Origin of the sequence: Sphingomonas sp. Leaf230, assembly GCF_001421745.1 — a bacterium.
Taxonomy (GTDB): domain Bacteria; phylum Pseudomonadota; class Alphaproteobacteria; order Sphingomonadales; family Sphingomonadaceae; genus Sphingomonas.
Window position 1 is genome coordinate 883,160 of sequence record NZ_LMKW01000001.1, and the last position, 57,671, is coordinate 940,830.

Here is a 57,671-nt window from a genome sequence, read left to right on the forward strand (position 1 = left end):
GCAGCGTCTTTATCCCGAGAGCATTCGCGCGAGCTTCGAGAGCGTGCCGTTCTGCGCCGTCCCCCGCAATCACCATCTCGTACGGCGTCGACGTGTCGAGCAGCGCCAGCGCCTCGACCAGCACGTCGTAACCCTTCACGCGGTGCAGGCGGCCTAGGCTGCCGATCCGAATGGGCTGGCCCGGCTGCCACGGCGTCGCCTGAAGCGCTTCGGGATCCGCGCGGAAGATCGACCATTGGACTAGACGCTCGGGGGGAACGTGCAGTCGTTCCGCGGTCAGTCGCGTCACCGCCGTGGAGTCGCCGACCCACAGCCGCGACAGCCGTTGCGTTGCACGCAGCAAAACGCGGTTGGCCGGCTTGAGGAAGGCCGCATGCTGCCAGCTGACCACGGGCCACCCCCGCCGGACGCCAACGATCTGGCCAAGCAGGGTGGCGCGGGTGAGCGAGGTCCAGAGATGCGTCGGCGCCCAGTCCTTGAGGGTCGCGTCGAGCCAGCTGAGCGCCGTGGCGTGATCGGTCTCGCCGCCATCGCGGACATGCACATCCAGCCCGGCGGCGCGCATCGCGGTCTCGCCGCGACGGTCGCGTGCGGTCAGTGCGAACACTGCGACCTCGGCACCGCCGTCGCGCAGCACGCCGAGCACTGCGGGCACGGGGGACGCAGCCCCGCCGCCCTCGACCGAATTGATCACGTAAGCGATCCGCATCGGGCGTATGCTCACGCGCGCAACCCCGCAAACAGATCGAGATACTCGGCCGCGACCGCGCCGATCCGATGATGCGCGACCAACCCCGCCAGTGCCTCCGGATCGGGCGGGGATTGCGCGAGCATCGCTGCGATCGCGCACGCCAGCGCCTCGCTGTCGCCCAGGGGCACGACCATGCCCGCGCCCGGCGCATCGAGCAGACGGGTCGCCGGGGTACAGTCGGTCGCGACCACCGGCCGCCCCGCTGCCAGAGCCTCGACCAAGACCGCCGGATACCCCTCGAAATCGGACGACAGCACGAACAGCCGCGCGGCATCGAGCCGTGGCCGGATGTCGGTTACATACCCGACGAGCTCCACGCGATCGGCAAGCCTCAGCGTCTCGCTCTGCCGGCGCAATGCATCCGCCTCCGGGCCATCCCCGACAATGACAAGCCGCGCCGTCCCTTCCGGCAGTCTTGCGAAGGCCTCGATCAAGCGCGCGAAACCCTTTTCGGGGACCAGTCGTCCCGCGGCGAGCACGATCGGCGGCTGCGTGACAGGCATCGGCAAAGGCGGCGCAGCGTCGTTGCTCAGTGCGGGCAACGCAATCGTCGTCGTCACGGGGCGGCGAAGGATCCGGTCGGCCTGATCGCGCGCGACGTCCGACAGCGCGACCACTGCCTGCACCTTGCGAAGGAGGTGTCTCATGCGAATCTCGAACGCCCATTGCCGCAGACGACCGCGCTGCGGCTTGTCGAGCGCTGCGCTGACCTGCGCGACCACGGGTATGCCCGATCTGGCCAGCGCGGCGGCGACCGGCCAATGGAAATTACCGGGAATGAAGACGCCGTCGAACCGACGCTGCTCGACGAACGCGCGCGCTTCCCGCGCCAATCGCTTGCGCGAGCCCGATCCACGCGGGATCGAAGGCTCTGCAACGACGATCTCGACCGCTTCGCCGGCCAATGCCCTAAGCGGCCCGGCGTCCGAACCGGCAAAGATGGTGACCGCGACGCCCTGCTTCGCCCACGCTCCGGCAAGCCGCACGGCAACGCGTTCGGTACCCCCTAGCGCGAAATCATGGAGGATGATGAGGATCGACAGCGCGGCCATGACCGCGCGGTTAGCGCCGACAGCGCGCCGACGCCAAGCTTTGTTAGGTCAGGACCTCGTGCCCCGACACGAAAGAGGAGAGCTAGGCTGGAGGCAGAGACCCCAGCGTATCCGTCACCCGCCGTCGCAGTTCGGGATCGCGGGTGATCTCCAGCATCGCGCTCAAGCTGCCCCGCGCCGCTGTTACGTCGCCGTCGACGAGTTCCAGCCGCGCGCGCTCCCACCAGGCGTGCCCATAAGCGGGCGCCATCGAGGTCATCCGCGCGTACAGTTCCAGCGCGCGTCGGCCATGCCCCGCCTGCTCGGCGCGCGTTGCCTGGTTCAACAACAGCCGTACAAGAATTGCGCGATTCCGCATCGTCGCGATGTGGGACACGGCTTCGGCAGGTCCAGTGGTGGACGCGAGCACCAAAGCGGCCAGCGCCTCGCGGTCGACGCGCATTCCGCCCCGAAACGGATCGACGATCACGGGTACCGCCTCGGCCCCGACCATCACCAGTACGTGCCCGGGAACATCGAGCGCGTCGGCCGTCCATCCGATCCGGCGTGCCGCACCCACGTAGAGAATGGACAGGCTTACCGGCAGGCCACGGCGCCGGTCGATGACACGGATCAGGTCGGCGTTGGCGGGGTCGTCATAGGTCTCGCGGTCGCCGACGAAGCCGAACTCCTCGCCCAGCACTTCCGACAGGACATCGGCGCGCTCTTCGGCGGTACCGGCGCCTCGGCCGACCGTCTCGAGGCGTTGCGACACCGCATCAATCAGCACACGATAGGGTGTCGGATCGGTGTCTGGATGATCGAGCAGCGCCAGCGAAAGCGCGGCCTCATCGAGAATGATGTCGTCCTCGTCGAGGAGACCGAGGCGGATCAGATTGTCGTTCATCGACCGGAGATGGGTGCGCTCGGCGATGCTGCAATAGCGGGGATCGGGTGACGGTCGCAGCTATCGGCGCGGTTGCGCGTTCAGGAAGATCAACGCGGAGATCATCAATGAACTTCTATTATTCCCCCGGCGCTTGCAGCCTCGCAGATCACATCGCGCTGCACGAAGCCGGGATTTCGTTCGAGCACGAGAAAGTTGATCTCAAGGCCAAGCGGACCGAAAGCGGCGCCGACTATGCGACGATCAACCCCAAGGGTTACGTCCCTACCCTGACCCTGGACTCGGGCGAGACGGTGACCGAGAACATCGCCATCCTCGACTGGATCGCGCATCACGACAGCGCGCTGAAACCGAGCGGAGCGATGGGACATACTCATCTCCTCATGGCACTCGCCTTCATCTCGACCGAGATACACAAGAGCTTCAAGCCGTTCTTCTCCGGCGGGAGCGATGAAGAGAAGGCGAAAGCCAGCGAGGCGATCGTCAAGCGGATGGGCTATCTGGCCGATACGATCGAGGGCGACTATCTGTTTGGGGACAAGGTCAGCGTGGCGGACTGCTATCTGTTCGTGATGCTGTTGTGGGCGGCGAAGAACCAGATCGAAGTACCCACGAAGCTGGTCGCGTTCCGCGAGCGGATGGAGGCACGTCCGGCGGTGCATAAAGCGATGTCGCATGAGGGGCTCATCTAGTGTTCGGAGACCGGACCGGTACGAGGGATAGACCATGAAGACCGTGACGCTTCCGGGCGGGGAAACGATTCCCGCCCTCGGGCAAGGCACCTGGATGATGGGCGAGCGCGCGAGCGAGCGCGAAGCGGAGATCGCCGCTTTGCGGTCCGGGGTCGAACTCGGGATGACGCTGATCGACACGGCCGAGATGTACGGTGACGGCGCCTCCGAAATCCTCGTGGCCGAAGCACTCCACGGCGTTCGCGACGACATCTTCCTGGTCAGCAAAGCCTATCCCCAGAACGCATCGCGCAGGCGCCTCGAACACGCCTGCGACGCCAGCCTTGATCGGCTGAAAACGGACAGGCTCGATCTGTACCTGCTGCACTGGCGCGGATCGGTACCGCTTGCGGAGACGGTCGAGGCGATGGAGGGGCTCAAGACGGCGGGTAAGATCCGCCATTGGGGCGTCAGCAATCTCGATACGGACGACATGGACGAACTGCTGGCCGCCGGCGGCGGCGGCTGCGCGACCGACCAGATCCTGTACAACCTGACGCGGCGTGGCCCGGAACACGACCTCCTGCCGTGGCTTCGCCAGGCGCACATGCCGGTGATGGCGTATAGTCCGGTCGAGCAGGGCCGGCTCGTGTCCGACCGGACGCTCGTTCGCATCGCGGAAACCATCGGCGCGACTCCCGCGCAGGTAGCATTGGCCTGGGTTCTGCAAAACGACGACGTGATCGCGATCCCGAAAGCCGGGAACGTCGCGCACGTGCAGGAGAACCGTGCAGCCGCGGACCTTGTGCTGTCCAGAGAAGACGTAGCAGCGCTCGATGCCGCATTTCCGCGACCGAAGACGGCGGGACCGTTGGAAATGCTGTAAGACGACGTCGAGCGTTACTGCATGAGAAAACGCTGACGGCAAAGGCTTGAGCGGTCGACTTAACTGGTTAACGCGTTCGCATCGCCCGACTAAATACGACGGATCACAGACACGCCGGCTATTTTGTTCGTTTCTTTTACACCCTTGCCGTCCAAGGATAGTCGGATGAGTGGCTTGATTTCCCGCCTCAGGCAACTGCGGCATTCCGACCAGTCGATTGCGGCCTCGGTACGTGCGACGCTGCTGGAGTCGCTTTACGCGTCGCCGCAATCCTTGGTGATCGGTGCACTGACCAGCAGCGGCATCATGGGGATCGTCGCATACGTCAGCGGAAACCTGGCGATGATCGCGTGTGCCGTGGCGATCGCGCTCGTCGCCGGTATCAGGGTCGGCGATGCCCTGGGGCGGCAACGGCAACGGCGGCCGGCACCGGATCGCGTGAAGGGAAGCTGGGCCAAGCGGCAGGAGTTTCTCTATCGATCCGGTGCGCTGGGCTATTCGGCGTTGCTCGGTACGTTCGGCCTGCTTACGCTGGTGCATACCGACGACGGCGTACTCCAGCTGCTCGCGGTAACAACCACGATCGGGTACGCGGCGGGGATCGCCGGTCGCAACGCCGGCCGACCGTGGATCGCCCTGTCACAGCTGTGCTTCGCGTCGCTGCCGCTGACGGTGGGACTGATCGTCTCGCTGCAGCCGCTCAAGATGGCATTGGCGCTGGTGATCGTCCTGTTCGTCGTCGCGATGATGGACATCACGTTGCAGACCTATGGCGTCATCCTGAAGGCGACACTCGTTTCGCGCGAGAAGGCGGCATTAGCGGAGCATCATGCCGCCATCGCGCGTCGCGACGATCTGACCGGCGTCGCCAACCGGACCGCGTTCCGCGAACAGTTCGAGGCGCGCTTGCAGGCGCTCGGCCGCAGCGAAACGCGGCTGGCGATCTACTGGCTCGATCTCGACCGGTTCAAGGAAATCAACGACTCGTTCGGTCATCTGGCCGGCAACGCGCTGCTCGCGGGCGTAGCCCAGCGGCTGGACGACGCCTTCGGCACGACCGGGATCGTCGCGCGGCTTGGCGGCGACGAGTTCGCGGTGATCTGCGAAGTGATCCAGCAGTCGGACGCCTCTGCGATCGGCCAGCGTATCATCGACTTGGTCGAGCAGCCGGTGCATCACGACGGGCGCACGCTGCACGTCGGCGCATCGCTCGGCATTGCGCTCGCGCCACCCGATGGCACCGATGCCGACACGTTGCTGAAGAACGCCGACCTTGCCCTCTACCGCGCGAAGGACAGCGGCCGCGGTCAGATGCGCTTCTACGAACCGTTGATGGACGAGAAGATCGAGCGGACGCGCGACCTCGGCGCGGAGATGCAGGGAGCGCTCGAACGTGGCGAATTTCATCTCGTCTTCCAGCCGATCTTCGACCTGACCGGCGACCGCATCCTCTCCTGCGAGACGTTGCTGCGCTGGACCAACCGGCGACATGGCGCGATTTCCCCTGCCGAGTTCATCCCGATCGCCGAGGACAATGGCCTGATCGTCGCGATCGGCAGCTGGGTGATCCGCGAGGCGTGTCGGATCGCGAGCAGCTGGCCCACCGACGTGACCATCGCCGTCAACCTGTCGCCGATCCAGCTGCGATCGGCGAACTTGCCGACGGTGATCATGAGTGCGCTTGCGGCGAGCGGTTTCGCGGCGGAGCGGCTTGAACTCGAGGTAACGGAATCCGTCCTGCTCGAGGATATCGAAGCATCGTTGGCGGCACTGGATGCGATCAACCGGCTGAACGTGCGGACGACGCTCGACGATTTCGGCACGGGTTACTCCTCGCTCAGCTACCTGACCAAGTTCCCCTTCCAGACCTTGAAGATCGATCGCTCCTTCATCGCCGACCTTGAGCAAAGCCCGGCTTCGGTGGCGATCGTGCAGACCGTGATCGAGCTGGCGGCCAAGCTTGGCATGCGGACGGTGGCGGAGGGTGTCGAGACGCATGCGCAACTGGAGCAACTGCGGCGCACGCGGTGCGATGCGGTACAAGGGTTCCTGCTGGCGCATCCGATGCCGGCAAGCATGGTCGCGACCATGCTTGCCGGCGACGGCGTCAAGGCACTGGGGCGCTCGTGACCGCTGGGCTACGCGGCCTTGTCCAGCAACCGCGTCTGCGCACCGACGAGGCGGCGCATCAGTTTCAGGTCGGCCTCGCTGAGTCGCAAGGCGGCATCAGCCCAGAGGTCGACGACGGCTTCGAGTTCGCCGAGCGGCAGCGGATTGACCGACCGCGATGCCTCGTAGATCGCGCAGTGCCCGCTATGCCGACGGCGGTTTTGACGAATGTAGCGCTCGACTTCGGCACGGCCCATGCCGGGATCGGCGAGCGCGTGGACGATACCAAGCTCGTACAGCTCTTCGGCGGTGTACGACCGGCCGCTCAGGATCATCTGTTCCGCCCGCGCCGCGCCCAGGCGCCGGGACAGGAAGCAATGCGCCCCCATGCCGGGAAAGAGACCGAAATTGGTTTCGGGCAGGCCGAAATGCGTGCCACGCTCGGCGATCACGACGTTGAACGACAACAGCGCCTCGAACCCGCCCCCCAGCGCATCGCCTTCCACCAATCCGATCGTGATGATCGGTTGATCGAGGCTCAACATGTTGCGGTGCAGGATATGGACACATGCACGGCCGTAGCGGACGAGTGCCTCCCGATCGCCGTTGCGGATGTGCGCCGAGAAGAGATCGAGGTCACCGCCCAGGGAAAACACGCCAGGAAATCGGGATCCGAGGACGACATACCGGATCGGCATGGTAGCCGATGACCGCGCGGTTGCGATGTCGTTCTGCCACTGGGTGAATTCGGCGAGCAAACCCGGGTTGAAGCTCGGCCGGCTGCGTTGGCGCATGTAGGTCCAGAGGGTTTCGAGTTCGGCGTCGAAATGCGTTTCCAGGTCGACGAACTCGAACGGGCGCCGGCTGGGCACCGCGCTCAAGGAATGGATCGACGCCTCGTGAAGCTCCTGGTGCCTTTCGGAGGGTATGAAGGGGGAATGTTCGAAGGTCATTGCGACGTCCTTTTTTACAAGCAGCGATCTGCTGCGCGAAAAGGTTACGTCGGAATCCGAAATCCAAGCTGCGATTCGGTCGGCAATTGGGGTGGTTGGTCGTGCTTTCGAGACTTCATAGCCCGATCGTGGCGTGCAGGGTTATGGTCCTCGGTCGGATGGGAACGGTCTGCGTGCTCGTTGCCAGCGTGAACGGATTGCCGAAGCCGAAACTGTTGCCGCGGCTGTCGAGCAGGTTGTCGACGGCGATCAACCAGTGCCACGGCCCGCGGTCGATCGTCGCGCCGACGTCGATCGTCGCGTAGTTCCCCGCCGGGCGATCCAGCAGGGGATCGAAACTAAGTCGCGTGCGACCGGTATAGCGCGCGACACCGTAAACCGACGCGGGCGAGCCGAACGCGACGAGCGTTCGCGATGCCGTCAGTCGAGACGATATGTCGGGAACGACCGGTAGGCGCCTATCGTCGCGATCGAGGCCGGTGTTCGACGACGGCGACGTCAGGCGGGCGCGTTGCAGCGTGGCCCCGAAATCGATCGTGAGCGGCGACAGGATCAGGACGCCGCCTAGCTCCAGGCCGTAATTCACTGCATTGCCCGCGTCGACGGTTCCGAGGAGTCCATCGGGTCCTACAGTATCGCTCCGTAGATGCTGCCATGCCGACCCGAACACCGCGCCGTGCAAGGCCAGCCGATCGCCAGCAGCACGTATGCGCCAGCCGAGTTCAAGGCTCTGAAGTTCGTCGCCAGGAATCCGGAGATTGGTCGGATCGGCGGTCCGGCTGATACCCGCGGGACGCACGGCGCTGGCATAGCGAAGCCAGACCAGGCCGAGATCGTCGCGATGCCAGCTAAGCGTTCCGCTGGGGGTAACGCCGATACGGTTGGCGCGAACGCGGCCGGGTGCCTGTTGCTCAAGATGGCTCGACGTCGAGAATGCCCGCAGCCCGAGCTTGAAATCGAGCGCGTTCGAGAGGCGCTGCGTACCCTCGGTGAATACGGCGAGGTCTGTGACGTCCTCCTCGTCGCGTCGCGCGTCGATGGTGTCGTCGCCGACCGACGTGAAGCGACCCTTTAGAAGGCTGGTCGAATGCAGGATGGTCGCACCGATGATCCAGGGATGGCGCGCGGTCGGGTCGCTCAGCCGGACCTCCTGCGACAGCAACCGCGCGGAGCGATCCTCGACATAGGCGACCGGCGATGCCACGCCGAGCGACGATGCCAGGATGCTCGCATCATAGGTGCTGCCGAACTCCTGGTCGACATAGGCCGTCGTGGCCTGCCCCTCGAGCTTGCCGATCGGCCCCCGCACAGTCAGCGCTCCGGATGTGAAGTCGTTGTCCTGCGGCTCGGCGATCCGCGTGGCGCGCGACAGGCCACTGGTCGCATATTGGCTGTCGCGCGCGTCGATGCGTTGGGCGACCCCGCTCAGGGTTGCCGACCACCCCCCGCCGATCGACCAGCGCAGCGCGGCACGGCCACCGACCCGCCGCGTGCGGTTAACGTCGCGCCGATCGCGCCCGGTATCGTCGATCCAGCCGGGCATCGTCTCGACCCAGCCAGAGGCCCGAAGCGCGACCGTCCCGGTGACTATCGGCAGGTTGAGCATCCCCTCGACCGCGCCACCGACCGCACCGTTGTTGATCCCCGTTCCCTCGACCGCGACGCCGCCCGCGAGCCGATCCAGGTCCGGCGCGGCGGTTACGACACGAACGACCCCGCCGAGTGCACCGGTGCCGTAGAGTGTCCCCTGCGATCCCCGCAATATCTCGATCCGGTCCACGTCGACGAGCCGCAGGTCGGGATCGGGTGACGAATAGCCGATCCGCGCATCGTCCAGATACAGGCTGACGAGCGACTGGCTGGTGCCGTTGAACGCGCTGTCGGCAACCCCGCGGAGAAATATCCGGTCACGGCCCGGGCCCAGGTTCGTGGAAAATGCCCCGTCGGTCGTCGCCATGACGTCCGTCAGTCCACGCCGTCCCGCCAGCCGACCCAAGCTAGGTGCGCCGACGATGCTGATCGAGGCGGGAAGATCGGACAGCCGTTCGTCGCGCTTGCTGGCGATGACGACGATATCGCCGGTCATCAGCGTCCCTGCGGCGTCAGCGCGACGCGCCAACGCGCGCGGTGGTTTTGCCGGAATAGCCTCGATCCGCCACGTGGTCGTATCGACCTGGACCGCGCGCAGCCGGCTGCCGGCCAACATGCGGCGCACGGCCTGCGCTACGTCGGTTGAATGGTCGACCCGCTTGACGTCTAGATCCGGCAATCCGCCCGCCATTCCGATCGAGATCCCGGTCTGGCTTGAAAGCGACTCGAGCGCAGACCGTAACGGTCCCGCAGGGATCGTGATCGAACGCCTGGCCGGTGGAGCCCGTTCAGCGTCCGCCGGCGGCACCCAGATGCACGACGCCAGCAACCCGACGAACGCGTATCGGCAGCACTGCCTGTAGCTGATCGACAAGCCGCGATCCGTCACCAATCGTCAACACCCCGGAAAAGCGCAGGTTCGCCGCCGAAGGGTCGACGGTCAACGGGCTGTCCGCATACCGCGCGATATCCGCCGCAACCAGGGGCAATGGTGCGCCGTCATAGTCGAGGCGGCCGTCGGTCCAGTCGGACACGCGCGCAGGATCGACCTTCCGCCGTTCGGCAATCTGTTTGTCCGGCGTAATATCCAGGCTCTGGCCCGCGTGCAGCGTCGTTGCGTCGGACGACGTGCCACCGACGGGCGTGACGCTCACCATACCCTCGGCGACGGTGACGGCGACCCGTCCACGCGCACTCACGACATCGAACGTCGTGCCGAGATCGCGTACTTCGTATCCGCCTGCGCGAACCATCAGAACGCGCGAAGGATCGTGCCGGACGGCAAAGTTCGCCGCGCCCTGTGCGATCTCGATCACCGGACTACCGCCGCCGCTGACGGACACGCGAGAGCCGCGATCGATCTGCATGCGACTGCCATCGGCAAGCGTCACCGACCGGGTTTCGGTGCGACCCGTTTCATAGGCCTGTGCCGCGTCGTCGCCCGACGGCGCGACTAACATGAACGCCAGCCCCGCGGCAAGCGCTCCACTGGAACCGAGCGCCGCCCACTGCCACCGGCGACCGCGCGATGCTGCAAAGGGTACGACGTCTTGGTGGGCGATGTCCGCATGGTCGTCGTTTGCCGGCAGGCGTGCGGCGATCGCCGGTGCGGCAGCGACAAACTCAGCATCGAGACTCGCGATCGAATCATAGGCAGTGCGATGTGCCGGGTCGCCCGCCAGCCACTCGCCAAACCGGTCCCAGTCCATATCCGGCGCGTCGAGCCGCGAATGCCACGTCGCAGCGGCTTCGACCGCGCTATCCGTCGCAGCGTGCGTGTCAGTCATGCGTCCCCCTTTCCGGCGGATGCCCCCCGCCTGCGTCAGGATCGACGCGACCCGCGCCCATCCTGCAAACCTCTCCCGACGAATATCGGACTGCTTGATAGACGCCGCGGCGCGGATCGAACCGCACCCCTCCCCCTAAATCATTCATCCAACGCCTTTCTCAGATGTCGGAGGGCGACGGCGATGTGTTTTTCGACAGCGCTTCGCGAGATACCGAGTTCGACGGCGATGTCGGCGTGGGACACGCCGTCGACACGGTGTCGGCGGAATACGCGCATCGCTCCCTCGGGGGGGCCGGACAGCGCAGCGGCCAGCCGATCGAACCGCTCGCGGCTGGCGACCGCGTCGAATGCGGAGGGCGCATCGTCGACCGCCTCCACACCGACGATCGACGTCGTCGCGTCGACATAGCCAATGTCGCGGCGCTGACGACGGCCATTCGCACGGACACGGTCGAGCACGATGTTCATGCCGACGCGGTGCAGATACGCTAGCGGATTGGCGATCGGTCCCGTTGCCTCTGCCAGCGACGGCTGCGCCGTGTGGAGCCAGATTTCCTGCACGACGTCCTCGGCCTCCGCGACACTGCCTGTCCGCGCCGTAAAGAACCGGACAAGCCGACCACGATTGGCAGCGAGTACGGCGGACAAACCTTCGGACTGGCCCGAGGAAAGTAGTGTATCGGGGTCGGCTACGGCATTCCTCCGAGGCTCATCGTCGCTGGAAGGCGTCTTGCTCCTGCCCGTCCGGGATGTCGCCCTGAAAAGTAAAACCGACGGCGTCAGGTCAGCGCGCTGAGTGGTTCGGTACAATCCCGACGCGGTCGCACAGGCGGATCGCCGCGGCAGCAAAGGCCAGGACCGCATACGCCGGAATGGCAAGGTAGAACAGCGGACAGCTCCAGGCGGAGCGCGGATGGACGAAGGCGTCGATCAGGCGTCCGTCGCCCCGAAAATCGCAGAGCGGCACCGCCGCTTCGGGCGGCTCGGCTCCCCAGACCGGATCGTGATCCGAGACGTGTATCGGTTGCAGGGCGAAATGGGTCGCGGTCATCGACATGATCCTTCTCTCCTCACCAGATCCTCGTTCGCGTACAGCGCGAGCAGCGCGTCGAAATGATCGTCCATCGTGCGGACCGGGGCTGCCGCGCGTGGCGTACGACTGTTGCGGGCGACCGAAAGGATCGCCTCGGATGCCGCCAGCGCGTCGCTGGATCGGTACAAGACGCCACCGGATTTGCGCGCGAGGTCAGCAGCGCCGCCCCGATCGGGCGCGATCAGCGGTAGGCCCGAGGCGATCGCCTCGGCCGCGACGAAGCAGAAGGTTTCCGCCTCGCATCCGTGGATCAAGGCATCCGCGCTCGCCATCATCCGCGCTAGCGCGGCGCGGTCGGTGGTCGGTTCGAGCAGGCGAACGTGCGGGTTGCCGTCGATCGCCTCGATCACCGGCCGCTGCCGCGATCCGCCACCGACGATGACGAGGCCTACCGGCGCCTGAGCCCCCGCCATGGTCGCCGCCTGCGCAATCATCGGCCAGCGCTTTTCCGGTGCGTGGCGTCCAACCCCGATCAGCAGCATCGCGTCTTCGGGGAGGCCGCATAGCGCCAGCATCTCGCGACGCAAGGTCATGTCGCGAAGCACCGGCGAGAACTGGCCGGGCTCGACGCCCATCGGGTCGGTCAGCACCTTTTGCAGGCCGCCCTCCCGCAACCGCTCGCTCAGGCTGTCGCTTGCGCTGACGATCATGTCGAAGCGTTGGTCGAGGCGGCGTAAGTGGCGCCAATACCAGTCGAACGCGCGGTCGATCGTCTGCGTCGTAGCGACTCCGCCGAACCAGCGATAGGCATAGGCCGCCAGCGGATCGGCATGTGCGATCAACGCGAGGCGCGCCCGGGCGCCGCGTTCGCTCTTCCAGTCCGCGACCATCGACGCGCTGCGCCATGGCGACGAGACTTCGACGAGGTCCGGATTTTCTTCGTCGAGCACGCGGTGCAGCGCCGATCGATCGGAGAAATAGCGGTAGGATCGGTCGAGCGGAAACCGCGGCGAGCGTACCCAGCGGATGCGGGCGTTCGGTCCACGACGTTCCTCGCCGTCGCGCTCGCCCGGTGCGACGACGACCATCTCATGCCCGCGTTCGGCGAAGGCGACGAGCTTGCGATCGACATAGGTCCGGACCCCGCCGCCGCTGGGCGTGTAGAAGGCGCAGACATCAACGATCTTCATGACGGCCCTCCCCTTCCGACATAGCTGCCCCCGGCAACAGATCGGCGTAGCGGGCAACCGTGCGGCGGCCCGCCAGACACCGGATGGTCCGATCGATACTCGTCATCAGCGACTCCTTCGTGACGTCGCCGGGATGCACCGCCACGCGCAAGGTCGGCAGCCAGTCCGGCAGCGTGCGCGCGGCGGCGGCGACCACGAGCGAACTGGCGGTGCGCGCGGGGGATCGGCTTGCCCAAGTGACGACGGGACCGCGCGCAACGACCGCGTTGTTGGCCGGACGCCAGACCCGAAAATGATCCTCCGCGAGCGCGAAATCGCATGCCTTCAGCGCCGACCTCGCGCCCGGACCGTAGAGCCACGCCGGCGCGATGAAGCCCGCGACGGGGCCGCCGATCGCCTGTTCGACCATATCGCGTCCGGCGCGCATCCGGTATTCGGCCTCGTCCGCGCTGAGTCCGAGGAACTCGCCCTCGCCCGCGGTCATGTAGCGCGCCTTCATCGACGCGGCCGTGCTGCTGTGTGCGCTGGTGTCGCGGTGGAACCAGCCGTGGAGGAACATCTCGACGCCCGCATCGGCCCATTCGCGCAACCGGCGCGCGAACGCCGGCGTCCGGTCGAGCGGCGCCGCGCCCCAGTGATCCGGGACGACCAGCATCGCGAACCGCGGCCCGCCCAGAATCGCGCCGATCATCTCGGCTAGTCGCTCGATGGGATCGGCGAATGCCGGAGAGACGTCGTGGATCGACACGATGAGGCGCCGGTCTGGTGACGGCGGGCGCACGGCCTTTGGCAGGGCGTTCACGACAGAAGGTCGAGCAGCTTGGTCACACACATGCCCCGGAGACGGCACCGCGCGATCCGAACCGCAGTCCGCCAAGATTATTTTTTGTGGCGAATTTTTCGGGCTGCGGATGCTGCGATGCGGTGACGTCCAGAACCCATGAAACATCCCGGCTTCCCCGCCATCGCGGCATCGCTGCGTCATGGAAATCAGATTGCCGTCCCGTTCGCCGTACGGCGCAGGGCGGCATGAGCAACGCCCTCAACCACGCGGCCCTGCCCGCCCCCAAGCTTCCGCTCAAGACGATCGAAGTCCGCAAGGGGATCGTCGCACGGGGCCTGACGCCTTTGTTGTCCGCGGCGATCCTGATCGCGGCATTGTGGCAACTGCGCTATCTCGATGTCCGCGGCGTAATCGCGATGGTGCCGCGTTCGCCGCTGTTCTGGCTGCTGTTCGCGGCCGGCTATCTCGCGCTGCCGGCGAGCGAGTGGGTCATATACCGCCGCCTGTGGAACCTGCCGCCGCGCGGGTTCCTCGCGCTGTTGCGCAAGCGGATCAGCAACGAGATCATCGCGGGCTATTCGGGCGAGCTATACTTCTACGCATGGGCGCGGCGGCATGCTTCGCTGGTCGGCACCCCGTTCGGCGCGATCAAGGACGTGTCGATCCTGTCCGCCGTCGTCGCCAATGTCTGCACGCTGGTGCTCGCCGCGGTCAGCTGGCAGTCGCTCATCGCGCTGAACCTCGGCACCGATGCCAAGGTGATGATCGTATCAGCCGCGAGCATCGCGCTGCCCTCGTTCGTGGCGCTCGTGATGCGCAAGCGGCTCTTCACGTTGCCGCGCGATGAGCTGGGCCGGATCGCGGTCATCCACCTGGTGCGGATCGTCGCGACGACGGTCTTCGCCGCCGCGCTGTGGGCGGTGGCGCTGCCCGCGGCACCGCTCGCCTGGTGGCTGGTGCTGGCGACGCTGCGGCTGCTCGTCTCGCGCCTGCCGCTGTTACCGAACAAGGACATCGTCTTCGCCGGCCTCGTCGCGTTCACCGTCGGGCAGGCCTCCAACGTCGCCGCGATGCTGACGATGATCGCGGCACTCTGGCTGGTCACGCACCTCCTGCTTGGCGCGGCGCTGACCGCGGTCGAACTTCTCAATCCGGAGCATAACCCATGATCGTCGCGCTCTTGGCCCTCGCCGCAACGCCAATCGCCTCGACGCCCGCGCTGGGGACCGCGGCGGCGCAGTGCCGACCGCACGAGCCGGGCCCGGCGATCGTCGTGACCGTCGAAGGGCTGAAGGATCGCGCGGGCAATCTGCGCGTCGAAATCTATCCCGCGGTCGAGGGCGAGTTCCTGGCCGACGACAATGTGCTGGTGGCGCAGGGCAAGACGTTTCGCCGCGCGGTGATACCGGTTCCGGCATCGGGTCCGGCCCGGCTGTGCCTGCGCGTTCCGGGCGAGGGTGCGTATGCGCTCAGCGTCGTCCATGCCCGCAGCGGCGGTCAAGGGTTCAGCCTGCTCCACGACGGGATCGGTTTTGCCGGTAACCCGCGGCTCGGCCATTCCAAACCAAGCGCTGAGGCGGCGCGGGTCGTCGCGCATGCCGGGATCACGCCGACGACGGTGGTGATGAACTATCGAAGCGGGCTGTTCTCGTTCGCGCCACTGAAACGCTGACACCGACATAAATAAGCTGGGGCAGGTGCGGTTACGACCGGACCGTGGCGTCACCCACGCACATACAGGAATTGGATCACTAATGGTTTCGCGTCGTCTCGGTCGATTTGCCGCTCCACTCGCTCTGCTCGCAGCGACCGCGTCGCCCGCAGTCGCGAGCGGGGCGGAGTCGACGGTATCGGTCATGACCTACAATGTTCACGGCCTGCCCTGGCCGATCGCGGAGGATCGCACGGCATCGCTGTTGGCGATCGCCGCACAGCTCAAGGCGATGCGCGCCGCCGGGCACCAGCCGAGGATCGTCGCGCTGCAGGAGGCGTTCGTGCCCGACGCGAAGGCGATCGGTGTCGCCGCCGGCTATCGCTACATCGCGTTCGGCGCTTCCGCCGACGCCGCCGCGGCCGCCGAGACGCCTACCGACCGCAGCTTCGTATCCGCCGGCAGCATGTTCCGCGGCGAACAGGTCGGCAAGCATGTCGACAGCGGACTCGCCATCTTTTCCGATTATCCGATCCTGGCGGTGCGGCGGATCAGCTATCCGGTCTGCGCCGGCTATGACTGCCTCGCCAACAAGGGCGCAATGGCGGCGATGATCGCGGTGCCCGGACTGGCCGGACCTGTCACGGTGATCGACACACACCTGAACTCGAACGGCGCCACCGGCGTATCCGAGCCCCGCGCGCTCTATGCGTATAAGCGCCAGATCGACCTGTTGAGCGCGTTCATCGGCTCGATGGAACGACCACATGAGACGCTGCTGGTAGCGGGCGACTTCAACGTCGGGCAGGACATCGCGCGCCGCGCGTATTTCGCGCAGCACATGTTCGGAGGCTCGATGCCACTGACGGGCGGCGAGCAGCGGTGCCGGTCGACCCCGACATGCTTGGTGACGCAAGCCGCCGACGTCGAGACGTCGACCGGTCGCGCGAAGGATTGGCTGATGTACCGGGCGTCGGATGCGCTGTCGGTGAAACCGGTCGCCTTGAGTGCGCCGTTCGGCCGGGCTGGCGACAAGACCATGCTGTCCGACCATATCGGCATGATGGTCAGCTACAAGCTCGACGGGGTCGCCGTCCGGCCGAAGACGGCCACGATGCTCGCCAGCCGCTGAGGGTTTTCCGTACGGGTTGCGGTCCTCCCGCCGCTACCGTATCCCCGGGTTCATAATACCATTATGATACCGGAGACGAGCATGACGCGACAGATTGGCAAGTTCGGCCTCATGCCATCGCCGATGGTTGCCGCGATCGTATTAGGTCTCGCCTCGGGGTCGGCCTCTGCCGGTCCGGTGACGATGCCCGCGCTGTTCCCCACGCCGACCTCGATCGAGCTCGGGTCGGGGACGATAGCGCTCGGGCGTTCGGTATCGCTGATCGCGGCACCCGGTGTAGATCCCGACACGATCGCGCTCGTCCGCAGCATCCTGACGGCATCGGGCGTGGAGACGATAACGACCGCCCGGCGCCTGCCCTCGGTCATCGGCGGGACCTATGTCGTGCTCGGAACCGCCACCGCGCCGATCGTCCGCGATGCGCTCGGCCGTAGCCGCGCAGTGGCCGACGATCATGCCGAGGGCTACACCATCGCGAGCCTGGCTTCGACGTCGGGCGGGGTCGTCACGCTGGCCGGTCACGATGCGGACGGCCTGTTCCATGCCGCACAGACTTTTCGCCAGCTTGCCCGGCGGTCGGCGATCCCGGCCATGGTGATCCAGGATCATCCGGCGATGCCGATCCGCGGCACAATCGAGGGATTCTACGGCGCGCCGTGGTCGATGGCGGATCGCACCAAGCATCTCGACTTCCTCGCCACCGTCAAGGCGAACACCTATGTCTACAGCCCAAAAGACGATCCGTACGCGCGCGATCGCTGGCGGGAGGCCTATCCTGCCGCGACGCTGAAGGCGCTGGGGACGCTCGCGACGACCGCGCGGCGGAACCATGTCGACTTCGTCTACGCGGTCTCGCCGGGGCCGTCGGTCTGCTTCTCCGACCCCGCGGACGTGCAGGCGCTGGAGCGCAAGTTCGATGCGATGCGATCGATCGGCGTCGGCAGCTTCTACGTCGCGCTCGATGACATCGAATACACCAAGTGGAATTGCGAGAAGGACAAGGCGACGTTCGGTCCGTCGGGCGCAGAGGCGGCAGGCATCGCGCAGTCGCAATTGCTGAACGCGGTGCAGGCGAACCTCGCGGCCAAGGATCCTTCGGCGCGGGCGCTGATCATGGTGCCGACCGAATATTACGACGCGAAGGAAACCCCGTACAAGGGGGCGCTGCGCAAGCATCTCGATCCGCGGATCGTCGTGCAGTGGACCGGCACCGACGTCGTGCCGCCAGCGATCTCGATCCCCGACGCCAAGGCGGCGACTAAGGCGTTCGGTCGCAAGACGCTGTTGTGGGACAATTATCCGGTCAACGATTACGCGCAGACCACGGGTCGGCTGCTGATGGCGCCCTATACGCGGCGCGAGGCGGGGCTGTCGGGCGAGCTGACCGGCATCCTGTCGAACCCGATGAACCAAGAGACCCCCAGCCGCCCTGCGGTGACCGGCGTCGCAGCGTTCGGTTGGAACGACAAGGCGTATGATGCGCAACGGACGTGGCATTTCTCCGCGCGGGAACTGGCGGGCGGCGACGAGCGCGCGACCGCCGCGCTGCTGACGTTCTTCGATACGCAGCACATGGCACCGACCTTCGGCAGTCAGCCTTGGCAGGAGCAGGCGCCGCGACTGAAGGCGGTGCTGGACGGCGTTCGGGAGGCGCTGGCCGGTGGCGATGCGACGGCGCGGCGTAAAGCGATCGCGGACCTGACTGCGCGTGCCGACGAAATTACGAATGCGCCCGACATCATCCGGTCCGGGACTATGGACCCTGGTTTCGCGGCGCAGTCGCGGCCGTGGCTGGACGCGATGCAGCGCTGGGGGCGTGCGCTCCAGTTGACGGCGGCCGGCCTCAACGCGGCCGATCACGGCAGCAGCGCCGCGGGACGGTATTTCGCCGATGCCAAGCGGCTGGCCGCCGACGCAGCGGCGATCCAGAGCATTCCTGGCGCGACGCGGTTCGACGGGCCGATCAAGATCGCGGACGGCGTGCTCGACACGTTCGTTGCCGACGCGCCGACGCTGATCAGGTTCGACCGCACTGGCAACGCTTCCCCCGCGGTCGAGCGGTGACCGATCGATCCGGTAGCGGACGGCGCGACCTTCTCGGGTTTCGATCGTTGCTACCGGATGGAGTCCGAAGACCGTTCTGCCGCCGAAGCTCGATGGCTGAAACTCACCCGCGAGAGTTTGCCGGCGGTGGCGCGTACTCGCCGCTGGCCGGTCGAGGCGGATCATTGCTTCCAGCGCATCTTCCTCGACACTGCGTGCGACGGCGTGTGGTATGACCGCATACCGGGCCGCCCCGCGTATGCGCACGCCGACCGCGCGCTGCTGGATCGGGCCATCGCGCTGGCCGAAGCTGCGCTTGCGGATGAGGTGGACCTTGCCGTCCTGAACCGCCGTTCGCTGACTTGGCGGAGAAAACGAACGGTCCCGCTCAGCGGATCGTGACGATCACCTGGTCGGCGGCGCGACCGGCTGCGTCGACGAGCCGCAATCGGTGCCGGCCCGGAGGCGCGAAGAACAGCAGTTGCTGGGCGGCGGGGCCGAGGTCGCGGTTGTCGAGGAAGACGTGGTGCGCGCGAACGTCCCCGGTGGTCTCGATCGCGAGGCGTTGGCGGTCGGCGGGGATGTCGGGGTCGATCGCGTAGACGCTGCCCGAGGCGGGGTTGACGATCCGCGCGCGGCGCGCGGTGGCGGGGGCGGCGGCGATCAGCGACTGGCCGGTACCGCGGAGAAAATACTCGGTGCGGGGCTGCTCGATCGCGTCGGCAAATGCGATGCGGCGGCGCTCGACGCCGGCGGGCATGTGGGGGCCGCGTTCGTCGTCGCGTCCGAGCGCAAGCATGACGTCGCGCCACACCGGCGCCGCGCCGCTGGTGCCCGAGACCGCGCGCATCGGATCGCCCTCGACGTTCCCGACCCAGACGGCGACGGTGTAGCGGCGTGAGAACCCGACGCACCAATTGTCGCGCATGCCCTTCGAGGTGCCCGTCTTCACCGCGGTCCAGAACGGCAGGCGCAGTGCCGAATCTAGGCCGAAGGTCGCGGCGCGAGCGTTGGGGTCGGCCATCATGTCGGCGACGATCCACGCGGCGGCTGGCGTCGTGACAGGACGAGCGGCAACGTGAGGAGCAGCGGCGGTGAGCCGCAGCGGGGACCAGCGGCCGCCATTCGCAAGCGACCGGTACGCGTCGGCCTGTTCGAGCAGCGTAACCTCGGCGGATCCGAGTGCGAGGCTGAAGCCATAATAGTCGCCGTCCTCGACGAGGCCACGATAGCCCGTGTCCCAGAGTCGATCGCGAAACGGCTCGACCCCGACCAGCAGCAGCGTCCGCACCGCAGGCACGTTGAGCGATCCCGCCAGCGCACTGCGCACCGACACGCGCCCCTTGAACCCGCGATCGTAGTTCTGCGGTACGTACAGCCCCGACGCGGTATCGAGCTGCACCGGAGAATCGTCGAGCACCGACGCTGGGGTCAGATATCCGCGCTCGATCGCCTGCGCGTAGAGGAACGGTTTCAGCGTCGACCCGGCCTGGCGATAGGCGTTCGCGGCATCGACCGCCGGCGCGGTCGAGGCGCCGCCGATCCCGCCGACATAGGCGAGGACGTCGCCGCTGGCATTGTCGATCACCACCGCAGAACCGTCGCGCGCGCGCGATCCGCCGAGCCCGAGCAGCTGGCGACGCAGCGCGGCGGCAACGGTGCGCTGAAGCGCGGCATCGAGCGTGATCGTAATCCGCAGGCCGGGCTTGGTCAGCAGGCGATCGGCGAGATGCGGCGCGAGCCCCGGATCGAGCGCCAGCGTCCGCACCGGGCCGAGCATCGACGCGGCCTCGCTGGCGAACCGCGCGCAGTCCCCTGCGCCACCCAGGCGACATGCCCGCGCGGCGATGCGCGGTGCGGGTGCCTGCGGATCGGGCAACAGCGCGGTCAGCAGCAGCGCGTCGTCGCGTGCCATCGCCCCGGGAGTCTTGCCGAACAGCGACAGCGCCGCCGCGCCGATCCCCTGCGCCTCGCCGCGGAACGGCGCGAGGTTGATATACGCCTCGAGGATCTGGTCCTTGCTCCAGGTCATCTCCAGCGATCGGGCCGCGCGCATCTGGCGGAGCTTGTCGCGCCAGCCGCGTGCGCCGGGCATCGCCAGCGTCGACGACAGGAACGCGGCGACCTGCATCGAGAGCGTGCTGGCACCCCTGCCCCGCTCGCCCTTCGCGCGCGCGCCAATCGACCCGAGGATCGCCAGCCAGTCGACGCCGCCGTGGCTGCGGAAACGGGCGTCCTCCGCCGCGACGACGGTGGTGGGCACGACCGGGGCGATCTGGTCGAGCGGTACCCACGCCAGCCGACGCGCGGCGAAATTGACGCGCGCGCTGTCGATCAGCACGCCGTGGCGATCGTACAGCCACGCCTCCGACGGCTTCCACGCAGCGCGCACCTGCGCATAGCCCGGCAGCGGCGGCGGGAACGTCGCCCAGTCGAACCCGACCGCGGCCAGGATCAGCACCAGCAATCCGGCGAGCGCCGCGCGCTGCTTCATCGATCCGCGACGACCATCGTCTGGTTCGGCACGGCGGCGCGAATTGCGGGCGAATACATCGCCTCGACCCGGCTAGGCGGCATCTGGAACCGGCTGGCACCGTTGAGCCGCAGCGTGTACGTCACGGTGGTGGTCCCCTTGGGCAGCCAGGCGAAATAGGCGCGCCACGTATCGCGGCCACGTTCGACATAGCTCGGGCCGCCGCCCTCCCCATCTGCCGCGCCGCCTTGCTGGAGCAGCTGCGACTGGCCACCGAGGTCGCCGATCACCGTGGCCCCTGCCGGCACCGGATCGCTGATCGCGACCCAGTTGCGCTCGGCGGCCGCCTCGACCGACAGCGTCACGCGGAGCACGTCGCCCGTCGTCAGCCGCCCGGCGGTGCGCGCCTGCACGACGTCGACTTTCCGCGTCAGGCGATAGCCCGCGAACAGCGGCTGCCGCAGCGGTACCGCCGCGGAGATCGACACGGTCGCCCACGGCCCCGCCCCGCCGCTCTGCGCCAACCGCAGCGGTCCGGCGGCGGCGAGCGGGAACGACACCGTCCGCGCCGGTTCCGCCAGCGGCCAGCCGCGCGCGACGCTACGCCCTGCGTAAGACAGCATCGTCGTCCCCGTGACCGCCTGCGCCGGATATATCTGTGCGAACCGCCGTGCGGCGATCGCACCCCAGGCGTTGGCGGTGGTCGTGTCCCAATGCCCGCGCGACTGGCGCAGCGCGGTGCCGACCATCAGCCGCGGCGCATCGTCCTGCCACCCTGGCCGCCCGAGCACCGCCGCGGTCGCCTTGTTCGCCGCCTCGTCCGCCGACGACATCAGCCACCAGGACGCGTTGGCCGAGTCCGACAGATCGAGCCGCGTGCCCTCGAACACGAGGCGTGTGCGCAACACCGCTTCGGCCTGCGCCTTGGCCTCGGTCGACGCGCCGGGAATCGCGGTCAACGCGGTGATATAGTCGGCAAGGCTCGCGGTCGGCATCTCCGCGGGCGTCATCCCGATCTGGCCGAGCATCGCCGGGGTGGCCTCGCCCTGCCGCGCGAGCGCCGCCAGCGCCGCGACCTTGGTCAGGCGGACGTCGCCGTAATCCTCATGCCGCAAGCGCCCGTCGAGCACCGCCTTCATCGCCTCGATCATCCGCGCGCGCTGGACCGGCGGCAGCGCCAGGTTCGCCGCGCCCGTCATCGACAGGACATAGGCGGTCAGCGCCTCCGACCCCTGCAGGCTGTCGCCGGGGAAATACCGGAGCAGGCCGTCGGGTGCCTGATAGGTCGGGATTTCGCCCGCCAGCGCCGCCCAGCCCGCCATGTCGCCGAGCACGACGATCCGCGACAGCCGTTGTTCGAAACAGTTGAACGGATAGCGACTCATATAGTCGCGCACCCCGGCGAGCGACGGCGCCAGCGTATCGGCAAGGTGGATGTCGACGCTGCCACGACCCGGCAGCGCGCCCATCGGCGGCGCGATCGGGATCAGCGTAGTCTCCCCGACCTGCGCGAGCGTCGCCGCCCAGATCTCGGTCGGCACCGCCGGGATGACGTCCTGCGTCACCGTAACCTGATCGGCCGCACGGCCGTCGTTGCTGCTAGCTCGCACCGTCCAGCGCAGCGTATCGACCCCGGACGGCGCGGTGAGGTTCCACGCCACCGGTGCCGCACCACCCGCGGGAATGGTGACGGTGAGCGGCTTGCCCTGCGCGATCCGTGGGAAGACGTCGACGTTCGCGGTGACCGTCATTGCACGGTCCGATCCGTTGCGCAGCGTGAACCGCGCGCCGTAGAAATCGCCCGAACGGACCAGCGGCGGCATACCCGCATAGAGCGACAGGTCCTGCGCCGTGCGGATGTCGGTGCTGCCCGTGCCGAACGCCTGCGCGCCGTCGGTGGCGATCGCGACCAGCTTGAACGACGACAGCGCATCGGACAACGGCACGGACACGCGCGCACGCCCTTGCGCATCGAGCGGGACATGCCCCTTCCACAGCAGCACAGGCTGGAAATTCTCGCGGTTGAGCCCCGACAGGTCGCCGCCGCCACCGCCGCCACCTGCTTCGAGCGCCTTGCGGCCATAATGCCGTTTGCCGACGACCTGCATCTGCGCGGTCGCGGTCAGCACCGAGAGCGGGCGATCGCCCATCATCGCGTCGAGGATGTTCCAGCTGTCGTTGGGCGCGAGTTTCAGCAACGCCTGGTCGACCGCCGCGAACGCGACATCGGCCTCGCGCGCCGGACTGCCATCGGGCTTCCGCACCTGGATCGCGACGTTGGCCGTGCCCCGTGGCGCATAACGCTCACGATCCGCCTTGACCGCGACGGCGAGCGTATGGCCTTCCCAGCCGACCTTCACCTTGGCGATGCCGAGGCGGTAGGCGGGCTTGGCGAGATCGACCAGCGCGGTCGGTTCGGCGGCGTCCTCGGGCGTATCCGACAGCCCGAGCGTCCGCGCGATCCGGTGGACCCAGCTCCAGAACCCGCTCTCGACACGGCCGCGCACGACCAGCACCGAGACATAGACGTCGGGCGCATAGGCCGCGTCCATCGGCACCTCGATCACCGGGTCCTTGCCCGACAATTCGGTGACGAAGCTCGACAACACGCCCTCGCGCTCGACGCTGACCAAAGCGGTCGCCGAGCGGAACGGCATCCGTACCTGAAGCCGTGCGGTCTCGCCCGACGCATAGGTGAGTTTCTCGGGAACGACGTCCATCCGGTCGCCATTGTCGCCGCCGAACCACCAGTCGTCGTTCCCCGCGAGCCATACCGACTTCACCGCGCGCGCGACGTTGCCGTCGGCATCGGTGGTGGTGACGACCGCGTAGATCTCGCCCGACACGCCCGGATCCGCCTTGCACTGCGCAAGCCCCTGCGCGTCGGTGGTGGCGCTGCACGAGGCCGACAGCTTGGTCGTCCGCATCCGGTTGTCATACGCGTAGAACCCGCCGATCAGCCGCCGCCGCGCGGTCAGAATCTGGCGGCTGTAGAGCGCGACGGACAGCGTCTGCCCCTTGATTGGCTTACCGTCGGTATCCACCGCGACGAAGCGCAGGCGCAGATCGTCCGCGCGCATCATCCAGCCATCGGTAGCGACGCCAAGCTGCACGCCCGAGGCGTAAATCGGGATCGATTTCGAGGCGGTCAGCGTCTCGCCATTGGCATCGCGGTAATCCATCTCGACCTGCATATCGGTCGTGCCGGGGAGGGTCTGCGGCATGTCGACCGTCATCCGGCGCGTGCCGTCGCTGCCGAGCGTTGCGGGCAGCATCTGCGTCGGCGGCAACGGCGTCTTCGCATCCTCGCCCTCGCCGTCGAGCGGCTTGACGCCTTCGGTGATCGGTTCGCCGCCGAAGCTGAACTTGTCGTAGCCGACAGGCGTCGCACTGTGCGCGAACCAGCCGATGCGGACGTCGGCCGGCAGGCCGGGGGCACCGCCGCCCGAGAGATACCCTGCGAACAGGTCGAGCTGTGCGGTGCGCGGCTTGACGAGCGCGGTCTTCGGCCCGGTCACGCTCGCGCGCATCGTTGGCAGGCGATATTCGTCGACCTTGAACGACTGCGCGGATTCCTTGGTTTCGTCTCCAACCACGAAAACGAGGTCGTAATCCCCCATCGGCGCGCCCTTGGGCGCGGTCCAGACCGTCTCGCCGGTACCGTTCGCGCCGATCGTCACGGGCATTTCGAACTGCGTGTCTGAGCCGCGGTGCGACAGCCGAAGCGTGCCAGTAAAGCCCGGCGCCAACGAGAAGCCGCGCGCGTCGGGGCGACGCAGGATGTGCTTCATGTGGATCGTCTCGCCCTGGCGGACGAGCGCGCGATCGAACACGGTGTGGATGATGTCGGTCGCTGCCGAATAGCCATAGGACAGGTCGAAATCGAACGGCCGGATGCCCTCGCCCCAGTCGGTCAGCGTGAAGCTGAAATCGTCGCCGCTGCGTGCGGAGATCATCAGCGGATGCGACCCGCCCTCGCCCTTGCAGCTGCCATAGGTCTCGGGTTCGGGCAGGCCGCGCGCGACCATCAGCCCGCCGCTCTTGTCGGTCGCACCCCGCGCGAGCGGCTTGCCCGTGCAACTGTCGCTGACCTGCACCACCGTGTTCGCCACCGGCTTGCCCGTCGACAGCCGCGTCACCCAAGCGAGCGAGCGATCGCGACCCCATTCGAAATGCACGGCGAGGTCGGTGACCAGCGCGGCGCTCGCGACATAGCGCGGCACGTTGCGGCCGAGCAGCGCACGGCCCAGCGTCGGGCTGGCGAGTTCGACGACGTAGAAGCCGGGCTTGCCCAGCGGCAGGCCGACGACCTCGAAGTCCTTGCCCTTACCCGGCAGATCGAGCTTGAACGGATCGCCCGCCCCGCCGCTAGCCCCGCCGCCACCGCTCCCGAACAGCAGCGGTTTCTCGCCGGTATGGTTGATCTGGAGCGGTTCGGCCCCCTTGCGCTCGATCGTCTGATAGTCGGTCTTGCCCGCATCCTCGACGCGCCGCAGCCACGCGGCGATCTCGCCATCGGAGCCGCCCACGCGCAGCCGCTGGCCGCCGATGCCCGCGGTCTGGCCTTGCAGCGACGGCTCGACGTTGCGCACGGTGACGGGCAGCACGCCGCCCTGTTTCGCCTCGAGTATCCCGAAATCCGCCGCGAACTTGACGAGCGGCGGGGCCTCGTCGAACTTCACCTCGAGCGGAAAGCGTTCGCGGTTGGCGAGGATGCGACCGCTTTCGTCCTTGAGGTCGGCGGGGATCGCAACCGTCCCACGCGTCGCAAAGGGTAACGGTGTGGCAAACGTGACCTGCTCGATCGTCGCGCGGGTCTTCTCCTCGTCGCTGAACACGGGCGCGATCGACTTGCCATCGGCGAGCGTCAGCCGAACCTGCGTCGCCGCACTCATCGGGACGGGCGCGGAGAACCGCAGATAGGCCTTCTCGACCGGGCTGCAGCCCGCCGCGGTGTTGACGCGCGAGCATTCGAACCGTGCGGTGAAGGGTTTGCGGACGGTGAAGTCGAACCGCTGGTCGGCGCCGGCAAGCTTGCCTCCGGCGCTGGCGATGTTCACGCCCCAGACCAGCGCCATGTCGCGGCCCGGCGGCAGAGGACGGCGGCATTTCAGCGCGGTAATGCCGGCCAGCGCGCGCTGGCGCGATGCGGTATCGGCGGGGACCGTCTTGGGCAGCCCGGCGCTTTCGAGGAAATTGGTGACCGAGTAGTTGTTGCCCAACCCGGCGAGCAGCTTGCCCGGCAAGTCGGGCGCGAGCACGTCGACCGCGATCTTCTCGCCGATCCCGTCGACCGCGCAATACGCGTTGGCGGCGATCGACTCACGGGTCGCGAGCATGTTCGCGGCGACCAGGAACACCTGGTCCTCCTCGATATCACCCTCGCCGGGCAGCACCGCGCGGGCGATCGGACCGCCGGCATCGACGGTGAAGCTCTCCGCGTCGACGCCGTAGCCCGCAGCGCTCTTGAGGCCCTCGCGCGTCGCAAGCGTGCAGCGCGTTCCGCCCGGCAAGGGCTGCCCGAAGTCCCAGACATAGGTCTGCTGATCGACCCAGCGCCCCTCGCCCGGCACCGCGCACTCGACCTTCAGCGGCGAGGCGGCGCGGGGATCGCCGAGCGGGACGATCGCGTCGCTGAACCGCACGGTAAAGCGCGTGATCGCGCCATCCGAGATGTTGGGCGTGGCAAGCGTGACGTGCGGCGTATCGCCCCCGAACGCGGCAACCGGCGCGACGACGATCGCTAGCGCCGCCCACAGTCTTGCAAATCGCATGCCCGCTCTCCCCGCCAACAGAATAGGGGCCGGACGGCGCTAGTCCAGACTTAACCGGGCCACGGACGAGTAGCGCTAGGTAAACCTAGGTTTCATTTATCTAGTCTGACATGGATTAAACCATTAAGGTTTTGATTATAGAGGGGAACGTGAAAGGAATCGTGTGCGCGACCATCACGAAGAGGCTCGGCTGGACGCCCTGTACCAGCTGAAGTTGCTCGATACCCCGGCCAGCGAGGGATTCGATCGGATAACCCGGATGGCCAGCCAGATCTTCGGATTGCCGGTGGCTGCGGTGTCGCTGACGGATCGCGACCGGCAATGGTTCAAGTCGCGCGTCGGCGTCGAGCATCGCAGCATCCCGCGCGACAAGGCGCCCTGCGCACAGGTCGCCGAGTCGACCCAGCCGCTCGTCATCGAGGATTTCCAGGCCGACGCGTGTTACGCCGACAGCGTGCTGGGCCGCGCCGGAACGCGCTTCTATGCGGGCGCACCTTTGGTCACCAGCGATGGCTACGGCCTCGGATCGCTCTGTGTGTTGGGGACCGAACCGCGCAAGGCGACCGAGGCCGAGCTTGCCGCGCTGGTCGATCTGGCGGCGATGGTGATGGCGCAGATCGAGCTGCAGCACGCCTTCGGACGAATCGATCCGGTTACCGGCATGCCGACCCGGAATCAGTTCCGCGACGACCTGATGGATCTGGAGCGGGACCATCCGGGCGAGCACCGGTTCGCGGTGGTGGTCGACATGGCGCGCGAAGATCAGATCAGCCGGATCACGCGCGCGTTGGGTGTTGCCCGCGTCGACGATTTCATCCGGGAGGCGTCGCAGGCGCTGCGCGTGGCGCTGGGACCCGGTCGTGTTGCGTATCAGGTTGGCAGTGCGCAGTTCGCGTTCATATCACCGCCGGGTGTCGAGGAGCTGGCCTATGTTTCGCTGCTCCGGTCGAGCTTCGAGACGATGCATGCCACGTCGTCGGTACGCTTCGTCACGAACGTTGCGATCGGCGTCCGGTCGTTCGTCATCGGCAGCGTTTCGGCCGACGACGTGCTGAGGGGCGCGGCCAGCGCGGCACAGGACGCGCGCAACGCCGATGGCGCGATCGCACTGCATTCGCCCGCCAACGACATCGCCCACCGCCGCCAATACGGCCTGTTGCAGGATTTCGGTGCGGCACTCGAAGCCGGCGACCAGTTGCGACTGGTGTACCAGCCACGGATCGAGCTCGCGACGGGACGGTGCCTGGGCGCGGAGGCGTTGCTGCGCTGGCGGCACCCTCGACTGGGCGAGGTGTCGCCCGCCGAGTTCATTCCGATCATCGAGGAGACCTCGCTGGCGCGCGCGACGACGCAGTGGGTGATCGATGCGGCGATGGACCAGATGGCGGCCTGGAATCTCGCCGGGATCGCGCCGGTCCTGTCGGTCAACATCTCGGCCGCCAATCTCGGCGAGGCCGACCTGATCGACCGGATCCAGCTGGCGTTGTCCAAGCGCGATCTGCGGCCCGAGCGGCTGGAGATCGAGCTGACCGAAAGCGCCATCATGGATCAGCCCGACCAAGCGCTGGCGATGCTGCGCGAACTGGCGGAAGCGGGCATTTGCCTTGCCATCGACGATTTCGGGACGGGACACAGCAGCCTCGCCTATCTCCAGCGCTTGCCCGCGCGGATCGTGAAGATCGACCAGGCCTTCATGCGTAACCTCACCGAAGCGGCCGGGCCCGATTTCGTCCTCGTCGAGACGATGATCGGACTGGCGCACAAGCTCGGCTACCGCGTGGTGGCCGAGGGGATCGAGACCGCAGAGGCAGCCGCTATCCTGACGCAGCTCGGTTGCGAAGAGGCGCAGGGCTTCTGGTTCGCCCGCCCGATGGAAGCGACGCTGTTCGCGACCTGGCTTGTGGAACGCGAGCCGGAGGCCGAGCCCGAACGCGGCTGACCTTGCTGCCACGCCCGGTTTCGTTTCGGGTCCTCCGCGCAAGGAAGTCCCGCATTCACCGATTTCTCTGGGCTTGCGGACGAATTTGCCGATATCGTTCGCACGGGGACTATCGGGGGGCCAAATTGTGCGAAGTATAGTGGTTGCGGCGGTGTCGCTGGGGTGCATGGCGACGTCTGCGGCGCAGGCCGGCGACCTTCCCTTGTATCAGGCCGCGCCCAGCTGGGTCATTCCGGCCGTGCTGCCGGACGCGGCGAAGACGGGTGCAGATACGCCGGCGCTGGTGATCTTCGATACGCAGCAACGGATCGAGGACGGGCGGCTGTGGTCCTACTTGGATGTCGCGTCGCACATCACGTCGCCGGAGATGCTGGCGCAGGCGACGTCGCTCGCCTTGCCCTGGGCGCCGGACAAGGGCGACATCATCGTCCACGAACTGGCGATCTGGCGCGGTAGCCAGCGGATCGACCTGCTGGCGAACGGACAAAAGTTCACCGTTCTGCGGCGCGAACAGGCGCTCGAACAGCGCGAATTGACCGGTATCCTGACGGCGACGCTGGCGGTCGAAGGTCTTCAGGTCGGCGACATCCTGCGGCTGCGGGCGTCGACGACATCGAAAGACGCCGCGTTGGGCGGGCGCGTGCAGAACGTCGTTCCGATGATCGCCCTGCCCGCTCGGGTTGCCTTTGCCCGCGCGCGCATATCGTGGCCGACCGCGACGCCACCGCGCTGGAAGCTGGAGGCCGACGGCGTCAAGGCCGTGCCGATCCGCGACGGGCAATACACCGTGCTCGACCTCGCCCTGCCCGCGCCAAAGCCGGTCGAGATGCCGCAGGATGCGCCAAGTCGGTTCCGGCATCCGCCGATGATCGAATTCGCCACGTTCGCCGACTGGGCGGACGTCTCGAAGACCTTCGCACCGCTATATGGCTCGGAAGCCAACGCCATCGCGCCCGGCTCCCCGCTGAGGACCGAGGTCGACGCGATCATGAAGGCGGATGCGACGCCGATCGGCAGGGCCGAACGCGCGCTGGAACTCGTCCAGGACAAGATCCGCTACCTTGCCGTCGGGATGGACGGCGGGAACTATGTTCCGCAGAAACCCGCGCGGACGTGGGAGGTTCGCTACGGCGACTGCAAGGCGAAGACCGTACTGTTGCTGTCGATGCTGCGCGCGATGGGCATCGATGCCGAGCCGGTCCTCGCCGCCGTCGGATCGGGAGACTTCGTGGCCGAGAGGCTGCCGAGCGCGGCGGCTTTCAACCACGTCTTCGTGAAGGCGACGATTGGCGGCCAGACACTTTGGCTCGATGGGACGGGCGCCGGTTCGAGGCTTGCGGATATCCACGACACGCCCGACGTCGGCTATGTCCTGCCGATCCGCGCCGACGGTGCCGCGCTGCTCAGGATCGCTACGCACGCGAATGCGCGTCCGGTGATCGACCTGATCGTCGAGGCGGACGAAACCGCCAGCGTCGACCTGCCCAGCGCATTCGAGGCGACGGCGATCGTTCACGGTCGACCGGCGGCGATGCTGACGATGGCCAAAACCCAGTTGGGCGAGAAGGAGCAGCGCCAGGCCGTCGGGCAGTTCCTGCAGGGCTTCCTGGGCGAGGGGCAATTCGTCGATACGTCGATCACGTCCGATCCGATCACCGGTGCGGTCACGCTGAAGGCACGCGGCGCGACGAGCACGATCTGGACGACCGACGACCGTCGCCGCAAGCGCGCGGTCGACAGGCTGATCGATCAGGTCAACTTCGATCCCGACCGCAGCAAGGCCACCTGGGCAGCCGTCCCCGTTCTGGTCAACCAGCCCGACGGCCTGCGCTATCGCTTGCGGTTGCGCCTTCCCGACGGTGGCCGGGCGTTCGCACTGGAGGGAGAGCCCGATCTCAAGGCGAACATCGCCGGGTATGACATCGTTCGCAGCGCCAGCTTGGCGAACGGTATGTTCACGCTCGACGAGCGGATCGACACGGTCGGCGGCGAGATCGCGGTTGCCCGCATTCCGGCGGAGCGCGATGCCCTGACGACAGCGAAGGCCCGTGCGCCACGTATCGTCGCCTCGGCCGACACGCGGCGTCGCTGGGACATCAACGCCAGCGACCCACCCGGTGCCACGCAACTGAGGGCGATCGAGGCGATCTTCGCGAAGTCGATCGCCGACGATCCCGACGAAGCCAGCGGCTATACCAGCCGCGCATCACTCAGAAGCGGCGTGGGGGATCGCCGCGGTGCCGTCGCCGACCTGACGCACGCGATCGCGATCGCCCCGACGATCGATCTCTATCTCCAACGCTCGACGGAGTCGCACGAGTTGGGCGACATGGCGGCGGCGCTTAAGGATGCGGAAGCAGCGCGTGCCCTGGATCCTTCGTCGCAACAGGCGATCGGCCAGCTCAGCGACCTGAAGGCCGAAGGTGGCGACATGCCCGGCGCGCTGGCGCTGCTGGATCAGCGCATCGCGCTGGGCGGCAGCATGCGCAACGCGTTTCGCGAAGCCAAGGCCGGTCTCCTCGGAGAATATGGCGACGTCACTGCAGCACTCGTGTTGTTCGACAGCCTGATCGCGGACAAGCCGGGTTCGCCATCGCTGATGAACGCACGGTGCTGGGCCAAGGGAACGCGCATGGTCATGATCGACAGCGCGTTGAAAGACTGTACCGGGGCGATCGAGTTGAGCACCGACACGAGTGGTCCGCTCGATAGCCGGGCGATGGTCTGGTATCGGCTCGGAAAGTACGAGCAGGCGCTGGCCGATCTCGACGCGGTGCTGGCGTCCACACCCAATCAGGCGGAAAGCCATTTCATGCGCGGAATCGTGTTGGCGAAATCGAACCGGCGACCTGAAGCGACGAAGGAGTTCGCGATTGCACGGCGGCTTCTACCGAGCGTCGACCGGCGGTATGCGCGCTACGGCATCAAGGCGGACTGATCATCGGTATCGGGTAGCCCTTAACGGCGCGCTCGGCCTATTTGTTGGCTGCGACGGTGAATGGTGCCGGGTCGCAGGGAGAAAACCGCTTGATGTCGGACGAGTATGCGCATGGCCGGCGAGATGGGTTGCGGCTGGCGCTGGCGATCTTGGCCGCTGAAGAAGCCAAATGGGCGGCGTTGCTGGGTGAGAGTGCATCCTGGCGGACCAACGCCACGCGTGAGGTGCGGCACAAGACGCTCCAGGTCGCACAAACGCGCGTCCAGACCGTGCTGAACCGGCTTTCTCCGAAGGACGACACCGCATCGAATGCGGAATTGTCCGCCGCGCTGGCGAAGATCGGGCTTTAGCCCGCCCCGCCCTCCGACGATGCGTCGACCAGATCGGTCAACTGAAGCGCATCACCCAGCGCCGCAGAGGCGGCCGTGTTGTCGAACATGCACCATGCCGCGCGCCCTGCTGCGCGGTCCTCGGCAATCAGGCGCGCATAGTCGCGTAGGCGGTCGAGCCCGTACGCGGTTCGGTACATGTCCGGCGATCCGTGCAGCCGGTAATACGTAAGCCCGCGCCAGCCACCCGGGCGTGCCGCCGCCGGGATGCGCGCGGGATCGGCAGCGACCCGCGCCACTTTCTGGGTCGCTAACAGGGTGTCGACATCGGGCTCGAACCAGCTGGCGTGGCGCGGTTCACACACGATGCTGGTGTCGGTTCGTTCGCCGACGTCCGCAAGAAAGCGGGTGACCGTCGCATGATCGAAGGCAAGGCTTGGCGGTAGTTGCAGGAGGAGGAGCGCAAGCTTGCCACCCAGGCCGGACACTTCGTCGAGAAAGCGATCAAGCGGCGCGGCGGCGTCGTGCAGGCGAAGATCGTGGCTGATCGACTTGGGTATCTTTGCCGTGAACCGAAAATCGTCGGGAACGCTTGCCGCCCATCGAGTCCAGGTCGATTGCCGGTGTGGCCGGTGGAAGGACGTGTTCACTTCGACCCCGTGCATCACGGCCGCGTAACGCTGTAGTGCGGTGCCGGTTTCGGGGAAGTTCGGCCGATCCGCGGCCGGTATGCTCCAGCCGGCGGTGCCGATCACGCAGCGCGGCTCTGTCACCGGGAAACGACCTTCGTGGAAGCACCACGGCAATCGCCCGGCATCCGTCCCCTGCCCCGCTGGTCATCGCGGCGAAGGAGACGGACGCCGGCGTCGATCATGCCGATTGGGGGATGATGCTGATCATCTCGTCCTCGCTGGGTTCCTTCGCCGGCTTGAGCTTGAGCGCCTGGTCCGGTTCGACATGGCGGCTTCGCGAAGCCGGTTCGAGCGTCACGGTCTCGCCGGTGTCGAGCGATCGCTCGATCGCGGCCAGGACACGCATGTCGAACAGGCCTTCCTCGCCGTCGGCTTCGGGATGAAGATCCTCGAGGATGCAGTTCGAGAAATACTGCGTCTCGTTGCCGAACTGTTCGACCGGATCGAAGCTGTGCGTCTTGCTGCCGGCGCTGGTCTTCTCGACATAGGTGATGCCGATCTTCGGCCCGAACATGAAGGCGGGCGACGCGTGGATGCTCGCCTTCGTGCCGACGAGCTGGAAGAACTCGGCCGATGCGGTGGCGTAGCTGACGCTGAACTGTGCGACGCGTTCGTCGGGGAAACGCAGCGTGACCGCCACGGTGTCGTGGAAGTTGAAGCCGCGCCCGGGGGTCCTGGTACCGATCGCGTGCACGGCGATGGGTTCCTGCCCGAACAGGTTGCGCACCGCGTTGAGCGGGTACGTCCCCATGTCCGGCACCGGACCGCCCCAGTAACCGTTGTGACCGCGCGAATTGGCCTCAGCGACATTCTGCGCGAATACCGAGACGAAGCTGCGCAACTCGCCGAACTCGCCGTCGCGAGCGCGGGTGATCATCTCGACCGTGCCCGGTTCGTTGTGGAGGCGATAGGCGATCATCAGCTTGGCGCCGCCCTTCTTCTGCGCGGCGATGATCTGTTCGGCTTCGGCGACGCTGGACGCCATCGGCTTTTCGAGCAGGACGTGGATGCCCGCTTCGAGCGCCGGAACCGCGTATTGCAGATGGAGAAAGTTCGGCGTCGCGACATAGACGGCGTCGATCTCGCCCGACTTGAGCAGTTCGTCATACTGTTCGTACGACCATGCCTTGATACCGTAGAGTTTGGCGAGGTTGTCCGCCTTGACCGGATCGCCCGTGACCAGCGCCGCGAGTTCCGAATTGTCGGTGCGACCGATGCCCGGCATGAACGCCTGCTGAGAGATCTGGCCACCGCCGACGACGGCATAGCGCACCTTCTTCTTGTGTCCGAACATATCGGTCCTTCGGTGTAGTTTGGGGATGCAGGGCGAACGACGGACGACCATGATCGTTGCATTCTTCGCGCGTTTGCCCCGTACGTCGGGATCCGCGACGCTGCGTTTCCGCAATCGCGCCGATCATACCGGACCGCATCGCGGTGCCGTTCGTTCGGCACGTGAACCTCTGAGGTAGACGAATCATGGACTACACCAAACTCGGCAGCACCGGCCTGGACGTTTCGCGGCTTTGCCTGGGCTGCATGACCTACGGCATTCCCGATCGCGGCAATCACGCATGGACGCTGAACGAGGAAACCAGTCGCCCGATCCTGCGCGCGGCGGTCGAGGCGGGGATCAACTTCTTCGACACCGCCAACGTCTATTCGGATGGCACGTCGGAGGAGATCGTCGGTCGTGCGCTCAAGGACTTCACGCGCCGCGACGAAGTGGTGATCGCCACCAAGGTGCACGGGCGGATGCGTCCGGGCCCGAACGGCGCCGGGCTCAGCCGGAAGGCGATCATGGCCGAGATCGATGCCAGTCTCTCGCGGCTCGGCACCGACTATGTCGATCTCTACCAGATCCACCGGTTCGATTACGACGTGCCGATCGAGGAAACGCTGGAGGCGCTGCATGACGTCGTGAAGGCAGGCAAGGCGCGGTATATTGGTGCGTCGTCGATGTTCGCATGGCAGTTCGCGACGATGCTGCACGTCAGCGAGGCGAATGACTGGACGCGGTTCGCGACGATGCAGGATTATCTGAACCTGCTGTACCGCGAGGAAGAGCGCGAGATGCTGCCGCTGTGCGACGCCGAAGGGGTCGGCGTGATCCCTTGGAGCCCGCTCGCCCGCGGACGCCTGACGCGCGACTGGGACGAGACCACTGGACGTTCGCAGACCGACGAGTTCGGCAAGACGCTGTACGCGCATACCGTCGAGGCAGACCGCAAGGTGGTGGAGACGGTCGCAACGATCGCCAAGGAACGCGACGTGCCGAGGGCACAGGTGGCGCTCGCATGGGTGCTGGCGAAACCGGAGGTATCCGCGCCGATCATCGGGGCGTCGAAGACTGCGCATCTCGACGATGCGATCGCGGCGCTCGAACTGGGCCTTACCGATCGCGAGATCGCGCGACTGGAGGAACCCTATGTCCCGCATGCGGTCGTCGGCTTTTCGTAAGCGATGCGCGGCCGACTACCGTTGAACTGGCCGCATCAAGTCCACCGAGCGTAACGAGCATATTCTGCCCGACGGACCGTCCGTCGCGGCACAGAGGACCGATATGACGAAACCGACACTGGCTGAGCGACCGGCTATCCTGGCCGCCAAGCGCCAGCTTAAAATGGCGCGCTCGACCCATGCCTATGTCAGGGGCAACACGGCCAAGTTCTATGAATGGCTCGACGAGTCACCCGCGTCGCGACGCGTTCCGCAGGGGCCGGCGATCTGGATCTGCGGCGACTGCCATCTCGGCAACCTCGGCCCGATCAACGATGGTGGCGGGCGGATCGCGATCCAGATCCGCGACCTCGACCAGGCGGTGATCGGCAACCCGGCGCACGACCTGATCCGGCTTGGCCTGTCGCTCGCGACCGCCGCGCGAGGCTCCGACCTGCCCGGCGTGACGACGGCGCACATGATCGAGGAGATGGTCACCGGCTATGCCAGCGCGATGGCGGATCCCGCGAGCAACGATGCCGGCCCCGAGCCCGAGGCGGTCCGCAGCGTCAAGCGTCGCGCGCTCGGACGCCGCTGGCGGCACCTCGCCAAGGAGCGGTTCGCGACGCAGGAGCCGATGATCCCGCTCGGCGACAAGTTCTGGCCGCTGGAGCAATCCGAACGCGATGCGCTCGCCGAACTGGTCACCGAGCCGGAGGTCGCGGCGCTGGTTCTCTCGCTCGACGCGAAGGACCGGAACCGGACCGTCCGGCTGGTCGACGCCGCTTACTGGATGAAGGGATGCAGTTCGCTCGGGCTGTTGCGGTTTGCGGCCCTGGTCGGGTTGAAGAACGCGAAGGGGCGATCGGATTATGCGCTGATCGACCTGAAGGAAGCGACGACACCGATCGCGCCTGCCGCGAAGGGTGCGAAGATGCCGACCGACCAGGCGGCTCGCGTCGTCGAGGCTGCACGCGCGCTGTCTCCTCACCTCGGTAGCCGGATGGTCGCCGCGCGTGCGCTCGATCGGTCGCTGTTCGTTCGCGAATTGTCGCCGCAGGACCTGAAGCTCGAGGTCGAGCAGTTCAGCGCGGGACAGGCCGTCAAGGCGGCGCGGTATCTCGCCTTCGTCGTCGGCAAGGCGCACGCGCGTCAGATGGACACGGACACGCGTCACGAATGGGCAAGCGTGCTCGATGCGGACCGTCGCGGCGCGATCGATGCGCCGAACTGGCTGTGGGAAAGCGTCGTGTCCTTGGCGGGAAGCCATGAGGCGGGGTATCTGGAACATTGCCGCCAGTACGCAATGCGGGCGTGATCCGAGGTAGGGCTACGCCCGCCGCGAAGTACTCCGAGTGCTGCGTGCTTTACATGACCGATCCAGCTGTCACACTGATCGGTGAACTCGGGCGCGTGCGCCGTATTGGAGCATTCGACCATGGAATGTATCGACCGGCGTACGGCCCTTGCTGGTATCGGTGCGGCGATCGGGTGTGCCGCCCTGCCCGTCTCTGCACGTCCCGCGCCGGACGACGTGTTCCTGCTCAGCTATTTCACCGACAAGGATGAGGGTCGCGAGGGGCTCAAGCTCGCCCGCAGCGACGATGGGTATGTCTTTCGCGCGCTGGGCAATGGTCGTGGCTTCCTGATGCCGATGGTCGGCGAGAACAGGCTGATGCGCGATCCCAACCTGGTGCAGGGACCGAACGGGCTCTGGCATCTCGTCTGGACGAGCGACTGGTTCAGCCCCGTCATAGGTCACGCCACGTCGCGCGACCTGATGCACTGGTCGCAGCAACAGACCATTCCGGTGATGAAAGGATTTGTCGGCGTCCGCAACAGCTGGGCGCCCGAGGCGATCTACGATCGCGCGCGGGGCGACTTCGTCCTCATGTGGTCGAGCAGCATCGACGGCCGTTTCGGGGCGACTGCGGGCGAAAAGTTCGCGGGGATCAAGCTGCGTCCTTATTATACGCGTACCAGGGATTTCCGTACGTTCACGCCGACCAAGTTGTTGTTCGATCCCGGTACCGACTCGATCGACTTCACGTGGCTGAAGCTGGCCGACGGCGGATTGCGGCTGATCTACAAGGACGAGACGCACGACACGGAAACGCGGCGGTGGCTGGTGAGCCGGTCCGCGGCCTCGCCGACCGGTCCGTTCGGGCCGGTCAGCGCGCCGTTCACCAAACCGATGACGGAGGGACCGACGGCGATACGGCTCGGCGACCGCTACATGGTCTATTACGACGTGTACGAGCAGCATCGCTTCGGCGGCGCATCGACCACGGACTTCGTCCACTGGACCGACGAAAGCGCGCGCATCCGGTTTCCCGAGAACGCGCGCCACGGCACTGTCGTTCGCGTACCTCGCGCGTTTGCCGACAGGATCGCGTGATGTCGGCGACTAGGCGCGATCAGAACGCGATCATCACCTTGCCGAGATGCCCGGCGCGTCGTCGAAGGCGAGGGCTCGATCGACGACCGGCGTGATCCCGTTCGCTACGATCGCGTCGAGCAGGTCCACGAACCTCGCGCGGCTGTCATTGGCGTACGTGCACCGATCCCCACGTAGCGGCGACGAAATTGACGGTATGATGCGGTGCTTGGACTGGCGTTCCTCGGCGCCGCGTCGGTCGGGAAGACCGCCTTCGCCAATCCCAGCAACGCGGCTGACGACACTACGCTACCGCGACGAGCGTGGCGGTGGTTTGAGTACTTCGGTTGCCCTGTCTATTTGCCGATCCTCCTGTGGTAGGACCCATGTGACGATTGGGGAACGGCAATGCGGACGATCATCATGACGGCGATGTTGCTGGCGCTGGGGTCGGGTACGACGTCGGTCGCTGCCGTCCGGATCGCCGACGCCGAAGTGCAAACCTCGCTGACGCACGGCAGGGTCGAGGGCCCGTTCGAGCTTCACTCCAAAGTCTATCCGGGCACGGCCAGGCGCTATTGGGTGTATGTGCCAGCAGGCTACGACCCGTCGAAGCCGCCCAATCTGCTGCTGTTCCAGGATGGCCAGCGCGCGGTCAATCCGGAAGGTTCGCTGAAGCTTCCCGCGGTTCTCGATACGTTGATTGAGCAGAAGGCCATTCCGCAGACGCTTGGCGTGTTCGTCACGCCGGGGAATGTCTCCGTCCGGTATCCTGATACGCTCGGCATGCAGAACCCGGACCATCGGCCGGAGGAGTATGACGCGCTTTCCGACGCCTATGCCCGGATGACGCTGGACGAATTGCTGCCCGCCGTGGCGCGGCGATGGCGGTTCTCCGCGGATCCGAAGCGGCGCGCGATCGGCGGCACGTCGAGTGGTGCGATCGCCGCCTGGACCGTCGCATGGCGCCATCCGGACGCGTTCGGCAATGTGATAAGCTTCATCGGCAGCTATACCTCGATCGGCCTGAAACTCGGTCCGGACGGAACGCCGCTGGCCTATGGCGGGGATACCTATCCTGGCCTGATCCGGAAGAGCGCGATCCGCCCCTTGCGCGTCTTTCTTCAGGACGGACGCAACGACCTGGATAACGAGCACGGCAATTGGTTTCTCGCGAACCAGCAGATGCTGAAAGCGCTCGAATGGGCCAATGCGCATGCGGACGCGGAAAAGCACGCAGGGCCGCGGTACGACATCAACCATGCCTGGACCGAGGGTACGCATTCAGACGCCGATGGCGGATCGATCCTGCCGGACGTACTGCGCTGGATCTGGCGGGATCAGCAACCCGGCCGGTGACCCGCGGATCTGGTTGGGGCCGTACTCCACCGCAACCGCCCGCGTCTCGCTTTCGACATTGACGCAGTGCAGCATCGCACCTACCAGCCCGCGCTCACAAGATGCTTGCCTACAAGGCGCAGTTTAGCTCAGCGCTGGAGGCGCCGCGTGACCATGATCATGACCTTTGCCGATCTCTCCCTGGCGCCGTTTTTGCTGCAGGCGCTAGCTGAGGAAGGCTATGCCCACCCCACCCCGATCCAGGCGCAGTCGATCCCGATGCTGCTGCAGGGGCGCGACATGCTCGGCATGGCGCAGACCGGCACGGGCAAGACCGCCGCCTTCGCGCTGCCGTTGCTCCACCGCCTCGCTGCCGACCCCCGCCCCGCACCCAAGGGCGGCGCGCGCATCCTGGTACTCGCGCCGACGCGTGAACTCGTGTCGCAGATCGCCGCCGGGTTCGAGAGCTTCGGTCGTCATCTGAAGCCGAGCGTGATGACGATCTTCGGCGGCGTCAGCCAGTTCCATCAGGTCAAGGCGCTCGAAGCCGGGGTCGACATCATCGTCGCCGCACCGGGGCGCTTGCTCGATCTGGTCGATCAGGGGCTCTGCGACCTGTCGCAGCTCGAGGCGCTGGTGCTCGACGAAGCCGACCAGATGCTCGACATGGGCTTTGCCAAGCCGATCGAGCGGCTCGTCGCGACGCTGCCGAAGGATCGTCACACGTTGCTGTTCTCGGCGACCATGCCGAAGTCGATCGCCGCGCTGGCCGAGAGCCTGCTGCGCGATCCAGCGAAGGTCGAGATCGCCCCGCCGTCGACCACCGTCGACCGGATCGACCAGTCGGTGATGTTCCTCGATGCGACCGACAAGAAAGCGGCGCTGCTGGCGTTGCTGAAGACCCCGGACATGGGGCAGGCAGTCGTCTTCACGTTGCAGAAGAACATCGCTAACGACGTCTGCGCGTTCATCGGCGAGGCCGGCATCACCGCCGAGGCGCTCCACGGCAACAAGTCGCAGGGCCAGCGCGAGCGTGCGCTCGACGCCTTCCGCGCCGGTACCGTCCAGGTGCTCGTCGCGACCGATATCGCCGCGCGCGGGATCGACGTCGACACCGTGACGCACGTGTTCAACCACGACCTGCCCAGCCTCCCGGAGAGCTATGTCCACCGGATCGGCCGCACCGGTCGCGCCGGTCGCAGCGGGTTTGCGATCACGCTGTGCGATGCCGAGCAGCGAGCCTGGCTGCACGACGTCGAGCGCGAGATCGGTCGGACCCTGACCGTCCAGGACGACCACGAATGGCACTGCGAAGTGGCGCGCCATTCGACCAAGCGCGCGCCCGTGCTGGGTGGCGGCCCGGTCAAGCAGGTCAAGCCGGCGAAGGCACCGCGCGAGCGGAAGGTGTGGACCGAGGAAGAGAAGCTCGCCGCACGGATGGCCGCGAAGGCCGCCTGATAGCGCTGCGCCGTTCGACGAGGATGCGATGCCCCTCGTCGAACGGCGGGACGGTCGCGAGACAGGGGTCACGCATTCGCGACCTGTCCGACGCGACAATATAGTGTGGCCAACCCCGCCATGACTGGAAGGTCTGATGCGGGCCTCCAATGCCCATCGGGCAGTTTTTCGCTGCACTGCGGAAGATAATGTGAGTGCCGCAAGCACCCGCTCTGGCGGCACTCGACTTGTCAAAGTTTGCGTTATGTCGGACTTATCGTCCAGCAGCCTGACCGCCCAAGCGATCACTCCCCGCCCCCCGTCTTTGTGACGCACCTGCAACATAAGTCGCATAAAACCGTCGCCGCAGGATGCCATGCCCCGCTTCGAAACGCGTAAGGGGAAAGGTGTGTCTTTAAGTAAAATCATGGTCTGTGCGGCGTCGGCAACGATGCTGACGCCGCTGTCGATCGCGGCGCAGACGATCCCGACATCGCCACCGGTCAACTACGTCAACGAGAGCAATCCGGCGATCGGCAGCATCGTTCCGAAGCTGCTCGACAGCTATGTGAAGCTGATCCGCGACCATCCCGAAGTGATGGTGCAGAACTACAAGACCGTTGTCACGATGACCAACGCGCGCACGCCGAGCCAGACCCTCGCGGCGATTCACGACGATCGCACCAACCAGGCCTACAGCATCCTGAATGGCCTGGGCGAGCTGACCAATCTTTACATGGCGGGCGCCGGTGCCTCGACCAGCGGGTCGGCACCGAACACGCTTACCCCGACCAGCTATGCGACGGCGACGCTCGCGGACTATGTCGCCAACATCAATCTCGGCAACAGCTTCAGCCCGGGCGCCGAGAAGTTCGGCAACGGTACCGCCACGCCGCTGGCCGCCGCGGTCGCCTTCATCAACAACACCGTCCGCGCCAGTTCGTCGACCGAGCCCGCCAAGCGGACGTTCGCGCGGTATCAGGGCGAAAACCCACCGATCGATCCGCTCGATCCGCGGTTCGCCAACTACAACGTCAACACCAACCGCGGTGCGCTGACGCTGGCGGACACCGCGGCGATCATCGTGCCGTCGTACTTGTCGAGCTTCACCACGCCCGCGCCCTACGCCTCCACGACGCAGTGGGTACGCGGGTTCGTCGTGACGGCGGACATGGTCGCGGCGAACGGCGGCAAGCCGATCACCGCACCCAATTTCGGCACGTTCGATTCCGCGGGCAAGTTCACCGCGGCGACGTTCAAGGTCGGTGAGTATGTTCCCGGCATCGGTGCCTCGCCGCGGCCATACCGCCTGACGACCGACGTCAACGTACCGACTCCGATGCTTCAGATCATCAATTCGTCCAACCCCTATGCCGACGGCGCCTATCCGAGCGGGCATACCAATTCGGGCATGCTGCAGGCGCTGGGCACGGCGTTCCTGATCCCGCAGCAAGGGCAGGAATTGCTCGCGCGCGCAGCGGACTTGGGCACCAACCGCATCCTCGCCGGGATGCATTCGCCGCTCGACATCATGGGTGCCCGGATTGAGGCGACGGCGCTGTCGGCGACCAACATCTATGCGGCCTTGTATGACGCGAAGGGCAATCGCCTCGACTGGACCAACCCCGCCAACGCCAGCGCGTATGCGGTCTACCAGGCCTATACCCAGACCCAGTCTTATCTGGCGTCCGCCTGCGGCACCGCGACGGTGACGGCATGCATCGCCGCCGCCAACGCGTCTGGCGCAACCGCCGCCGATCCGTATGCCAACGTCGCACAGAACAAGGCGACGTACCTTGCCGAGATGACCTACGGTTTCGCGCCGGTCGGTCCGGTCAAGGCGATGACTGCCGCGGATGTGCCGGTGCAGGCGCAAGTGCTGCTGCTGACGCGGTTCGGGTATCTGACCGATGCACAGCGGACCGATGTCCTCGCGACCACCGCCCTCCCGTCGGGCTATCCCGTGCTCACCGGCAACACGCTGGACGGATGGGGCCAGCTGAACCTCTATGCCGCGAACGACGGCTATGGCGCGTTCAACGGCCAGGTCGCGGTGACGATGGACGCCGCGCAGGGTAGCTATGCGGCCGCCGATAGCTGGGGCAACGATATCGGCGGAACCGGCGGCCTGACCAAGAACGGCACCGGCAGCCTGACCCTGACGGGGAAGAACAGCTATGCCGGCCCGACGATCGTCAATGGCGGCACGCTGGCCGTCACCGGCTCGATCGTCTCGGCGACGACCGTCAACACCGGCGCAGTCTTTGGTGGCACGGGCAGCACCGGCGCCGTTACGATCAACAGCGGCGGCACGCTGGTGCCGGGCATGGGTACGACGCCGGGCACGCTGACGATCAACGGTCCGCTCACGCTCGCCAGCGGCGCGACGCTGGTGCAGACGGTATCGCCTACGCTTGCAAGCCGCACGGTCGTATCCGGCGCGGCGAAGCTCGACGGCACGGTGCGCGTCCAGGGCTCGGTCGGGACGCTACCGGTCACGCGCATCGCCCTGGTCACGGCAGCCGGTGGGGTTTCCGGCAGCTTCGCCAACGTCACGGGTGTTCCCGCCAACCTGCGCGCTGTGCTCGACTATTCGACGACGGCGGCAAGCCTGAACCTCAACCGGACCGATATCGACTATCGCGCACTCGGGGTCACCGCGAACCGCGTCGCGGCGGCGCTGACCAGCGCGGTGCCGTTGGCGAGCGGCGCCGGTGCGGCAACGTTGCTCAACACGGTCTACGCCACGGGCCAGGGCTCGGCAGCGGCCGGTACTGCAGCGCTCGACACCCTGTCCGGCGAGGGCCTAGCCGATGCGAACAGCGCGGCGTTGTTTGCCGGGCGGGTATTCGGCGATGCCGTGACCGATCAGCAGCGTGCGGTCCTGACCGACACCCAGATGCACCTCTGGGGCGGACCGCTGGGTGGTCGGGAATGGACTGATGGCCGGGACGGCGACGGTACGGTCGATCGCCGCAGCAACAGCTGGGGCGGATTGATCGGACTCGACGGTGAAGTCGCGACCGGGTGGCGTGCCGGTTTCGTCGCGGGCGGGCTCGACACCCGCTTCAACACCGCGGCGCGCGCGACCAAGGGCAAGGCGTCGAGCTATCACGTATCGGCCTACACCTCGTATGCGCTGCCGACGGGAACGTATGTCCGCGGGTCGCTGGGCTATGGCCATTATGCGATCCGTACGACGCGGACTGCGGGCGGGATCGGCAGCGTTGCCAGCGAAACCGAGATCGCACGGTACGACGCCGCGGAATTGCGCCTGCGCGGCGAAATCGGTCAGCGCATCGCAGTCCAGTCGTTCGACCTGACGCCGTTCGTCGCGGTGGAATATGCGCGTCTCTACACCGATGCGTTCGCAGAGCGCGGCAGCGTGCTGGCGTTGCAGGCGGGCAAACAGACCACGACGTCGCTACCGGTGAATGTCGGGTTGCGGATGGATGGCAGCGTGCCGTTCGGGAACGGCCTTGCGCTGCGGCCAATGATCGAAGCGAGCTACCTCCACGAGTTCCGCCGCGACCGCGACATCGGAGTCGATTTTATCGCGCTGGCCGATCCCTCGTTCACGATCGCAGGCGCTCGACCTTCGCAAAGCGCGTTCGTCGGCAAGGCCGGACTCCAACTGCCGCTGGCCTCCGCGCTGGTCCTCTACGCCACCGGAACCGGCGTGTTGTCCTCGCAACAGCGATCCTATGCCGGCAACGTCGGCGTGAGGATCAACTTCTAAGACGTTAGAACGCTCGGTCGACCGAGCGCACGCGCGCGGATGATTGCCAACTGGCGAGGTGTTTCGATGGAACGCCTCGCCAGTTTGCTGCTGCCGGCCCTCCACATGATCGGCGAGCCTGCGAACGTGTCGGAGACAAACGGCGGGCGCGATCGTTCGGCATAGATTGCCGGTCAGCGACGCTGGATCTCGCCTGCCTTCCAACCCAAACCCGGACCGAACCCGGATTTTTCGGCATCAGGTCGCGCGCGATCCGTAGCGCATCGTCATACGCAGATCACGGATGGTCGCATTTCGGACCAATCGATCTAGCCGAACAGGCGCGATTCCATAAGCTGCCTATACGTGCGGGATGACTAGCCCGGCGGTCTTTGAGTTCGACGGTCGGTCGTGACTATGCGGACGATGGGTGCCTCTTGCACTATGCTATAGATTGGTAGCATTCTAGATCGTTGGCATCTTGAGATCGTAGCGTCGTCTCGGCCAGCTTTGCATTTTGTCGACGGACTAGCTCCAAAACGATCATGAGATTTTTGCGGGCTTTGCAAACGCATCGGCCGACACGGAACTGTAATTTTCCGATAGCGTCAGGAATTAGATTGGTTATATATTACCAATACCACGCTGCGATGACAGTACCCTTTAGAGGTCCGGCCAGTGAGGTGAGTCGAACGATACGGGCAGGACCGTGTCGAAGGGTGACGCTGCGGCGTCGATGGGAAGGGGCTTTTGACGATGGTTTTTCGTAAGCAGGTTTTGCTCGCATCCGGTGCGGCGATATTCGGTCTGGTACCAGTTTTCGCGCAACCCGTTCTCGCCCAGTCGGCGCCCGCGCCATCGTCCGCCCCCGTCGCCACCACGACCCAGGCTGATCCCGTAGCGGACGGCGCCGATACGGACATCGTCGTCACCGGTATCCGCGGCAGCCTGCGCAGCGCGATCGCAGTGAAGCGCAACGCCAACGCGATCGTCGACGTCATCAGCGCCGAGGCGATCGGCAAGTTCCCCGACCGCAACGTCGCCGAATCCCTCTCGCACGTTCCAGGCGTCAGCATCGATCGTCGCTTCGGCGAGGGCGAGAAGGTCGCGATCCACGGCACCGACCCCGCGCTCAACCGCATGCTGCTCGACGGCCACGCGGTCGCTTCGGCGGACTGGGGCGGCAACGACAATGACCCGACCAGCCGTACCTTCAACTATTCGCTTCTGGCGCCTGAGCTCGTCGAGCGCCTCGAAGTCTACAAGTCGCCCGAGCCGCGCATCGAGGAAGGCAGCATCGGCGGTACGGTCATCGTCCGTACGCGCCGTCCGCTCGACACGCCCGCCAACTCGATCTTCGCATCGGGCGGCTATTCGTACAACGACCGCGCCGACAAGGGTAACGTCCGTGCCTCGGGTTTGTATAGCTGGCACAACGAAGGCGGCACGTTCGGCGTGCTCGGCGCCGTCACCTACGACAAGCAGAGCCTGACGCGGTCGGGCGTCGAATTCTTCGGGTTCGAGAATGCCGGCGACCGCTTTTTCCAGAAGGATGCGAACAACGCGCTGATCCGCGACGCGAGCGGCCAGCCCGTCCTAAAGAACCCGGGCGCGACCGTGAGCGGCGGCACACGCCAGGATCTCGCCAACGCGGTGTCGCCGTTCGGCATCAACTACGCGTATTTCACGCAGGAGCGTAAGCGCATCAGCTATGTCGGCACGGTTCAGGCCAAGCCGACCGACGACATCACGCTGACGCTCAACGGCCTGCATATCGACGGCAACTACAACAACAGCAGCCAGTCGATGTACGTCATCCCCGGCGCATGGAGCGGCGACGTTCTCCAGTCGGCGACGGTCGCGAACGGCGTCGTCACCAATGCGAGCTTCGGCGCAGCCTCGGCCGGCAGCCAGAGCGCGCAGCTCGACCTGCTGATCCGCAAGACCAAGCTGACCACCGACAACCTCAACTTCGTCGCCGAGTGGGAAGGTCCCGGCGGCGCGACCGTGGCGGCGACCGGCGGCTGGAGCAAGGCAATCGGTGGGCGCAATCCCGAATATTTGCTCGATGTGAGGACCGACCTTCCGTACAGCTACGGCTTCACCTCGGACAGCGCGAACGTCGATTACGTCGGCGACCTGACCAATCCTGCCAACTATCGTCGCAGCAACAGCCCGCAGCTCCAGACGATCGATGGCGCTCCCGTCATCGTCAACGGCACGCAGCTGAATGCGGCGCGCGCAGGCGGCATCGATTTCTCCAAGACGATCGATCGCGATTACTACGCGGGCTATGACGCGGTCATTCCGTTCGAGGCGGGGCCGTTCAAGGAAATCCGCATCGGCGGCAAGTTCACCGATCACCGCAACCGCCTGAACGCGAGCGGCTTTAACAATTACTCGACGTCGAACTACACGCTGGCGAGCCTGGGCGTCGACACGATGACGACGCCGAACGGCACGTTCGACGACACCGGCGGCACCGGCAACGCGACCAAGTACATCAACCTGTCGCAGCAGACCGTGATCGACATCCTCGCGAACTCGATCAACATCCCCGTCGCAAAGCCGACCGCATCGTACATCGTCGACGAGACGGTCGCGGCGAACTACGTCCAGCTGAACTTCGACCAGAGCGGCTTCCGCGGCAACATAGGTGGACGCCTCGTCTATACCAAAAACGTGTCGAACTATGCCGACCAGGTCTCCGGCACCGATGGCAGCCTGCCGACGATCGTGCCGCAGCGGGTCGAGAACGACTATCTGAAGTTCCTGCCAAGCCTGAACGTCGCCTATGAAGCGGGCACGCACCTGATCTTCCGTGGCAGCGTCGCGAAGGTGATCGCGCGCCCGCGCTATGAGCAGCTTGGTGGATCGGTCGGTCGCAACGACATCACGCTCGATGCGAGCGGCGGCAATCCGAACCTGAAGCCGTACCAGTCGACCAACTACGAACTGTCGGCGGAATATTATCCGCGGGAGGGTACGCTGTTGTCGCTCGAGCTGTTCCGCCGCGAAGTGAAGGACTACATCCTCAACGGCCTCAGCCGCCAGACGTTCTTCAACGAACTGACGCAGCGCAACGCGTCCTATCTCGTGTCGCAGCCGCTCAACGGCGGCAAGGCGAACGTCAACGGCGCGCTGGTCTCGGCGCAGGGTGAGATCTGGCACGGCTTCGGCCTGCAGGCGAACTACTCCTACGCCGAGAGCTCGACCGACGAGGGGCTGAACCTGCCCTATCTGTCGAAGCACACCGTCAACGTGATCCCGTATTACGAGAACGGACCGTTCCAGGCGCGCCTGAGCTATAACTACCGCTCATCGTATTTCCGCGCGATCGGTCGCCTGAACTCGATCGACATGGTCGCACCGTACAGCCAGCTCGACTTCTCGGCAGGCTTCAACCTGACCAAGGCGATCACGCTGACGGTCAACGCGCAGAACCTGCTCGACTCGACCTACACGCAATATAGCGGCTCGCGCGATCGCCCGACCGCGTTCTACAAGAACGGCCGCACGTACGTCGCCTCGGTCTCGTTCCGGATGTAAACCACGGGAGGCGCGCCGCGATGGCGCGCCTCGTCGAACTGAGCGGTGACCGCGACCAACGTGCGATAACTGAACAGAGCCGGATCGCTGTCGAAAGCTGCAGGAACGGACCTTCATGAGGTTTGAGCGCGTCTGGCGAACCGGCGCCGGACCACCCTTCCCTGCGTCATGCGCGACCTCGTTAATCGGCACGCTCGTCGTTTCGAGCAACGCGGTGCTTTCGATAGGCGCCAAACCGCGCTGATGCGAAAGCCACTCTGCGAGCGCAACTGATGGGCAAGCGAGCCCCCCCTTTCCAAATCGGTCCAATCGCGCGGTGGCAGTCCCTACGGATTGCGGGTGCCGCAACGATCCGTATCGCTAACGGTGGGGATCATGTGACCGCAATCCAGCCACGAAACTGCTTCAAGTCCATCTGCCCGCAATGAAGTCTATTTACATACCCCAAGGTATCACGTGGCGATGTCGGTGTTATTGGGTAACAATGACTGACCTTAAAACTAATTCTCTGGCGTAACCGTGATTCCCAGGCCGCGACGTCCGCATACCGTCTTCATACTATCATAATAGTGCTTATTTTATCACAGCTGAGACAGATTCGATTACGTTCAATACTGATGGAATCGAGACATCATATCCTGCGGCGGTGATCTGATCAGGTAAACCCCTGTAAATCATGGTATTCCGTAAGGACTGTTCGCAACGTCGGCCGATCAACTTTTGACGGACCGTACGGGTCTACTTCCCTCGCGCAGTTGACACTCGCTCCCCTGATGGTAGCCCTATCATACACGGCAACGACCGTGTGCAATCCGGCCTGATTAGGGCGGCCGGGAATGGGGGAGGATTTATGATGAAATTTTCGCGCACGCTCGCGCATTCGGTATCGACCATCGCGGTCGTGACCGGGCTGGCCGCTTCCAGCACTGCGATCGCGCAGACGACCACCGCTGCGACCGGCCAGAGCACTGAGACGACGACCGTGCAGCAGACGGTACCTGACACGGTGCCCGCGGCTAGCACACCTGACGACGCGGCGGCCGGTCCGGCCAACGAAATCGTCGTCACCGGCATCCGCGCCAGTCTGAATCGCGCGATCGACATCAAGCGTAATTCGGCAGGCGTTGTCGACGCCATCTCGGCCGAAGATATCGGCAAGTTTCCAGATACCAACCTCGCGGAATCGCTGCAGCGGATCACCGGCGTGTCGATCACCCGCGCCAACGGCGAAGGCTCCCAGGTCGCGGTCCGCGGCTTCAGCGGCGGCTTCAACCTCGTGACGCTGAACGGCCGCCAGCTGGCGTCGACCAGCATCGATACCAGCACGGGCAACGCCTTCGCGGTCGGCACCGGCCGCTCGTTCGACTTCCAGAACCTAGCGTCCGAAGGCGTCGCCACGCTGGAAGTCTACAAGACCGGCCGGGCGAACATTCCGACGGGCGGCATCGGCGCTGCGATCAACGTCATCACCCGCCGGCCGCTTGACGCGCGCGAAGACGGCCTGTCGGGCTCGATTGGCGCCAAGGCACTATACGACAGTTCGGTCGAGAATGCGGAGGCCAATCTGAAGAAGGTCACGCCCGAACTATCTGGCCTGATCAACTGGAAAAACCCCAGCGAAACCTTTGGCGTCAACGTCTTCGGCAGCTATCAGTTACGCGAGTCGACATCGATCCAGTCGAACCCGAACTATTGGAACATCGTTCCGCTGGCCGACTTCTTGAATACGGCGGGCGCGTACATCACGCCGACGACGAATATCACGAACCGTCCTACGACGCAGTACGTGCAAATCCCGAACGACAGCCGCTACCAGTTCTCCGAGAACCGCCGCGAGCGTATCAACGGGCAGGCCAACATTCAGTTCAAGCCTACGGATCGGCTGGAGATCACGATCGATGGCCTGTATGCGCGCAACAAGTTGAGCGACGAGCGTAGCGAGCAGACCAACTGGTTCCAGCGGCCGTTCAGCGACGTTACCTTCGACGACAACAAGAAGATGCAGACTGCGATCATCCTGGCCGAGGCTAAGCAGGCGGATAAGGGGTACGAGCAGCAACGGTTCGCCACGAAGACCGAGCTCTACTCGGTTGGCGGTAACGTCAAGTGGAACTTCACCGACGTGCTGTCGCTGAAGCTTGATGCAAACCATTCGAAGTCGACCACGAACCCCGACAATGCGAACGGCACGTCGGCGACGACGATCTCGATCGGCGCTCCGGTTCGCGCTACGCACAAAGTCGACTTCAGCAGCGGCTTCCCGCAGCAGTCGGAAACTCTGAACGATTGCAACGCGACCAACGGCGGCCGCGGCGGCAATTGCAACAATATCCTCGACATCGGCGACTTGGGCACGCAGGTCGCGCGTCGGATCTTCTCGAAGCAAGAATCGAGGGTCAACCAGTTCAGTGGCGAGCTGGGCTGGGATCTCGGCAACGATAGCCGTTTCGTGGTCGGCAGCAACTATGTCGATGCAACGACGCGCTCGGCAAGTTCCAATAACCAGCAGATTCTTGGCGACTGGAGCATCACGGACACTGGCCGCGTCCAGGAACTCGCCGGCGATCTCGTGAAAACCTATTGCATGACCTGCAAGTTCGACAAGTATAACCCGAACTCGACCGGATCGGCGCTGGTCGCATTTCGTGGGGATGCGGTCGAACTGCTGGACATCTTCTCACCCTATTATGCGAAGCTGGGCCGCCCCGACGCTTTGCAGGGTTCGTCGGACGACACCGTGGGCGAGAAGAACTTGGCGGTCTACGGCCAGATGGCTTGGGGCGGTGACATTGGCGGACGCCGTGCCAACGCGCTGATCGGCGTTCGCTACGAACGGACCCGGGTCAAGTCGGTCAGTCTTCAGTCGATACCGACAGCTTTAGCTTGGCAATCGGACAATGACTTCACCGTGATCGGCGGACCTCCAGGCGCCGCTGTCATCGCGAAGTCGAAGTACGACAACCTGCTGCCGTCGCTCGACTTCAATATCGAAGTGCTCGACAACGTCATGGCGCGCACCTCGTTCAGCCGTACGCTGGCCCGGGCGGACTATGGCAATTTGTTCGCATCCGTGACAGCAAACGCTCCAAACCGTCCGACAGCACTAGGTGCGGCCCCGGCTCCCGCCACGCGGCAGGATCCGGCGCTGTTGCCGCTGATCTCGGACAATTTCGACGTGTCGCTGGAGTGGTATTACAAGCCTACGAGCTTCGTCTCGGTCGGCTTCTTCAACAAGAACGTGCGCAACTTCGTCGGCAACCAGATAACCAACGGTAACCTGTTCGGGCTGCGCGACCCGGGTTCAGGCGCGCCAGGGTCGCGTTCGGGTATTGCGCAGGCGTTTCTCAGAAACAACGGCATTACCCAGACGGATAGGAACCTGTTCGCCTACGCCGCGCTTCTGCAACAGAATGGCGGAAACCAGGCGGCGACGACGGCGGCCTTCCGCGGCGCGCTCAATCCCGCCACGGGCGAAATCAGCGATGCGGTCTACAATCCCCTCGCCCTTGCGGTCGATCTCGTCGGGGACGCCAATGATCCGCTCGTGAACTTCGCAATCAGCGGGCCGGTCAACAACAAGGAAGGCAATATCCACGGCTTCGAAGTCGCCTGGACCAACTTCTTCGGTCAGACCGGCTTCGGTTTCGCGGTTTCGTACACGAAGGTGAGTGGCGACGTGAACGTGGACCCCTATGCCGATCCGAACGTCAACATCTTCGCGCTGAGCGGTTTGGGCGACAGCGCCAACTTGACGGCAATCTACGACAAGGGCGGTATCTCGGCTCGCGTCTCGTACAACTGGCGTGACAAGTATCTCGCGGCGACGAACCAGGGCGGCAATCGCAATCCGTTGTTTACGGCCGCGTTCGGTACGTTGGACGGCAGCATAAGCTACGATGTCACGAAGGCGTTCTCGGTCTCGCTCGAAGCGGTCAACCTGACCAGCGAGCCGTTCCGCCAATATGCCCGCACCGAGACGAACCTGGTATATGTGCAGGAACTCAAGCCACGCTATTATCTCGGCGCGCGCTATCGTTTCTGATGACGACGGGAGTGGATCTTGGTCCACTCCCGACCCCACTAAGAAGGCCGCCGCCGTGCCGTGCAGCGGCCTTTTCCTTTGTCGGTCGCCATCGCGCTGATAAGCGTGAAGCAACAACAGGACCGGAGCGGATGAACCCCGTACAGATCAACAATATCGACCATGCCGATCTACGCGTAAGCCCGCGGGCGGGCGCCGCGTTCGGCGACGCGGCCAATCAGACGCTGATATTCCCCGCGGAGTTCGAGGAGGTGCAGCGCGAATTCTCCATCATATTCCGCCGCCGTGACGAGGGATTGCAGGCCTATGCCCTGTTGGGGCTGGACCGAGACGAGAACCTGTTCCTGTCCGGCGATTATTGGACAAGCCGCTATGTACCCGCCAGTCACCAGCGCGGCCCCTTCTCGATCGGGATGGTTCGCGCCTCCGGTGACGATGTCGGCGAGCCGATGCTGCACGTCGATCTCGACGACGGGCGCGTCGGCGACAGCGCCGGCCTGCCGCTGTTCCTGGAACATGGCGGCAACACACCGTATCTGGAACATATCACCGGCGTGCTCCGCCTGCTGTACGAGGGGCTGGAGACCGCGCCGGCTGCCTATACCGCGCTTGACGAGGCTGGCCTGCTTACGCCGGTAACGCTCACCGTCGATGTCAGCGAAGAGCGCCGCTATACCATAGCCGACGTGCTGGTCGTCGACCTCGAGCATCTAGCCGCTCTTAAAGGCGAACCGCTCGAGCGGCTCCATGGATCAGGCGTGCTGCGTCTTGCCATTCTGGCCGCAGCGTCGCTTGGCAACATCCAGCAGTTGATTGCGCGCAAGCAATCTCTGCTCACCCAGAACGGTTGATCCCGGTGGCAGGTATCACGCGCCGTACGCGTGTCATCGATGGCACGAGCGCGACCAGCGTGCCGATCGCCGACCTGATCGCCGATGGCGTTCCGGTAATCCTGCGCGGGATCGCCAGCCACTTGCCGCTGGTGGCTGTCGGGCTGGAAGGTGCGGAGCCGGCAATGACGTGGCTGAAGCAGTTCGACGGTGGCCGTCCCGTCACGGCGTACGTCGGCGATCCGGCGATCGGCGGCCGCTTCGGGTATTCCGACGATTGCACCGCGCTGAACTTCAAACGAGAGAGCGGCTCGCTGTCCGGCTACCTCGATCAGCTTCTTGCCGGCCTCGGCGATCCGGAAGCCCCCGCCATCTATATCGGCTCGACCGACATCGATCTGTACCTGCCTGGCCTTCGCGCGCAGGCCGCGCTGCCGTTCGAAGACCCGCAGCTTGTCGAGAATCCGCCCCTGGTCAGCATCTGGATCGGCAATCGTACCACCGCCTCGACGCATTACGACATGTCGAACAATCTGGCGTGCTGCATCGTCGGCCGACGACGCTTCACGCTGTTCCCGCCGGACCAGGTCGCCAACCTTTACCCCGGCCCCCTGGAGCCGACGCCGGCCGGACAGGTGGTGAGCATGGTCGACCTCCGCGCACCCGATCTCGACCGGTATCCACGCTTTGCCGAGGCGCTGGCGCATGCTGAGGTCGCGGAACTAGAGCCGGGCGACGTACTGCTCTACCCGGCGTTGTGGTGGCACAATGTCGAGGCGCTGGATCCGTTCAACGTGATGATCAACTATTGGTGGAACGCGGTGCCACGGTTCATGGATACGCCGATGAACACGCTGCTTCACGGCCTGTTGTCGTTGCGCGATCGGCCCGATCACGAGAAGCAGGCGTGGCGCGCGATGTTCGACCATTATGTCTTCGGCCCTGCGGATCAGGCTCGGGAGCACCTGCCCGAGCACGCACAGGGCGAACTCGCGCCGCTGGATTCGATGTCGGCACGCCGGTTGCGCGCCAAGATCCTCCAGCGCATCAACCGATAGGAGCCGAACATGGCCGAGCAGCGCATCAGGAAAGTCGTCATCGCGGGCGGTGGTACCGCGGGCTGGCTGGCCGCCGCCGCCTTGTCGCGACAATTGGGGCAGCTGCTCGACATCACGCTGGTCGAATCCGAAGAGATCGGCACCATCGGCGTCGGCGAAGCGACGATACCGACGATGCGCGCCTTCCATACGATCCTGGGCCTCGACGAACGCGAGTTCATGCGTGCGACGCAAGCGACCTTCAAGCTCGGCATTTCGTTCGAGAACTGGGCACGCGACGGTGATCGCTACATCCATTCGTTCGGCGACATCGGCAAATCGACCTGGATGGGCGACTTCCACCATTTCTGGCTCGCCGCAAAAGCCGACGGGGATTCGAGCGAGATCGGCGACTATTGCCTGGAACTCCAGGCGGCCAAGGCGGAACGGTTCGCGCTCCCCTCCGAGGGACAGATCAACTACGCCTATCACCTCGACGCTGGCCTGTACGCCCGCTTCCTGCGCGCGCGCAGCGAGGCGAACGGACTGAAACGGATCGAGGGGCGGATCGCCAGCGTCGAACGGGACGGCCAGACTGGCTTCATCCGCGCGCTCGTCCTTGACTCGGGCGAGCGCGTCGAGGGCGACCTGTTCATTGACTGCACCGGCTTTCGCGGGTTGCTGATCGAGGGCACCTACGCCGCCGGATACGAGGACTGGTCGCACTGGCTGTCAACCAACAGCGCGCTGGCGGTGCAGACGCCCGCGACGGGCCCGGCGCACCCATACACGCGCGCGATCGCACATGACGCGGGCTGGCGCTGGCGTATCCCGTTGCAGCACCGCGTCGGTAACGGGCTGGTCTATGCGAGCGATTATCTGTCGGACGACGAGGCCCATGCCCGGTTGCTCGCCACGATCGACGGCGCGCCGCTTACCGAGCCGCGGCTGATCCGGTTCCGTACCGGTCGCCGGCGACAGGTATGGATGGGGAACTGCGTCGCGCTCAGCCTTGCCAGCGGGTTCGTCGAGCCGCTCGAATCAACCAGCATCCATTTGATCATGACAGGCATTACGCGGCTGATGCAGACCTTCCCGTTCGGCGGAATCGCACCCGCGCTGGTCAAGCGGTACAATGATCAGGCGCAGGCCGAGCTCGAGCGCGTCCGAGACTTCATCATCCTCCACTATCACCTCAACGAACGTACCGAGCCCTTCTGGGCAGCGCGCCGGGACATGCCGATCCCCGACACGCTCGTGGAGCGCATCGCGCTCTTCACCGAGGGCGCGCAGGCATATCAGGGCGGCGATGACCTGTTCCGCGTCGCCAGCTGGGTGCAGGTGATGCTCGGCCAGCGCCTGACCCCGCGCGATCACCACCGCTTGGGCAGTATCATGGGCGGCCCGCAGCTGGCCGGCGTCTTGACCAATATTCGCAGCACGATCGCAGACGCCGTCGCAGGCATGCCGACGCACCAGCAGTTCCTGGATCGCTACCTTGCAGCCCCGGTCACCGCCTCGCATGGGATGCGTTAGGTCGCGTCGAACGCCACGATGATGCATTCGGCAAGCGGACGATGACGCTACGGCAGTGTTCGATCGCATAGCGATGCTATTGCCATATAGCCTGTTGGCACTCTCTCGATTACCGGATCGTACAAGTCCGTCGGTAAATCGCCCGACAATTGCAGCCCCCCGGTGCTGACTGTACGACGTGGCCTACGCGCGTACCGACGAGGAACTCCATCACAATGAAACTCGCCGACCTGGCCGCACTCGCGGGCGTTTCGACCGCAACCGTGTCGCGCGCGCTTGCCGGGCATTCCTCCGTGAACGAGCAGACGCGCGAGCGGATACGCTTGCTGGCGCGCGAGCATGACGTGCGGCCCAACCAGCTTGCGCGCAACCTGCGGATGAAGAGCACCGGCGCGATCGGACTGGTCCTGCCGCTGGGGCACGCGAAGACGCAGCATCTGACCGACCCGTTCTTCCTGTCGCTGCTCGGATTTCTCGCCGACCTGCTGGTCGAGCGCGGCTATGACATCCTCTTGTCGCGGGTGATTCCGGATGCCGAGGACTGGCTCGAACGGCTGGTCGACAGCGGACGCATCGATGGCTTGCTGCTGGTCGGCCAGTCGGACCAGTTCGCGGCGATCGAGCGGGTTTCGCAGCGCTATCGGCCGTTGATCGTGTGGGGCGCGAACCGTCCCGGCCAGCATCACCTGACGATCGGTTCGGACAATGTCGCGGGCGGGCGGCTGGCTGCGAACCATCTGATCGCGCAAGGCCGGCAGCGGCTGTTGTTCGTCGGCGACCCTGCCCCGCCCGAGTTTGCCGACCGCTTTGCCGGGTTCGCTGCTGCGGCCGACGAGGCCGGTATCGCCTACTCGGTGCTGGCAACCGCTATGAGCCCCGAAACGGTTCATGCCGCGGTGGCGGCGCATCTCGCGGGCGGCACCGTTCCCGACGCGATCTTCGCCGCATCGGACGTTGCGGCGATGAGCGTGCTGCGCGCGCTGGCCGAAGCGGGGATCGACGTTCCCACCACGACCGCGGTGATCGGCTATGACGACGTCTCTCTGGCGGCACATACCTCCCCATCGTTGACGACTATCCGCCAAGATCTTGCGATCGGGGCGAAATTGATGGTCGACCGCCTGTTGAAGCGGGTCGCCGGCGAGCCAGCCGAGTCCGCGATCGTTGCCCCTGCGCTGATAAAGAGACAGTCCGCCTGATTTCTGCAATCGATTGTGAAAACATGTTGCAATCGATTGCAGCGACGGTAGGAGGCGACCTTGGGCTTCTCAGAAAGCCGTCGCGCAGGGAGAGTCGCATGAAAGTACGTCACGCATTGCTGGCTGGCATCGCCGCCGCATCGTTCGCCACCGCAGGCGCCGCACAGACCGCACCGCAGGCCGATCCGGCCACCACGCCGGTCGACACCTCCGCTGCTCCCGCTGCCGACATCCCGCAGGACGACATCGTCGTGACCGCGGTCGCGCGCGGCACGAACAAGCTCAACACGTCGATCACGACCAGCTCGATCAGCTCGGATGCGCTGATCCAGCTCGCGCCGCGCACCTCGGGTGAACTGCTCCGCAACCTCCCCGGCATCCGGGTCGAGGCATCGGGCGGCGACGGCAACGCGAACATCTCGGTTCGCGGCCTGCCGGTCGCATCGGGCGGCTCGAAGTTCCTCCAGTTGCAGGAAGACGGCCTGCCGATCCTCGAATTCGGCGACATCACGTTCGGCAATGCCGACATCTTCCTGCGCGCCGATTTCAACGTCCGGACGGTCGAGTCGGTCCGCGGCGGTTCGGCCTCGACCTTTGCGTCGAACTCGCCCGGCGGCGTGATCAACTTCATCTCGAAGACCGGCGAGCAGGAAGGCGGCGCGTTCCAGCTCAGCAGCGGGCTCGACTACCGCGAGTTCCGCGTCGATTTCGACCAGGGCGGCAAGCTGTCCGACACGCTGACCTATCATTTCGGGGGATTCTACCGGATCGGTGACGGCCAGCGCGAAGTCGGCTTCGATGGCGTCAAGGGCGGCCAGTTCAAGGCGAACATCACCAAGTCGTTCGGCGACGGCGGCTATGTCCGCCTGTACGGCAAGTATCTCGACGACCGCGCGATCGGCTATTTGCCGAACCCGGTACAGGTGAGCGGTACGAACAGCGACCCGACCTACAGCAACATCGCTAATTTCTCGATCAACAACGGCACGCTGCACAGTGCCGATATCCGCACCGTGCAGACGCTCGACGGCAACAACCAGCTCGTCACGCGCTCGATCCGCGACGGCCAGCACCCCGTCGTCTATTTGGCGGGCCTGGAGACGCAGATCCCGGTCGCGGACGGCTGGAACATCGTCGAGCGGTTCCGCTATTCGGATATCTCGGGCGGCTTCACCTCGCCGTTCCCCTCGGCCGTCGGTTCGGCGCAGTCGATCGCCAACGGCATCGGTGGCGCCGGCGCGCAGCTGTTCTACGCGAGCGGACCGCAGAACGGTCAACGGATCGCCAACCCCGCGTCGCTCAACGGCAATGGCCTGCTGGCGAACGTCGTACTGTTTGACGTCGACCTGAAGAGCCTCAACAACATCACCAACGACATCCGCCTCAACGGCTCGGTGCCGGTGGGTTCGGGAACGCTGGCGATCACCGGCGGCTTCTACGCCTCGCGCCAGGACATCAAGAGCGACTGGCTGTGGAACTCGTTCGTCCAGACCGTCGCCGATGA

38 protein-coding genes (2 of these 38 running past the window's edge) are annotated in these 57,671 nt (G+C 65.7%); 24 read left to right on the top strand and 14 right to left on the bottom strand.

Features of this window, described 5'->3' with window-relative positions:
* The 3 genes from ASE82_RS03885 to ASE82_RS03895 form a co-directional block, all read right to left on the bottom strand.
* Positions 1-709, bottom strand: the 5' portion of a protein-coding gene (locus ASE82_RS03885) for a glycosyltransferase (protein ID WP_056059063.1). The gene continues 359 nt to the left of window position 1, outside the view; only the first 709 of its 1,068 coding nucleotides appear in the window; it begins with the start codon at positions 707-709; its stop codon lies beyond the left edge, outside the window.
* Positions 710-720: 11 nt separating this feature from the next.
* Entirely contained in the window at positions 721-1,803 is a 1,083-nt protein-coding gene (locus tag ASE82_RS03890; RefSeq protein ID WP_056059066.1) for a glycosyltransferase, read from the bottom strand.
* A gap of 82 nt (positions 1,804-1,885) precedes the next feature.
* Positions 1,886-2,689, bottom strand: a complete 804-nt coding sequence (locus ASE82_RS03895; protein WP_056059069.1) for a SirB1 family protein — start codon at positions 2,687-2,689, stop codon at positions 1,886-1,888.
* Positions 2,690-2,796: 107 nt separating this feature from the next.
* Between ASE82_RS03895 and ASE82_RS03900 the strand changes: the two genes are divergently transcribed.
* The 3 genes from ASE82_RS03900 to ASE82_RS03910 all read left to right on the top strand — a co-directional run bounded on the left by ASE82_RS03900 (position 2,797) and on the right by ASE82_RS03910 (position 6,376).
* A complete protein-coding gene (locus ASE82_RS03900) occupies positions 2,797-3,381 on the top strand; it encodes a glutathione binding-like protein (protein ID WP_056059071.1) in 585 nt (194 codons plus the stop codon).
* A gap of 34 nt (positions 3,382-3,415) precedes the next feature.
* Complete coding sequence (locus tag ASE82_RS03905) at positions 3,416-4,246, top strand: aldo/keto reductase (protein ID WP_056059075.1); 831 nt, start codon at positions 3,416-3,418, stop codon at positions 4,244-4,246.
* A 165-nt stretch (positions 4,247-4,411) separates the two neighbouring features.
* Entirely contained in the window at positions 4,412-6,376 is a 1,965-nt protein-coding gene (locus ASE82_RS03910) for a putative bifunctional diguanylate cyclase/phosphodiesterase (RefSeq protein WP_056059078.1), read from the top strand.
* Between the two features lie 8 nt (positions 6,377-6,384).
* Here the strand turns inward: ASE82_RS03910 and ASE82_RS03915 are convergent, their stop codons facing one another.
* The 7 genes from ASE82_RS03915 to ASE82_RS03945 all read right to left on the bottom strand — a co-directional run bounded on the left by ASE82_RS03915 (position 6,385) and on the right by ASE82_RS03945 (position 13,712).
* A complete protein-coding gene (locus tag ASE82_RS03915) occupies positions 6,385-7,308 on the bottom strand; it encodes a crotonase/enoyl-CoA hydratase family protein (protein WP_082441087.1) in 924 nt (307 codons plus the stop codon).
* Between the two features lie 115 nt (positions 7,309-7,423).
* Positions 7,424-9,514: a TonB-dependent receptor gene (locus tag ASE82_RS03920; protein ID WP_162236676.1), complete on the bottom strand. Its 2,091-nt coding sequence runs from the start codon at positions 9,512-9,514 to the stop codon at positions 7,424-7,426.
* 172 nt (positions 9,515-9,686) lie between these two features.
* A complete protein-coding gene (locus ASE82_RS03925; RefSeq protein ID WP_056059084.1) occupies positions 9,687-10,685 on the bottom strand; it encodes a FecR family protein in 999 nt (332 codons plus the stop codon).
* Between the two features lie 140 nt (positions 10,686-10,825).
* The gene (locus ASE82_RS03930) at positions 10,826-11,335 is read right to left on the bottom strand and encodes an RNA polymerase sigma factor (protein ID WP_056059087.1); all 510 of its coding nucleotides are present in this window, start codon (positions 11,333-11,335) and stop codon (positions 10,826-10,828) included.
* A gap of 136 nt (positions 11,336-11,471) precedes the next feature.
* Complete coding sequence (locus ASE82_RS03935; protein ID WP_156348736.1) at positions 11,472-11,738, bottom strand: hypothetical protein; 267 nt, start codon at positions 11,736-11,738, stop codon at positions 11,472-11,474.
* A complete protein-coding gene (locus tag ASE82_RS03940; RefSeq protein ID WP_056059094.1) occupies positions 11,735-12,910 on the bottom strand; it encodes a glycosyltransferase in 1,176 nt (391 codons plus the stop codon). The genes ASE82_RS03935 and ASE82_RS03940 overlap by 4 nt, the downstream gene beginning before the upstream one ends.
* Positions 12,897-13,712 (bottom strand): DUF2334 domain-containing protein, encoded by an 816-nt coding sequence (locus ASE82_RS03945; protein ID WP_235524509.1) that lies wholly within the window; start codon positions 13,710-13,712, stop codon positions 12,897-12,899. The genes ASE82_RS03940 and ASE82_RS03945 overlap by 14 nt, the downstream gene beginning before the upstream one ends.
* 227 nt (positions 13,713-13,939) lie before the next feature.
* On the opposite strand from ASE82_RS03945, the gene ASE82_RS03950 reads away from it, so the two are divergent.
* From ASE82_RS03950 to ASE82_RS03970, 5 genes are all read left to right on the top strand, one after another.
* Positions 13,940-14,863: a hypothetical protein gene (locus ASE82_RS03950; RefSeq protein WP_056059097.1), complete on the top strand. Its 924-nt coding sequence runs from the start codon at positions 13,940-13,942 to the stop codon at positions 14,861-14,863.
* A complete protein-coding gene (locus ASE82_RS03955; RefSeq protein WP_056059100.1) occupies positions 14,860-15,366 on the top strand; it encodes a DUF2141 domain-containing protein in 507 nt (168 codons plus the stop codon). Before ASE82_RS03950 ends, ASE82_RS03955 begins: the two co-directional genes overlap by 4 nt.
* Positions 15,367-15,448: 82 nt before the next feature.
* Positions 15,449-16,477, top strand: coding sequence for an endonuclease/exonuclease/phosphatase family protein (locus ASE82_RS03960; RefSeq protein WP_056059102.1), 1,029 nt, complete (start codon positions 15,449-15,451; stop codon positions 16,475-16,477).
* Positions 16,478-16,558: 81 nt separating this feature from the next.
* Positions 16,559-18,541, top strand: coding sequence for a beta-N-acetylhexosaminidase family protein (locus ASE82_RS03965; protein ID WP_056059105.1), 1,983 nt, complete (start codon positions 16,559-16,561; stop codon positions 18,539-18,541).
* Between the two features lie 126 nt (positions 18,542-18,667).
* Positions 18,668-18,922, top strand: a complete 255-nt coding sequence (locus tag ASE82_RS03970) for a GCN5-related N-acetyltransferase (protein WP_235524525.1) — start codon at positions 18,668-18,670, stop codon at positions 18,920-18,922.
* Here ASE82_RS03970 and pbpC read toward each other — a convergent pair.
* Both pbpC and ASE82_RS03980 read right to left on the bottom strand, forming a co-directional pair.
* The gene (gene pbpC, locus ASE82_RS03975) at positions 18,909-21,014 is read right to left on the bottom strand and encodes a penicillin-binding protein 1C (RefSeq protein ID WP_056059112.1); all 2,106 of its coding nucleotides are present in this window, start codon (positions 21,012-21,014) and stop codon (positions 18,909-18,911) included. The two genes, ASE82_RS03970 and pbpC, sit on opposite strands and share 14 nt — an antisense overlap.
* Entirely contained in the window at positions 21,011-26,767 is a 5,757-nt protein-coding gene (locus tag ASE82_RS03980) for an alpha-2-macroglobulin family protein (RefSeq protein WP_056059115.1), read from the bottom strand. The genes pbpC and ASE82_RS03980 overlap by 4 nt, the downstream gene beginning before the upstream one ends.
* Positions 26,768-26,930: 163 nt before the next feature.
* Between ASE82_RS03980 and ASE82_RS03985 the strand changes: the two genes are divergently transcribed.
* From ASE82_RS03985 to ASE82_RS03995, 3 genes are all read left to right on the top strand, one after another.
* Positions 26,931-28,706: a putative bifunctional diguanylate cyclase/phosphodiesterase gene (locus tag ASE82_RS03985; protein ID WP_056059117.1), complete on the top strand. Its 1,776-nt coding sequence runs from the start codon at positions 26,931-26,933 to the stop codon at positions 28,704-28,706.
* 166 nt (positions 28,707-28,872) lie between these two features.
* The gene (locus tag ASE82_RS03990; protein ID WP_056059120.1) at positions 28,873-31,644 is read left to right on the top strand and encodes a DUF3857 domain-containing protein; all 2,772 of its coding nucleotides are present in this window, start codon (positions 28,873-28,875) and stop codon (positions 31,642-31,644) included.
* Between the two features lie 92 nt (positions 31,645-31,736).
* Complete coding sequence (locus ASE82_RS03995; RefSeq protein WP_056059124.1) at positions 31,737-31,994, top strand: hypothetical protein; 258 nt, start codon at positions 31,737-31,739, stop codon at positions 31,992-31,994.
* Here ASE82_RS03995 and ASE82_RS04000 read toward each other — a convergent pair.
* On the bottom strand, positions 31,991-32,746 hold the full coding sequence (locus tag ASE82_RS04000; RefSeq protein WP_056059128.1) for a DUF72 domain-containing protein: 756 nt from the start codon (positions 32,744-32,746) through the stop codon (positions 31,991-31,993). The two genes, ASE82_RS03995 and ASE82_RS04000, sit on opposite strands and share 4 nt — an antisense overlap.
* A gap of 97 nt (positions 32,747-32,843) precedes the next feature.
* Positions 32,844-33,959, bottom strand: coding sequence for a Gfo/Idh/MocA family protein (locus tag ASE82_RS04005; RefSeq protein WP_056059132.1), 1,116 nt, complete (start codon positions 33,957-33,959; stop codon positions 32,844-32,846).
* A gap of 185 nt (positions 33,960-34,144) precedes the next feature.
* Between ASE82_RS04005 and ASE82_RS04010 the strand changes: the two genes are divergently transcribed.
* From ASE82_RS04010 to ASE82_RS04070, 13 genes are all read left to right on the top strand, one after another.
* Entirely contained in the window at positions 34,145-35,125 is a 981-nt protein-coding gene (locus ASE82_RS04010; protein ID WP_056059136.1) for an aldo/keto reductase, read from the top strand.
* A gap of 103 nt (positions 35,126-35,228) precedes the next feature.
* On the top strand, positions 35,229-36,422 hold the full coding sequence (locus ASE82_RS04015) for a DUF2252 family protein (RefSeq protein ID WP_056059139.1): 1,194 nt from the start codon (positions 35,229-35,231) through the stop codon (positions 36,420-36,422).
* Positions 36,423-36,542: 120 nt separating this feature from the next.
* On the top strand, positions 36,543-37,502 hold the full coding sequence (locus ASE82_RS04020) for a glycoside hydrolase family 43 protein (protein ID WP_056059142.1): 960 nt from the start codon (positions 36,543-36,545) through the stop codon (positions 37,500-37,502).
* A 387-nt stretch (positions 37,503-37,889) separates the two neighbouring features.
* Entirely contained in the window at positions 37,890-38,840 is a 951-nt protein-coding gene (locus tag ASE82_RS04025; RefSeq protein WP_156348737.1) for an alpha/beta hydrolase, read from the top strand.
* 153 nt (positions 38,841-38,993) lie between these two features.
* Entirely contained in the window at positions 38,994-40,277 is a 1,284-nt protein-coding gene (locus ASE82_RS04030; protein WP_056059144.1) for a DEAD/DEAH box helicase, read from the top strand.
* 388 nt (positions 40,278-40,665) lie between these two features.
* Complete coding sequence (locus ASE82_RS04035) at positions 40,666-43,995, top strand: autotransporter family protein (protein WP_162236679.1); 3,330 nt, start codon at positions 40,666-40,668, stop codon at positions 43,993-43,995.
* A 735-nt stretch (positions 43,996-44,730) separates the two neighbouring features.
* Entirely contained in the window at positions 44,731-47,523 is a 2,793-nt protein-coding gene (locus ASE82_RS04040) for a TonB-dependent receptor (RefSeq protein WP_056059645.1), read from the top strand.
* Between the two features lie 853 nt (positions 47,524-48,376).
* Positions 48,377-51,565: a TonB-dependent receptor gene (locus ASE82_RS04045; protein ID WP_082441207.1), complete on the top strand. Its 3,189-nt coding sequence runs from the start codon at positions 48,377-48,379 to the stop codon at positions 51,563-51,565.
* 131 nt (positions 51,566-51,696) lie between these two features.
* Positions 51,697-52,416: a SapC family protein gene (locus ASE82_RS04050; RefSeq protein ID WP_056059151.1), complete on the top strand. Its 720-nt coding sequence runs from the start codon at positions 51,697-51,699 to the stop codon at positions 52,414-52,416.
* Positions 52,416-53,453: a cupin-like domain-containing protein gene (locus ASE82_RS04055; protein ID WP_435368531.1), complete on the top strand. Its 1,038-nt coding sequence runs from the start codon at positions 52,416-52,418 to the stop codon at positions 53,451-53,453. The genes ASE82_RS04050 and ASE82_RS04055 overlap by 1 nt, the downstream gene beginning before the upstream one ends.
* A gap of 9 nt (positions 53,454-53,462) precedes the next feature.
* A complete protein-coding gene (locus ASE82_RS04060; RefSeq protein ID WP_056059155.1) occupies positions 53,463-54,968 on the top strand; it encodes a tryptophan halogenase family protein in 1,506 nt (501 codons plus the stop codon).
* Between the two features lie 215 nt (positions 54,969-55,183).
* Positions 55,184-56,167, top strand: a complete 984-nt coding sequence (locus ASE82_RS04065) for a LacI family DNA-binding transcriptional regulator (RefSeq protein ID WP_056059161.1) — start codon at positions 55,184-55,186, stop codon at positions 56,165-56,167.
* 98 nt (positions 56,168-56,265) lie between these two features.
* A protein-coding gene (locus ASE82_RS04070) for a TonB-dependent receptor domain-containing protein (RefSeq protein WP_056059164.1) crosses the window boundary here: on the top strand, positions 56,266-57,671 show its 5' portion. It continues 1,105 nt past the right edge of the window; the window shows 1,406 of its 2,511 coding nt (coding positions 1-1,406); it begins with the start codon at positions 56,266-56,268; its stop codon lies off the right edge, out of view.

What these genes read in the sequence shown, in the direction of transcription:
- ASE82_RS03935 (WP_156348736.1), bottom strand. Translation starts at nt 11,738, where the DNA reads ATGACCGCGACCCATTTCGCCCTGCAACCGATACACGTCTCGGATCAC.
- ASE82_RS04005 (WP_056059132.1), bottom strand. Translation starts at nt 33,959, where the DNA reads ATGTTCGGACACAAGAAGAAGGTGCGCTATGCCGTCGTCGGCGGTGGC.
- ASE82_RS03950 (WP_056059097.1), top strand. Translation starts at nt 13,940, where the DNA reads ATGAGCAACGCCCTCAACCACGCGGCCCTGCCCGCCCCCAAGCTTCCG.
- ASE82_RS04045 (WP_082441207.1), top strand. Translation starts at nt 48,377, where the DNA reads ATGAAATTTTCGCGCACGCTCGCGCATTCGGTATCGACCATCGCGGTC.
- ASE82_RS03905 (WP_056059075.1), top strand. Translation starts at nt 3,416, where the DNA reads ATGAAGACCGTGACGCTTCCGGGCGGGGAAACGATTCCCGCCCTCGGG.
- ASE82_RS03890 (WP_056059066.1), bottom strand. Translation starts at nt 1,803, where the DNA reads ATGGCCGCGCTGTCGATCCTCATCATCCTCCATGATTTCGCGCTAGGG.
- ASE82_RS03900 (WP_056059071.1), top strand. Translation starts at nt 2,797, where the DNA reads ATGAACTTCTATTATTCCCCCGGCGCTTGCAGCCTCGCAGATCACATC.
- ASE82_RS03925 (WP_056059084.1), bottom strand. Translation starts at nt 10,685, where the DNA reads ATGACTGACACGCACGCTGCGACGGATAGCGCGGTCGAAGCCGCTGCG.
- pbpC (WP_056059112.1), bottom strand. Translation starts at nt 21,014, where the DNA reads ATGAAGCAGCGCGCGGCGCTCGCCGGATTGCTGGTGCTGATCCTGGCC.
- ASE82_RS04065 (WP_056059161.1), top strand. Translation starts at nt 55,184, where the DNA reads ATGAAACTCGCCGACCTGGCCGCACTCGCGGGCGTTTCGACCGCAACC.
- ASE82_RS03915 (WP_082441087.1), bottom strand. Translation starts at nt 7,308, where the DNA reads ATGACCTTCGAACATTCCCCCTTCATACCCTCCGAAAGGCACCAGGAG.
- ASE82_RS04010 (WP_056059136.1), top strand. Translation starts at nt 34,145, where the DNA reads ATGGACTACACCAAACTCGGCAGCACCGGCCTGGACGTTTCGCGGCTT.
- ASE82_RS03980 (WP_056059115.1), bottom strand. Translation starts at nt 26,767, where the DNA reads ATGCGATTTGCAAGACTGTGGGCGGCGCTAGCGATCGTCGTCGCGCCG.
- ASE82_RS03960 (WP_056059102.1), top strand. Translation starts at nt 15,449, where the DNA reads ATGGTTTCGCGTCGTCTCGGTCGATTTGCCGCTCCACTCGCTCTGCTC.
- ASE82_RS04030 (WP_056059144.1), top strand. Translation starts at nt 38,994, where the DNA reads ATGATCATGACCTTTGCCGATCTCTCCCTGGCGCCGTTTTTGCTGCAG.
- ASE82_RS04020 (WP_056059142.1), top strand. Translation starts at nt 36,543, where the DNA reads ATGGAATGTATCGACCGGCGTACGGCCCTTGCTGGTATCGGTGCGGCG.
- ASE82_RS03990 (WP_056059120.1), top strand. Translation starts at nt 28,873, where the DNA reads ATGGCGACGTCTGCGGCGCAGGCCGGCGACCTTCCCTTGTATCAGGCC.
- ASE82_RS03910 (WP_056059078.1), top strand. Translation starts at nt 4,412, where the DNA reads ATGAGTGGCTTGATTTCCCGCCTCAGGCAACTGCGGCATTCCGACCAG.
- ASE82_RS04060 (WP_056059155.1), top strand. Translation starts at nt 53,463, where the DNA reads ATGGCCGAGCAGCGCATCAGGAAAGTCGTCATCGCGGGCGGTGGTACC.
- ASE82_RS03895 (WP_056059069.1), bottom strand. Translation starts at nt 2,689, where the DNA reads ATGAACGACAATCTGATCCGCCTCGGTCTCCTCGACGAGGACGACATC.
- ASE82_RS04050 (WP_056059151.1), top strand. Translation starts at nt 51,697, where the DNA reads ATGAACCCCGTACAGATCAACAATATCGACCATGCCGATCTACGCGTA.
- ASE82_RS04025 (WP_156348737.1), top strand. Translation starts at nt 37,890, where the DNA reads ATGCGGACGATCATCATGACGGCGATGTTGCTGGCGCTGGGGTCGGGT.
- ASE82_RS03940 (WP_056059094.1), bottom strand. Translation starts at nt 12,910, where the DNA reads ATGAAGATCGTTGATGTCTGCGCCTTCTACACGCCCAGCGGCGGCGGG.
- ASE82_RS03965 (WP_056059105.1), top strand. Translation starts at nt 16,559, where the DNA reads ATGACGCGACAGATTGGCAAGTTCGGCCTCATGCCATCGCCGATGGTT.
- ASE82_RS03995 (WP_056059124.1), top strand. Translation starts at nt 31,737, where the DNA reads ATGTCGGACGAGTATGCGCATGGCCGGCGAGATGGGTTGCGGCTGGCG.
- ASE82_RS03920 (WP_162236676.1), bottom strand. Translation starts at nt 9,514, where the DNA reads ATGTTGGCCGGCAGCCGGCTGCGCGCGGTCCAGGTCGATACGACCACG.
- ASE82_RS04015 (WP_056059139.1), top strand. Translation starts at nt 35,229, where the DNA reads ATGACGAAACCGACACTGGCTGAGCGACCGGCTATCCTGGCCGCCAAG.
- ASE82_RS03955 (WP_056059100.1), top strand. Translation starts at nt 14,860, where the DNA reads ATGATCGTCGCGCTCTTGGCCCTCGCCGCAACGCCAATCGCCTCGACG.
- ASE82_RS04040 (WP_056059645.1), top strand. Translation starts at nt 44,731, where the DNA reads ATGGTTTTTCGTAAGCAGGTTTTGCTCGCATCCGGTGCGGCGATATTC.